This window comes from Bradyrhizobium sp. NBAIM03 (assembly GCF_020194055.1).
Classification (GTDB): domain Bacteria; phylum Pseudomonadota; class Alphaproteobacteria; order Rhizobiales; family Xanthobacteraceae; genus Bradyrhizobium; species Bradyrhizobium yuanmingense.
In genome coordinates this window covers 1-55577 of sequence record NZ_JADYVS010000025.1, presented here as the reverse complement: position 1 = coordinate 55577, position 55577 = coordinate 1, and the positions used below count along the sequence as shown (strand labels likewise).

Sequence of the window (55577 nt, the reverse complement as noted above, 5' to 3'; positions counted from 1 at the left end):
AGCCGGCGTGCGAGACCGTGACGACCATGTCCTCGCGCTGGATCAGGTCCTCGTCCTCGACCTCGCCCTCCTGCTCCATGATCACGGTGCGGCGGGGCGTTGCGAACTCGGCCTTCACCTCGGCAAGCTCGGTCTTGATGATGTCCAGGATGCGCGCGCGTGAGCGCAGGATCGCGAGATAGTCGCCGATCTCCCCGGCGAGCTTCGACAGCTCGCCGCCAATCTCGTCGCGGCCGAGCGCGGTGAGACGTGCGAGACGCAATTCGAGGATCGCCCTCGCCTGCTCCAGCGAGAGGCGGATCGTGCCGTCCTCGTTGATCCGGTGACGCGGGTCATCGATCAGCGTGATGATGTCCTCGACGTCGCGCGCAGGCCAATCGCGCGTCATCAGGGTGTCACGGGCCGCCGCCGGTGTCGGCGAGGTGCGGATCACCTTGATGATCTCGTCGATGTTGGCGACCGCGATGGCGAGGCCGACCTGCTCATGGGCGCGCTCACGCGCCTTGCGCAGCTTGTACTTGGTGCGCCGGGTAACGACCTGCTCGCGGAAGCCGACGAAGATCGTCAACATATCCTTCAAGTTCATCGTCTGCGGACGCCCGGAATCGAGCGCAACCGCGTTGACGCCGAAGCTCGTCTGCAGCGGGGTGAACTTGTAGAGCTGGTTCAGTACCACGTCGGGCACGGCGTCGCGCTTGAGCTCGACGACGACGCGATAGCCCTCGCGGTCGGACTCGTCGCGCAGATCGGAGATGCCCTCGATCTTCTTTTCCTTGTAGAGCTCGGCGATGCGCTCGACCATCGTCGCCTTGTTCACCTGATACGGAATCTCGGTGATGACGATCGCCTCTCGATCCTTGCGAATGGTCTCGAACGTGACCTTGCCGCGCATCACGATGGAGCCGCGGCCGAGATGGTAGGCGCTGCGGATGCCCTGGCGTCCGAGGATGATGCCGCCGGTCGGGAAATCCGGGCCGGGAATGATGTTGATGAGCTCGTCGATGGTCAGCGAGGGATTGTCGATCAGCGCAATACAGGCGTCGATCACCTCGCCGAGATTGTGCGGCGGGATGTTGGTCGCCATGCCGACGGCAATGCCGCCCGCGCCGTTGACCAGCAGGTTCGGGAACCGCGCCGGCAGGACCACCGGCTCCTTCTCGGAACCGTCGTAATTGTCCTGGAAGTCGACGGTGTCGCTGTCGATGTCCTCGAGCAGCTTCAGCGCGATCTTGGTCAGGCGGGACTCGGTGTAGCGCATGGCCGCCGCCGGGTCGCCGTCGACCGAGCCGAAATTGCCCTGCCCGTCCACCAGCAACTCGCGCATCGAGAAGTCCTGCGCCATGCGCACCAGCGCGTCGTAGATCGCCTGGTCGCCATGAGGGTGGTATTTACCCATGACGTCACCGACGATACCGGCGGACTTCTTGTGCTTCTTGTCGGGCGTGAAGCCCTGCTCGTTCATCGAGAACAGGATGCGCCGATGCACCGGCTTCAGGCCGTCGCGCGCATCGGGCAGCGCGCGCGACACGATCACGCTCATGGCGTAATCGAGGTAGGACTTCTTCATCTCGTCGAGGATGGAGACGGGGCGAATGTCCGAGGGTTGCGCCGGCTGGTCGCCGGGCTTGTTATCGTCGTCAGCCAAGGGGAAATCCGGTGAGGGTTTGTCTGGGAATCATATAGCGCATCCGGGGTCGGATAACCACCCTGACCGCCCTCGGAAAGTCCTTTTTCCGCTTATTCTTCCAATAACTTACGGCTTCGGAACAGCGCCCTGCACGCCCCCGGAATCGGTCCTTCATGAACGCCCGCAACGCCGGCCTGAACACGCGTCAAGGGGCCTCCGGTCAACCCGTTTTGCCCGGCTTGATACGAACCTCACCCCACACATGAAGCGCGCCCGGAAAATCCGAGCCCGTTCAGTCAATTAGGAATGTCTCCTGACGGGGAGGCGCAAGCGGCGCCGAGGTTGCCGCCGCATCTCCGTCGAGTAATCCCGCCCTCTCAGAACGGGATATCGTCGTCCATGTCGCTGTTGCGGCCGCCGCCGGCGGCAACGGGACGGCGCGGCGCGCTGCTGACGGGTCCGGAGGAGCCGAAGTCGCCGCCCGGCTCGTCGCCGAAGCTGCCACCTCCGCCGCCGCCACCGCGGCCGTCCAGCATCGTCAGCGTTGAGTTGAAGCCCTGCAGCACGACCTCGGTCGAGTATTTCTCGACGCCGCTCTGGTCGGTGTACTTGCGGGTCTGGAGCGCGCCTTCGATGTAAACCTTTGCGCCCTTCTTCAGATACTGTTCGACGATCTTGCAAAGCGGCTCAGAGAAGATCACGACGCGATGCCACTCGGTCTTCTCCTTGCGCTCGCCGGTGTTCTTGTCGCGCCAGGTCTCCGAGGTCGCGATGCTCAAATTCGCGATCGGCCGCCCGTCCTGGGTGCGGCGGATTTCGGGATCCTTGCCGAGATTTCCAACCAGAATGACCTTGTTGACGCTTCCCGCCATCGCCGCTCTCCACTCCGAATGCCACTGAATTTCAAAAGGGCGAATCCGCTGCCCGCGTTCCTCTGCGCCCGCTAGGGCGACCCTATACGCTTGCGGGCACCGATCAGCCTGCCACCCCCAAGGTTATCCCCACATATAGCATCGCGCGCACGTTTGTTCCAGATTTGTTCTTCGGCACGAGCGAGCGGAAATTTCCCGCATGTCCTCTCATGCCACAAAAAAGGACAGCCCTCGAATGGAACCTTTTTGGGTTCCCGAGTATGGCAAAAACCATTTAACATTCATCAAGTTGGAACCCATTCAATCAATCCGCAAGTGTGGCATTCCGGAGACGGACTCTGCCCTTTCCTTAGGCTACCTTTGCCTTGGAATTGATTCATATGGGTGTCGCGTCTGATCAGCCGCTTCGGGGACTTTCATGAAGCGGACGAAACTTGGGGAGACTGCAATGAATAAGATTCTTTTCGGCGTAATCAGTGCAATGGCAATGGGGCTGTCGGCTCCGGCAAGCGCGGCGGATATGGCTGCGCGTCCCTACACCAAGGCTCCGGCCCCGGCGGTCGCCGCGGTTTACGACTGGAGCGGCTTCTACATCGGCGTCAACGGCGGCGGCGGCACGAGCCGCAAGTGCTGGGACTTCGTGACCCCGGTCACGGGCGTTCTGGTGGCTGAAGGCTGTCACGATGCGACCGGCGGCACGGTCGGTGGTCAGATCGGCTACCGCTGGCAGTCGACCAATTGGGTGTTCGGCCTCGAGGGCCAGGGCAACTGGGCTGACTTCTCGGGGGACAACGTCAGCCTCCTCTTCCCTGGAAGCGCTTTGGTCACCGGTGATCGTAACCGCTCTCACATCGATGCTTTTGGCCTGATCACGGGCCAGGTCGGTTATGCCTGGAACAACGTGCTGCTCTATGTGAAGGGCGGCGCCGCCGTAGTCGGGGACAAGTACGACGTCTATGCCGCGCCTGGCACGCCTGGCGCCGGCACGCTGCTGGCGTCGGCTCGCGAGACCCGCTGGGGCGGCACCGTTGGCGCCGGCCTGGAATTCGGATTTGCTCCGAACTGGACGCTCGGCGTCGAGTACAACCACATCTTCCTCGGCGACCGTACGATCGCCTTCACGACGCCTGCGGGCGTTGCCTTCGGGAGCGATCGCATCAGTCAGGACGTCGACATGGGTCTAGTCCGCCTGAATTATCGCTTCGGCGGCCCGTTGGTCGCGAGGTACTGATATCCCTCTCATTTCGCGAGCAAATGGAAGGGCCGGCCCTGCGCCGGCCCTTCTTTTTTTCGGCACATGCCTGGACGTAAATAAGTCAGTAACCATCACCTTTTGGACTGTTGTGGCTTTTCGGAGACACAACTTGCGGCTTTGGTGGTGTAAAGACGGCGTCAGTTGGGCCGTTTGAGTCCGCTGCCCTTCCGCCACGGAAGGCAACAACAGAAACTGGGACTGGGATTAAGTTGAAAATGAAGAAGGTTTTGTTGGCTTCGGCCTGTTTGTTCGCTCTCGCGGCCCCCGCTTCGGCTGCTGATCTGGCAGCCCGCCCCTACACCAAGGCGCCTGCGCCTGTTGCCTCGGTCTACAACTGGACCGGCTTTTACCTGGGTATCGTCGGTGGCGGCGCCTGGGAAAACAGCTCCGATGATCCGCGCATGCAGGGCGGTTTCGTCGGCGGCACCGTTGGCTACAACTGGCAGACCTCCAACGTCGTGTTCGGCATCGAAGCTGATGGCGCGTGGGCTGACGTAAACGCCTCGGCGACCGGTCTTGTTGATTTTGGTGGCGCCCTCGTTCCCACGACGGTCAGTTCGCGTATCGACGCGCTCGGCACCGTGCGTGGTCGCATCGGCTGGCTCGCTTCCCCGAGCGTCCTGCTGTACGCCACGGGTGGTTACGCCTGGATCAACAACAAGATCAGCGTCAGCGCGCCCCCTGTTCTGAGCCTCTCGGAGAGCCAGTTCCATTCGGGCTGGACGGTCGGCGCGGGCGTCGAGGCGATGTTTGCTCCGAACTGGTCGGTCAAGGGCGAGTACCTCTATCGCAGCCTGGGCGGCGAGACCTACTTCTCGGGCGTCTTCCCGGTCAACACCGGCACTCTCGACCTCCACACCGTGCAGGTCGGCGTGAACTACCACTTCGGCGGCCCGGTCGTCGCCAAGTACTGAGCTTCGTCTCTGACGCATCATCGTCACGAAAGGCCGGCCTCGCGCCGGCCTTTTTGTTTGTTGCGGCCGCCCGTTCGCTCGCGCTTTTCGAAGGGGTGTGGCCGCTGGGTGACACAACCTTTGGCTTCAATGGTGTAAAAGCAATGACGTTGCTTGAGTCATAAGGTCCGCTGCTCTTCCGCTCTCCGGAAGACCGGAATGAGAAATGGAAGTGGGGAATGGATATGAAGAAGCTTTTGCTGGCTTCGGCCAGCTTGTTCGCACTCAGCGCGTTGGCACCGGCCTCGGCGGCCGATTTGGCAGCCCGCCCCTACACCAAGGCTCCGGTGGCACCGATCGCGGTGTACAACTGGAGCGGTTTCTACCTCGGCGCCAACGCCGGCGGTGGCTGGAGCCGCAACTGTTGGGATCTCACCAGTGTCGGCCCCTTCGTGGTCGCTCCGGCGGTGGCCGAAGGTTGTCACAATGCGACCGGCGCACTCGTCGGCGGCCAGATCGGTTATCGCTGGCAGTCCGCCAACTGGGTATTCGGTCTCGAAGCCCAGGGGGACTGGGCTGACCTGAAGGGTTCGAACATCAGCTCGCCTGCCGCGCTCGCGCCGCTGGTGAACGAGACCAGGATCGACGCCATTGGCCTCTTCACTGGCCAGGTCGGTTATGCCTGGAACAACGTGCTTTGGTACGTGAAGGGCGGCGCTGCCGTCACTCACAACAAGTACACTGGCAGTTTTGGCGGCGTTACGCTCGACACCGCGAACGAAACGCGCTGGGGCGGTACCGTCGGCACCGGCATAGAATTCGGCTTCGCCCCGAACTGGTCGGTCGCTGTCGAATACAACCACCTGTTCATGGGCAGGCACAACGAGACCTTCACCTTCCTCGGCGTGACCACTCGCACCGACAGCATCAAGCAGGACGTGGACATGGCTACCGTTCGACTCAACTACACCTTCGGTGGCCCGGTGGTCGCGAAGTACTGAACTTCCCTGCCGAGGTCACATCGTCACGAAAGGCCGGCCTCGCGCCGGCCTTTTTGTTTTGGCTGGGTGCTCCGCGAGCGGTTCCGCGCGTTCCTGCTGCCAGATCCCGCCAGCACGCCAACAATCCGTTGACGATTCGCAAGTCCCACTGGAAATCCGCCGCCGTTCTTCCTACGTTCGCTGCCATACCCATCGGCGCCGATCCCGGTTCCGGGCGCAGCGCGCCTTTTTTGTTGGCGCGATCGCGCACCTTTGGGCTTCCTTGAGGGCAACTCGGATGGATGAAGTGATCAAGGCGAAGCGCCAACAACAGAACGCGGGCTCCAGCCTGCGCGCAATTACGATCCGCGGCGCGCGCGAGCACAACCTCAAGAATATCGACGTCGAGATTCCCCGCGACAAGCTGGTGGTGTTCACCGGGCTATCCGGCTCCGGCAAATCCTCGCTCGCCTTCGACACCATCTATGCCGAGGGCCAGCGCCGCTACGTCGAATCGCTGTCGGCCTATGCCCGCCAGTTCCTGGAGATGATGCAGAAGCCCGACGTCGACCAGATCGACGGCCTGTCGCCGGCGATCTCGATCGAGCAGAAGACGACGTCGAAGAACCCGCGCTCCACCGTCGGCACCGTCACCGAGATCTACGACTACATGCGCCTGCTCTGGGCCCGCGTCGGCGTGCCCTATTCGCCGGCCACGGGCCTGCCGATCGAGAGCCAGACCGTCTCGCAGATGGTCGACCGCGTGCTGGCGCTGCCCGAGGGCACCCGCCTCTATCTGCTCGCCCCCGTCGTGCGAGGCCGCAAGGGCGAGTACAGGAAGGAGCTCGCCGAATGGCTCAAGAAGGGCTTTCAGCGCGTCAAGATCGACGGCACCTTCCATGAGCTGGCGGAAGCCCCTAGCCTCGACAAGAAATTCCCGCACGACATCGACGTGGTGGTCGATCGCATCGTGGTGCGTGCCGATATCGGCCAGCGCCTCGCCGAGAGCTTTGAGACCGCGCTGAAGCTCGCCGAAGGCCTTGCCGTCGTCGAGTTCGCCGATGCGCCCGCGGCGGCTGCGCCTGCGGAGGAAAAGAAGAAGACCGCGAAAATCCACGACAAGAGCGGGCCCGAGCGCATCCTGTTCTCGGAAAAGTTCGCCTGCCCGGTCTCCGGCTTCACCATCCCCGAGATCGAGCCGCGCCTGTTCTCCTTCAACAATCCCTACGGCGCCTGCCCCGCCTGCGGCGGCCTCGGCGTCGAGCAGCATGTCGACGAAGACCTCGTCATCCCTGAGAAGGATCTGACGCTGCGCAAGGGCGCGATCGCGCCCTGGGCCAAGTCGTCGTCGCCCTATTACGTGCAGACGCTGACCGCGCTCGGCAAGCACTACAAGTTCACGCTCGACACCAAGTGGAAGGATCTGCCGAAGAAGACGCAAAACGCGATTCTCTACGGCTCGGGCGAGGACGAGATCAAGTTCTCCTACGAGGACGGGGTGCGCTCCTACGACACCAAGAAGCCGTTCGAAGGCGTCATCACCAACATCAACCGCCGCTACCGCGAGACCGAGAGCGAGTGGGCCCGCGAGGAGCTGGCGAAATATTTCCACGACGTCCCCTGCGAGGGCTGCAAGGGCTTTCGGCTCAAGCCCGAGGCGCTCTGCGTCAAGGTCGGCGGCAAGCATATCGGCGAAATCTCGGAGCTGTCCGTGAAGGGCGCCGGCGCATGGTTCGAGACCGTGCCGGAGGCGCTGAACGCGCAGCAGAACGAGATCGCGGGCCGCATCCTGAAGGAGATCCGCGAGCGCCTCACCTTCCTGCTCGACGTCGGCCTCAATTATCTGACGCTGTCCCGCTCCTCCGGCACGCTGTCCGGCGGCGAGAGCCAGCGCATCCGCCTCGCCTCGCAGATCGGCTCGGGGCTCACAGGCGTGCTCTACGTGCTGGACGAGCCTTCGATCGGCCTGCACCAGCGCGACAACGCCCGCCTGCTCGATACGCTGAAGCGGCTGCGCGACCTCGGCAACACCGTGGTCGTGGTCGAGCATGATGAGGACGCCATCCGCCTTGCGGACTACGTGTTCGACATCGGCCCAGGCGCCGGCATGCATGGCGGCAACATCGTCGCCGAAGGCACGCCCGCCGAGATCATGCGCAACCCGAAATCGCTGACCGGCAAATACCTGACCGGCGAGCTCGAGGTCGAGGTGCCGGAGCGGCGTCCGCCGAACCATCGCCGCACCATCAAGGTGGTGAACGCGCGCGGCAATAACCTCAAGAACGTCACGGCGGAAATTCCGCTCGGCCTGTTCACCTGCGTCACCGGCGTCTCCGGCGGCGGCAAGTCGACGCTGCTGATCGATACCCTCTACCGCGCCATCGCCCGCAAGCTGAACAATGCCAGCGAGGGCGCCGCCCCGCACGACCGCATCGAGGGCCTCGAGCACATCGACAAGATCATCGACATCGACCAGTCGCCGATCGGCCGCACGCCGCGCTCGAATCCGGCGACCTATACCGGCGCGTTCACGCCGATCCGCGAATGGTTCGCCGGCCTGCCGGAAGCGAAAGCACGTGGCTACGAGCCCGGCCGCTTCTCCTTCAACGTCAAGGGCGGCCGCTGCGAGGCCTGCCAGGGTGACGGCGTCATCAAGATCGAGATGCACTTCCTGCCCGACGTCTACGTCACCTGCGACGTCTGCAAGGGCAAGCGCTACAACCGCGAGACGCTGGAGGTGCTGTTCAAGGGCAAGAGCATCGCCGACGTGCTCGACATGACTGTCGAGGAAGCTGCCGAGTTCTTCAAGGCGGTGCCGCGCGTGCGCGAGACTTTTCAGACATTGCACCGCGTCGGCCTCGACTACATCCATGTCGGCCAGCAAGCGACGACGCTCTCGGGCGGCGAAGCCCAGCGCGTCAAGCTGGCAAAAGAATTGTCAAAGCGCGCCACCGGCCGCACGCTCTACATCCTGGACGAGCCCACCACCGGCCTGCACTTCCACGACGTCAAGAAGCTGCTGGAGGTGCTGCACGAGCTGGTCGCGCAGGGCAACACGGTCGTCGTCATCGAGCACAATCTCGAAGTCATCAAGACCGCCGACTGGGTCATCGATCTCGGCCCCGAAGGCGGCGACGGCGGCGGCGAGATCGTGGCGTGGGGACCTCCGGAAGACATTGCGAAGGCGCCGCGAAGCTATACGGGCAAATTTTTGGCTCCCGTGCTGGAGAAGGCGCGGAAGCCGAAGCGGAGGCGTGCGGCGAGCGAGGCGGCGGAGTAGATTGCGCTGCATCGAAGCCACAGGGCTGTAGGGCGGATTAGCGGAGCGTAATCAGCCACTATTCGATCGGGAAAGAACCGACATGTCCGCTGGACTCGTACAAACCTACCGCGCCTTCGCCCACAACAACGCTTGGGCGAACCATCGCCTGCTCGCCGCCTGCGCTGCGCTATCCCAATCTGAATTCGAAGCCCCCCGCACCGGCTTCTTTCCAAGCCTGCAGCGTACGCTGAACCACATCTACATCATCGACTTCTTCTACATCGATGCGCTTGAAGGGGGCTGGCTCGGACCGGCAGCCTGGAAGAACGAGGTGCCGTACCCCTCGTTAGCCGAGCTCAAAGCTGCCCAGGCCGCAATGGACAACCGCCTGATTGCGATCTGCGATGCGCTGACAACTGAACGGCTCGACGCCTTCGTCCGGATCAACCGCGATACGAGCGTTCAAACCGAGCGCTGCGACCGGCTGCTCATGCATCTCTTCCAGCATCAAGTTCATCATCGCGGACAGGCGCATGCCATGCTGTGCGAAACGGATGTCGCGCCCCCGCAGCTCGACGAGTTCTTCGCGGAAGGCGAAGCGCCGCTGCGAGCCGCCGAATTCGCCGAACTCGGCTGGACCGAGGAGACCGTTTGGAAATCCAGGACGTAAGCTACGCCAGGAACTCCGGCGGCACATGGTCGGTCAGCCACACACCGTTCTCTGCGCGAAAAAACTTGAATCCCTTGGCATGCATGCTGCCGGCATCGACCTTGAAGATGTGCGGCTTGCCGTGGCGCTGACCGACACGCTGCGCAGTTGCCTCATCGGAGGACAGATGCACCTGCTGGCGCGCCTGCGGCTTCAGGCCCTCGGACAGGATCGCCTCGACAAACCGTGTCGCCGTGCCATGATACAGGATCGACGGCGGCTCCTGCGGCGCCAAGCCAAGTTCAACCGAGACGGAATGTCCTTGCGCGGCGCGAATGCGATCAGTTCCAGGGGATAGCGAGAAACGCTTCTTGTCGCTCTCTGCGACGACGCGCAGCAGATCATCGCGGCCAAACTTTGTGCCGGCGGCATTTGCCTTGGCGATCAGGTCGTCGATGCTGGCCCACCCGTGCGAATCCAGCACCAACCCGATCGTTTCCGGCTGGTGGCGCAGGACCAGGCTCAGAAATTTGCTGAGCTGGGTGTCATTGATCGGCATGGTTACCCTTCCAGTCCCGCATCACTACACTCAAGTGGTTGGCAAGGCCAGATGATCGATCTGGAGGGAGCAATGAGCCAGTCGAACCTATACGCTATTTCGGAACGCGATCCTCGCCGAGCAACAGGTGACTTGCGTCTACGAGGGTCGCCGTCGCGAGCTCTGTCCGCATATCATCGGCACCGACAAGTCCGGTGACGAAGCCGTGCTGGCCTGGCAGTTTGCAGGCGAAAGCAGCAGGCGCTGCCGCAATGGCGCTGCCTGAAGCTGGCCAATGTCAGTGGTGCCCGGGCGCGGGATGGCCGCTGGCATGAAGGCGGCTCGCATAGGAGCACCCAGACCTGCGTGACGAATATCGATCTCGACATCAATGTCGATGTTCGTAAGTTGCGGTGAGGGAGCTACAGGGGTCGAGATCGGAATCGAACCCCGTCGACCACGACGTAACGGCCGATCGCAGGGTTGATTTCGATCCGCTCGTGTCGCATGGCTGTCCTCGAACTCCACGAATATCAGCAGGCGACCTCACGCTTGTCAGCGAGCTCAAAATCCGGCCCCATGCCCTATTCCCTCGCCATATTCGATCTCGACGGTACCCTCGCCGACAGCTTCCCGTGGTTCCTGCGCACCATCAACGACGTCGCGGACCGCTTCGGCTTTCGCCGCGTAAAGGACGAGGATGTCGAGGAGCTGCGCCACGCCTCGTCGCGCGAGATACTCGCCAAGCTCGAAGTGCCCATGTGGAAGCTGCCGGCGATCGCGCGGCATGCGCGGCGGCTGAAGGCGGAGGCGGCTTCCGAGATTTCGCTGTTCGCAGACGTCGAGACGATGCTGCGAACGCTGGCCGAGAACGGCGTGCAGCTGGCGCTGGTGACGTCCGACAGCGAGGCCAATGCGCGCGAGAAGCTCGGGGACGCCGCAGCGCTGTTCTCGCATTTCGACTGCGCAGCGTCGCTGTTCGGCAAGGCCGCGAAATTCCGCCGGGTCATCCGCCGCGCCGGCGTCGCGCCTAGCAGGGTGATCTCGATCGGCGACGAGGTCCGCGACATCGACGCGGCGCGGGCGGTCGGGATCGCCTGCGGCGCGGTGTGCTGGGGCTATGCGGCACCGGCGGCGCTAACGGCGCTTCGGCCCGACCATGTGTTCGAGCACATCCGTGACATCGCGCCGGCGCTGATCGGCGTCACAGCTCCGATGCGGGCTTAACACCACCGCGCGGCCGTATTGCTTTTCCATCGAGAGCCCGGGCCGGCCCTCACTCACTCGCCGGATCGACCGGCAGCCTTGCGCGAGGCTCCCGCTCCGATCTCCCGGTTCAGGCACGCAAAAGCCTCTTTCACGTAGACGGCCAAGGGCCGCTTGCCCTGGTCGCGATTCCAACTGTCCATCGCAAGCCGCAAGGCTCCGACCGACATCATGGCGACCACGCGCAGCGCAGCCTGCCGATGCGGCTGCGGCCACATCTGGGACAGCGCCGCGAACACGGCAGCTTCCTTCTCGACGTATTTCGCCTGCTGCCGGATGCGAAGCGACTCGTTCGCGGACATCAGGCGCTCGATCACTTTTGTTTGCTTGTAATCGACCGGGAAGCGGGCTGTCAGCTCCAGCAGGCCGTTCCTTGCGGCATCGAGCGGCGACTGCTTGGTCGTTTGCTCGAGCACGGCGGCACGCAAGGTCTCGCTGAAACCACCATCCTGCCACGCCAGGAGGATCTCTTCCTTGGACTTGAAGTAGTAGAAGAACGTCCGCCGCGAGATCCCCGCCGCCTCCGCGATCGCGTCGAGCGTGGTGGCATCATAGCCCCTGGTCAGAAACAGTTTAAGGCCCTGCTCGGCGATACGATGCAGCGTTTCGCGCCGCTTCCGCTCGCGCAGGCCTTCCTCCTTCCGGGATGAACTTTTCATGACCTGTTTTGCCATGAAATCGACCAGTTTGCAAAATTACACTAAGTGCAATACGTCGATTACACTCGGTGCGACTTCATACAAGGTGCCTTCATGGTGAACGGGTTGAGCGACACTTCCTCTCGGCATGTGCGATCCGCGCACGCGAATGGCGCGGACGCTGCGAGCGGAGCGACAAGCCTGACCCGACGGCGGTTCGGTGCCGCGCTGCTGGCGATCGCCGTCACGGCCACGCTCGCCGCGCCTCCAGCCCGGGCGCAGTCCGCGCCCCCCGCGGTCGTCGACTTCGACTGGGTCGATCCGGCGCGTTCGCGGCCCGTTCCGGCGCGCCTGCACTGGCCGGCGGATGTTGCGCCGGGATCGCGCGTGCCGCTCATCGTGTTCTCCCATGGGCTCGGCGGCTCTCGCCGGGGCTACAGCTATCTGGGGCGATATTGGTCGGCCCGCGGCGTCGCCAGCCTGCATGTTCAGCATGCCGGCAGCGATTCCTCGCTCTGGGCGGGCAATCCCCTCGCCGTCGTGGACCGCCTGCAGCGTGCCGCTCACGAGAGCGAGGCGCTGGCGCGAGCCCTGGATCTGCGCTTTGCCCTGGATCGCATGCTGTCGAGTCCCCATGGTGCCCACGTAGACCGCCGGCGCATCATGGCGGCGGGGCATTCCTATGGGGCGAACACGGCGCTTGTTGCGGTTGGCGCCCGCGTGATGCGCGACGGCAAGTGGGTCGAGGCGCGCGACCCGCGCTTTGCCGCCGCCATTGTCATTTCGGCCCCTCCATTCTATGGCGAACCCGATCTTGCCTCGGTGTTGAGCAGGATCACCGTTCCAACCCTGCACGTGACGGCGACGAAGGACGTCATCCAGATCCCCGGATATTACTCACCCGCTGCCGACCGGCTGGAGGTCTTCAACGCCATTGCCACACCGCGCAAGCTGCTTGCCGTGTTCGAAGGCGGCTCGCACAGCATCTTCACCGATCGTTCGTTCACCGGTGGTCCGGCGCTCAACCCGAAGGTGAAGCTCGCGACGGCCGAGCTCACCCTGGCCTTTCTCGACCTGGTTTTCGATTGCAACGGTGCCACGCTGGCGCGCTGGAACGTGACCTGGCAGCCCATGCTCGCCTCGGCGCCGGGCGCCGCACCTTCTCCCCTGCCCGTCGCGCAGTCCCGGCGCGTGGCCCAGGGAGTGGCGACCGGTCTCGTTCCCTCGCCATGAGGTGGCTCGCAGTTGCGGTCTTGAGCTCGATGGCCGCCGGTTGCGCGGCGGCTCCGCTGGAACGAGCGGGGTCGCTGGCCTCCTACGACGATCTCACGCCGTCCGATGGTCTCTTGACCAAGTCGCAGCTCCGGATCAGCAAGGCTGATGTTCTCGCCGCGAAGACCGCTCGCATCGAGCCGACCGCGTTCACGGCGACCGCAGCCAGCCAGCCGTTCACGCCGCAGCAGCGCAGGCTGATCAAGAACGCAATCAACAGAGCGATGTGTCTTGCGCTCAGCGAGCGCTTCCGGATCGTAGCTCCCACGGAGGCTGCGGACTTGAATGTTCGCGCCGTCATCACACAGATTGCGCCGACCGATGCGGCGGCAGCCGGCGTCTCCAAGGTCGCGAGCGTCGTGCCGTCCATCGTTGCTCCCGGCGTGCCCATTCCGGTGCCGCGGCTTCCGATCGGACTGGGGAGCCTGTCCGTCGAGGCCGAGGCCCGTGACCGCACCGGCAACCAACAGGCGGCCATGATCTGGGCGCGCGGAGCGAACTCCTTCACCAGCGCTCCGCGTGTATCGAGCGATGGGGATGCCTATGATTTGGCCGAGGCTTTCGGAAGCGATTTCGGGAGGTTTCTCGTTGCCGCGGAGAGTCCGTTCGGGAAGGTCCCCGCGCCGCCGTCCGTCGACAGATTGAGCGCCTCTCTCGGTGGTGCGCCCAAGGAAGCGATCTGCGAAACATTCGGCCGGGCGCCAGGATTGGCAGGCCTGGCCGGAGAAAGAATCGGGCTGCCGCCGGACTGGACCGACCGGGGCGCGCCGGAGAACACGATCTTGGAAGCGCAGAACGTCAATTGAGCTCTGGCGGAATGGCCGCTGGAATTCGGCCGGCCGGAGCAAGCGGCCACGGGTTGTGACGAACTACTCCGTCCTGCGCAGGAACGCCCCGAACGCCCTTGGGCCGTCGCCGGTCTTGATCTCGCCGATCACCTTGAGCTCGGCCGCGTCGATGATACTTAGCGTGTTGCTTTCCCAGCAGGCGACAATGACGCGCTTGCCGTCGGCAGTCGCCGCAATGCCTTCGGGATAGTCGCCGACATGGATGCGCTTGACCGGCTTGTGGCTCGCCAGGTCGAACACGCTGACGGTGCCGCCATATTGGTCGGTGACGAAGCCTCGGCCTAGCGTCAGCGCCACCGCATATGGGCGCATGCCGACCGGCACGCGGCCGATCTCGCGGCCTTCCGCGATATCGATCACGGAGACATCGTCGGAGCCGACATTGGCGGTGTAGGCGCGCTTGCCCTCGGCATCGATGGTGACGCCGAACGGGCGGGTGCCGACCTTGATCACGGCCTTGCGTTGGCGCGTTGCCGTTTCCACCACCGAGACGCTGTCGTCGTCGCGGTCCGCCGAGAGCAGCAGCTTGCCGTCGGGCGTCACCGCAAGACCCGACGGCGAGGCGCCGACCGCGATGCTGGCGACAACGCTGCGCGAGGCCGTATCGATCACCCGCACCGCGGCCGCGTACCAATCGGCGACATAGACCGTCTTGCCATCGGGCGCCACGGCAATGCCGAGCGGCCCGCCGCCGACCTCGACGCGGCCGGCGACCTGCCGCGTGGCAGCGTCGACCACCGTCACCGCCTTGGCATCCGGGCTCGTGACATAGGCAAAGCGCCCGTCGGCGCTGACGGCGACGCCGGCCGGCTTACCGCCGATTGGGATGGTCGCAACGCCTCGCGCGCCAGCGAGATCCACCACCATCAGATCTTCGCTGAGCTGGTTGGTGACGAACGCCTCGTCGGCGCGCGCGCTTCCAAAGCCGGCGTAACAAAGGCTGGCGGCGAGCGCCGCCAGAACCAGCGCTCGCACGATCAGCTGCCGCTCTCGATCTTCTTCTTGAGCGCCTCGAGCCCGGCCTTGTACAGCCCGCTCACGGCCTTGATCGCGGCCTCGTCGCTCAGCTCCGGCGGCGGGTCGTTGTTGGGATAGCCGCGATAGAACGCGCCGGCCCATTCCAGCTTGGCCTTGCCATCAGGCGCGGGCGAGACCGTCAGGGTCGAGGAATAATTGGTCACAGGCAGCACCTTCACGTCGACCTTGGTGATCCGGTACGAATAGCTCTGCATGTCGGGCTCGTATTTGTAGAGCTCCTCCTCGACCGTCCCGCCGCCCGTCAGGGTCAGCTTGCGCGTGGCGCCGATCTCGTTGCCCTTCTCGCCTTCGGTCTTGGTGACCGGCTGAAGCCAGCTCATGTCCTGGAAATTGCCGATCACCGCCCACACCTTGGCGGGGGCCGCGTTGATCTCGATGGATTCCCGCACCTTCTGCCGCGTCGGCCCATGGGCCCAGACCGGCTCGAAGGCGGTCATCAGAGCCATCCCCGCCACCGCCAGCGCCGCCACCCCGGCGATCGCCGGTCCGCTTCTCATCCTCATCTCGTTTCCTCGTTTCTCAATCTGCGCGACTTGGAACGCGCGCTGAGGTCATGCTAGCGCATTTTTGGGCCATGGGGAGACCCGTTCGTGGCACGGCGGTGGCAAAGCCAATGCACACCATTGATTGGGTTAGCGGACGGGTAAAACACCAGACCGGGGTCAATCATGCCAAGTCGAAATAATTCGCTTTACTCGAATTCGGAATTATCGCATGTTGCGCCTACCAAAACCCGGGCCGAGGGGCGCATCGCGATCGTCACGAACGCGGGATGGGAGGTGGTGGACGCAGGCAGCGTCGCGCGCTGGCGGTTTGCAGGGCGGATCACTCCGTGAGCAGGCGAGGCGCGCACACGACGGGCGCAGTCTGCGTACGGCAAAATCGTGTGGTCCTGGCGCCCGGGGTCTGTGCGCCAAGGCTTGCGGTGACGTTGCGGGCCGACCGGGCCCGCACCGTCAGTCATCCGCAAGGCGACGGGGGCAATAGTGCATCGCTCCCCGGGGAGAGCACGACATAAGCCGTCAACCCACTGCGCAGGGAAGGCCGGATGTTTGGCTTCACCTGTATGCCGCTGTGCAGCTTTTTCAAGCACACGCTTCGCACAGTGGACCGCGGGTGCCAGCCGGCACCCGGCCTTCCCTGCGCCCTCGGCATTTTTGAGGGTGACGAATGCAGCAAAGCTCGGGCGGACTCTGCCGCGAGGATGTGAAGCCGCGCGTATGCGGGTAGCAATGCGAGATAAATTCGAGCTCTCGTGCCCCGGACGCAGCGCAGCGCCCCTTCGGCGGTGCGCTGCAGAGCCGGGGCCCATGCATCCGCGATGCTGCGGCTCCTGGGTCCCGGCTCCGCGCCGCAACGTTCACGCGTTGCAGCTTGACCAGGACACGGGAGTTGGCGCACTGCTGCTCCACACTCCGTCATTGCGAGCGCAGCGAAGCAATCCAGACTGCTGCCGCGGAAAGATTCTGGATTGCTTCGCTGCGCTCGCAACGACGACAGAGAGAGCTGGTGTTAGGGGATTCCCTCACTTACTCCCCCAGCGTTGCCTCCACGAACCCGCGCGGATCGACACAAAACTCACGCATCAACCGGTAATGGTCGGTCTGCTCCACCGTGACAGGCTCGAGGCCGTATTTGCCGAGCCGCAGCAGCCGCGCGTTGGGATAGGCCATGAGCATCGGCGAATGCGTTGCCATGATGACCTGGCACATGCGGGAGTCTTCCATGCGCCGCAGTAGCTTGAGGAATTCGATCTGGCGCGCCGGCGACAGCGCCGATTCCGGCTCGTCGAAGATGAAGATGCCCTGGCGCTGGCAACGCTCCTCGAAGAAGCGCAGAAAACCTTCGCCATGGGAGTGCGACAAGAAATCGGGACCGACCTGGCCGGCGTCGCGCGCAGCCTTGTCCAGATATCGCGCGACCGAGAAAAAGCTCTCCGCACGAAAGAACCAGCCGTTGGTGATCTTCGGCAGCCAGCTTGCGCGCAGCGCCTTGGAGAGTTGGCCGCCCATCTCCTCGCGCGCTTCGGAATGATCGACCGGCTTGTAGCCCTTGCCGCCTCCGGCATCGTCATATCCGGCGAGCGCTGCGATGCCTTCGAGGATGGTCGACTTCCCGGTGCCGTTCTCTCCAACGATGATGGTGATGGGGCTATCGAAGCTAAGCTCGAAATCATCAGGAAAGATGGGCAGGCAAAACGGATAGGCCTCGCGGTCGCGAACCTGCGACGGGTCGAGCCATACCCGCTTCAGATACGGGGCTGGCAGGTTGATCGTTCGATTGCCTCTTCGTGCCATGGCTTCCTGCCGCTGCCCCCACCACAACGGAACATAACCGGAACATTCGGATTGCAGAAGCGCTATCTTGCACCCACCCCGTCGCGGCTCACGAGCTAGTCCCCTGCCTCCAGCACCAGCTCCATCGTCATCAGCACCGGATTGTTGCCACGGATCAGACGCCCCTCCGCAACGCCGCCGGTATAGTCGATCAGGGCGACATCGAGCGCAGCTTCCAGCGCGCCGGAGGCGCCGGGCGCGATTGTCCCTGCCGTGATTGCCAGCTCCGTCGCAAACGGCTCGGTCACGCCGCCATGGCTGAAGCGCGCGCCGATGGTCGATCCGACGCCGCCATGGATCTTCGCGCGGGCGATGCCGTTCGTGCGGCAGAACGCTTCGAGTGCGCCGGCAAAATCCTGGTTCGGGCGCAGGCGGAGCGCGAAGGCGCGGCTCGTCGTGCGCACGCCGCTGCTTGCAGCCGCGACCGGTCCGAACAGCTTGAAGTTGGTCTCCGCATCAGGCTCGGCCGTGAACACCGCACCGTTCAGACCGAAGGCCTCGACCTCGAACGGCTCGGCGACGACGGTCTCGTCCGGCATCATGTGGCCGCCGCTCGTCTTGCCGTCAGCCTCCGTCCACAGTCCGTGGCAATGAAAGAAGGGCGCACCGTCGCGCGTGCCGAGCGTCATGCTGCCGAGCCTCAAACGCGTCACGCCGGCGGGCCGGAATGTATCGCTGTAGAACGCCGCATTCTCACCGGTCTTCGACAGCGCCGGCATGACATAGGCGAACGGCCCGAGCGCGCCGCGGCGGAAGTTCAGCACGCCGCCGGCGAAGCCCTCCGACGCAAAGCCGCGCCGCGCGGCCTCCAGCAGCGGCAGACCGGCCTGAAGTGTGAACGAGAAAGCGCGTCCCCTCGCCTCCACCCATTGAATGCGTTCGGGAAGCGGCGCGCCCGGCTGCTTGATGCTCCGCATCTGGTGCGCTCAGCTCGCCTTGTCGAGGTCGAGCAGCCCGCGCGCCTCGAGCTCGTCGCGCACCATGCGCTTCGGCACCTTGCCGTAGCCCGATTTCGGCAGCGCGTCCCAGAAGAAGAAGCGCTTCGGCATCTTGTAGCGCGGCACTTTCGGCGACAAGAACGCCGCCATCTCCGCTTCGGTCACCGCCTTCGCGCCTTCTCGGACGACGCAGACGGCGACGCCGACCTCGCCCCAGGTCGCGTCGGGCACGCCCAGCACGGCGACCTCGCCAATCCCGGGATGGGTCAGGATCTTCTCCTCGATCTCGCGCGGATAGATATTGGAGCCGCCGGAGATGTACATGTCCGACGCACGTCCTGTGATGTACACAAAACCCTCCTCGTCCATGTGGCCGAGGTCGCCGGTGCGGAACCAGCCATTGCGGAACGCCTTCGCATTGGCTTCGGGGTTGTTGTAATAGCCGGCGAATACGGCAGGCCCGATCACGCAGATCTCGCCGCTCTGGTTGGCTTTGAGCTCGCGGCCCTCATCGTCCTGAATCGACACCTGCATGCCGGTGCGCTCGAAGCCGCAGGTGCCGATCCTGGCGTGCGGGCCGTCCTCCGGGTCGTGCAGCGCCGCCGGCAGCACGGTGATGTTGCCGGTGACCTCACCGAGGCCAAAATACTGCACGATCACCTTGCCGAGCTTCTTCAACGCCGCCTTCTGGTCCTCGCGATACATCGGCGCGCCCGCATAGATCACGTAGCGCAGCGAGGAATGGTCGTATTTGCCGGCGGCGGGATGCTCGACCATCATCTTCAGGATGGTCGGCACGGTGAAGAGATTGCTGACGCGATGCGCCTCGATCAGGCGGAACGCCTCGTTGATGTCGAATTTCTCGGTCGGCAGCAGCACGGTGCGCGCGCCGCGCGCGGTCTGCATCAATTGGTGCACGCCGGCGCCGTGCGACAACGGTGCCACCACCAGCGAGGCATCCTGCTCGGTCGTGCCGGGCGTCAGATCGGCGAGATGATTGGTAACGACGAATCCCATCTGGCCGTGGGTGAGCACGGCCGCCTTGGAGCGTCCAGTGGTGCCGGAGGTGAAGAAGAACCAGCAGGGATCGTCATGCTCGACGGCGACATTCTCCACAACGGCGCCCGCGTGCAAGGCGATCGCATCGGCCACCGAGCGCTCGCCGAACGCGGCCTTGCCGTCGACGCTCCAGGTGAACTCCAGCGCACCGTCCTTCACCGCCGCGGCGTGCTCGGGGAAATCGACATGGCACAGGAACGCCTTGGCGCCGGAGGCCTGCGCGAGATAGCTGACCTCATCCGGCATCAGACGGAAATTGGTGGGCACCCAGACCGCGCCGAGCCGAAACGCGGCGAACATCGAGACAAACATCTCATCGCCATTCTTGGAATGGACGAGGATGCGGTCGCCCTTGGCTATGCCCCGCGCGGCGAGCGCCGCGGCCAGGGCGGAGACCTGCGCATCGATCTCGCGCCAGGTCCAGGACTTGTCCCCCCAGACGAAGCCGGGACGCGCGCCATGCCGCCGCGCATTCTGGGTCAGCATATAGGCGAGATTCATGACGCGGCGGGACATGCGCAGGGGCTGCATCGGGCTTCCTCTTCGACGACGGGCGGCACGCAAGCCGTCCGTTCATTGCAGCCCATTTATCGCCATCGCCAGCGGCCCTGCAAGGCCGGCTGCCGCGGACTTGGCCTACTGCTTGAACGCAAAAGGCGTCGCCGTGATGGCCTTGGTCTTCCAGCAGGCTTGCGGACCAAAGCCGCCGCAGAAACTGCCATGCAGATCGAAGCGGATGGTGCGCGCGGCGCCGCGCTTCACCGGCGGGGCCATGATCTTATAGCGGAGCACGTATCCGTCGAACACCTCGCGCACGCCGCCGTCCGGCAGCGTCACCAGGATCTTCATGACGCAACCGCCGGTTCCGCAATAGGTCGTCTCGCGATCGCCGCATTTGGTGTCCTGGAAATCGACGATGTAGTCCTCGCGGCCATCGCCGGTCAGGTCGATCCTGCGCACCGTATCATGCGCGAAGGTCACCTCGCCGCCTTGCTGGCTCTCGCATTCCTCATTGGCAAAGCGCACAGCCTTCTGCACGCCGGGCGGATAATCGGCCGGATTGAACGGCTTTGCGTCGTCGGCACCCGCGCCGGTCACGAGCAAGCTGAGCAGGAGGATCAGATATCGCATTGGCGTTGGTCGCAACCACAAACGATATCGTTCAGGGAATCTTAAACATGATCGACGCAACCTCGCTCAGTTCTCGCGTACAGAGTGCCGTATCATGGTCAAAGCGCCTGCCCTCCTTCTGTTGTCACTGGCGCTCGCCGGATGTGCCGCGACTCCGCAAGCGCATCTGGCATCCGATCTCGCCGTCAAGCCTGCGCGTTATGCCTGGGATGGCGCCGGCGAGGATCCCAACCGGCCCCGCGCCGCCTCGCAGCCGACACGAACCTCCAGCCGCTCCGAGCGCAACAGGTTGCAAGCCGACGCTCAGCCCCATTCGAAGGAACGGTGGCAGGCGCAGGATGGCATCGAGGCCGAACAGGACGCCAGAGTCAACCGCTCCCTGGTCATCTGCCAGGGCTGCCTCCGCCCGCAGCCGCAGGCCGAAGATTCCAGGCTCGCCAAAGCGACCGATTGAACGGAACAGCTTCGGATTGGAAACCCCGGCCGGACCGTGCGTTACGATCTCGTGCGCGAGGCCGGCAGCTGCAAGGCAATGATATGAGCGACGTCATCAACAACAAGGCCCATCACCGCTATGAGCTCGACGTGGAGGGTCATCTTGCGACCGAGCACTACCGGCTCGACGGCGGTGTCATCACCTTCGAGCACACCGACGTGCCGAAGGAGCTTGGCGGCAAGGGCATTGGCTCGAAGCTGGTGCAAGGCGCGCTCGACCAGGTCCGCGCCGAGGGATTGAAGCTGATCCCGCAATGCCCGTTCGTGAAGGCGTGGATCGACAAGCACCCGGACTATGCGGATCTCGTGACACGGTGAGTGCACAGGCCCGCCGTTCGTGGCCGGCGGGCCTGCCGTAACTTACGGTCTATTGTCCGTGCTTGAGCAAGTCCTGGTCATTCATATCCCAGTCCTGCCACAGCTGGAGAATGCCGAGCAGCACTACCACCGCACCGAGGGTCGTGTGATAGATGCGGAGAAATCCCTCACCGGAATAGCCGATCACGTATGGCGAGGCGATGAGCCACAGTCCGGCCAGGATCGTCATCACCTCCTGCCAGCGCTGCAAGGCGACATATTCGAGCTGGCTGATGCCAAATACGACGAGACCGATCGCGACCGTGTTCAGGATGGCCGTCTGGTGACCGGAGATCGCCTGATCCTGGATCGGGAACCACGGCGAGGCCACGATCACCGCACCCAGCAGCATCCCACACCAGTCTTCCCATGTTCGATGAGTATTCAAGAAACCAGAGTCCGACATCGTACCCTCCTGCAAAAGAGGCATACGTCTGCGGCTGGCGATCATGACACTCCGAATATCTGGCGACCCTGCCGGCCGCATTCGGGCGTATGTCCTTTCTAGGACGTGGGAACCGAACTCCGGCTTGCAAGAGCGGTATCGGGAATTATTTGCGGAGCCGCGGGACCATGCTCGCCGGGCGCCATGGCCATACCGCAGTGCGGTCAGGGCGGCACGCATTTGCAGATATCTCATCTGCGCCAATCTCCCCTGGTCCCACCTTGGCAAGGGCCGTGTCAGCCTCCTAGATCAGGAGGCACCTGCAGTTCGGAGGGACCCCGCATGGCGGCTTCGGTACGCGACAACAAGGACAGGTGCCGCTTCGAGCTCGATGTCGGCGACGACATCGCCTTCGCCAATTACCGGCTGACGCCGTCGGCCGTAATCATCACCCACACGAGACGCCGCGCGCGTTGCGCGGGCGCGGCATCGGCTCCGAGCTGGTCAAGGGCGCGCTCGACCTGATCCGGCGCGACGGCAAGAAGGTGATCGCCGGCTGCGGCTTCGTCGTCGACTATCTCGATCGGCATCCGGAGGATGCGGATCTGGTCGCCTGAATGCAAAAGGGCCCGCGGCGATCGCGGGCCCCTGCGGCACTACCCCAGGTCCGGTCAGTGCTTGATCTCCGGCGGCAGCTTGCCGCCATTAGCGGCGAGCTTGGACATCACCTGCTTGTGCAGCCAGACGTTCATGCTCGCCGAGTCGTTCATGTCGCCGCTGTAGCCCAGCTCCTTGGCGAGATCCTTGCGCGCAGCGAGGCTGGAATCGATGTCGAGCGCCTTCATGAGGTCGACGATGGAGGTACGCCATTCCAGCTTCTCGCCCTTGTGCGCGGCGGCCGCCTTGTCGACGATCGCCGCCACGTCGACCGCAGCCATGGGTGCGGCGGCCGGCGCCGAAGGACTTGCCGACCCTGCGGGGGCGCCCGGCGAAGCGGCGCCACCGGCCGGCTCAGCGGAGGCCGGCTGGCCGCCGAAGATCGCGCTGATGATTTTCCCGAAAATGCTCATGTCTGCTCCCCGAAAAGGAATCCGTTGGAAGGGCCTTGCGTGGCACTTATAGACGAAGTTGGTGCGCCGCGCCCGCGAAGTTGCGCGAACGGACAGCAGCATCAGCTTATCTGCGGCGAAATGACGACAGAATGACGCCGCATTGATTGCGTCGCGGCATCGAAATTTCACCCAAGCGTGAGGGACAGGACTCGGACTTGGGAGTATGCTTGCCGTTCAGCTCGCGATGCCATCCGGAATTCGCGTCTGGTCGGGATCGTGGGATTTCAAGAGAATGGGCGGCCGCTTGCGCCGTTTGCCGGCGCCGGATGCAGCCGCTTGGCAAGGGAGCTAGCGACCATGGCCACACTCTACCAGGGCAATGTCCCCACGATGGCCCAGCCCACGGATGAGGCTGGACCGGTGATCCGAACCATACAATTGTCCGATCTGCACGACGCGCTCAGGCGGGGCTGGAAGGATTTCAAGGCCGTTCCGAGCCACGCCATCATCCTCTGCGTGATCTACCCGGTGCTCGGCCTCGTGCTCGCCCGTGTGGTGATGGGCTATTCGGTGCTGCCGCTGCTGTTTCCGCTCGCCGCGGGCTTCGCGCTGATCGGGCCCTTCGCTGCGCTCGGGCTCTACGAGCTTTCCAGCCGGCGCGAGCGCTATGAACCGGCCAGCGCCTGGGATGCCATGGAGGTGCTGCGATCGCCGTCGTTCGGCGCGATGCTCGGCCTCGGTACGTTGCTGCTCGCCCTGTTCGTCACCTGGGTGGCGACCGCGCAGGCGATCTATATCGCGGCGTTCGGCTACGAGGGCGTCACCGGATTCTCGGACTTCATGATGCGCGTGCTGACGACGCAGCAAGGCTGGTGGCTGATCGTGGTTGGCTGCGGCACCGGATTCCTGTTCGCGCTCGCCGCGCTCTGTCTCAGTGCCGTGTCGTTCCCCTTGATGCTGGACCGCCATGCCGGTGCATTCGAGGCGATGAGCACCTCGCTGCGCGTGGTCGCGAAAAACCCGGTGCCGATGGCGGCCTGGGGCCTGATCGTGGCGGTGCTGCTCGCGCTTGGCACGATCCCGGCCTTCCTCGGCCTCGCCGTTGTGGTCCCGCTGCTCGGGCACGCCACGTGGCACCTTTACCGCAAGGTGATCGCGTCCGATCCGGGCGCACGTCCGGTCCCCCCTCCGCCGCATCGGGCGCGCAAGCCGGCCGCCGACTTCCCGGCCAACCTTTTCCCGTGGCGCAATCGGACTGACGTCTGACAATCTCGTGACGTGCGGCCCTGGCCGGTTCAGACAGGGCCGCACGCCTTGCTTTGGCCGCGGTTACAGCCGAGATTATGCTGCCGGTCAGGTCAATTCACGGAAATCCATTTCATCTGATGACTCCGACGATTTCTCGTCTTGCTCTCGCAGCCTTGGCCGTCTCCGCGTCCCTTCTCTCAGTCCAGCCAGCGCCCGCCGCGGTTGCCTGCGACTCGGGCAATTTCGACGCTTGGCTGGCTGATTTCAAAACCGACGCTGCGGCGAAGGGCATCTCGCAGCAGACCATCACTGCCGGGCTTGCCGGCGTCACGTTCGACCAGAGCGTGCTCAACCGCGACCGCTCGCAAAAGGTCTTTACCCAGAGTTTCGAGGAGTTCTCCGGCCGCATGGTGCCGCCACGCTTGGAGCGCGGCTCCAACAGGATGAAGCAATACGGCTCGGTGCTGTCGCGCATCGAGCAGGCCTATGGCGTGCCGGGCGAAGTCCTGGTCGCGATCTGGGGCCTGGAGACCGATTTCGGCGTCAACACCGGAAAGTTTGCAACGATCCGCTCGCTTGCAACGCTCGCTTACGATTGCCGTCGCTCCGAGCAGTTTCGCGCCGAGCTGTTGGATGCGTTGCGCATCGTCCAGCGCGGCGATCTTGCGCCTGGCGACATGAAAGGCGCCTGGGCCGGCGAGCTCGGCCAGACCCAGTTCATGCCGTCATCCTGGATGCAATATGCCATCGACTTCGACGGCAACGGCAAGCGCGATCTTCTGCATAACGTGCCCGACGTGCTCGCCTCCACGGCCAATTATCTGGTCGGCTATGGCTGGCAGAAGGGCAAGGACTGGCAGCCGGGCAGCCCGAACTTTGAGGTGCTCAAGCAGTGGAACAAGAGCGAGGTCTACTCCAAGACCGTGGCCTATTTTGCCGCACAGCTCGCACGCGCCCCTTAGATCTCAGCCCAGCCGAAGCGCGCCGAATCGCCGCTGCCGAACCCCGGCAAGCGGGCCTAGCCTGTAGCGGCGCCAGCGCATCGCTCATGGGCGCATTTTCGGTATTCAATGGATCTTAAAGTGAATCCATATTCATATAATAGCGTCGCGTCCTATGCGAATCAGGCAGGCATGACTTGAGTCTATAAGCTGCTGGGTTGAACTTGCTGGCCGCTTATAGGCAACCTATTGCCGCGATGACCCAGATCAATCTTTGACATAAACCCGTTATTTCACGGGCACTTATCGCCGACACCGGACGACCTTGGCCAAGCTCTGGGCGGGAGCGCCTTCCGGTTAATCATCCGTTACGTACGCCATGCGCATAGCGCTTAGCTGCATCGCAACATCGGAACTTTCGCACTGCACCACTCTCACCTATATTCATTTCAACGATGAGGCCTCAAGCAAAGGCTGAATCGAACTACAGGAGACTACCAATGCTGCTCTCGCTCATCCGCATGATCCAGGCCTTCCGGGACTATCAGCGCAATGTTGCCGAGCTGTCCCAGCTCAGCGATCGCGAATTGGCCGATATCGGCCTCGATCGCTCGGACATCCCGCGCGTTGCCGCCGGTCAGTATCAGGGCTGATATCCTTCAGCCCTTCACTAGAACGGACCGATAGCGCCCGCCTCGTGCGGGCGTTGTCGCATCTGATGGCAGAAAACTCGATCTCGGCGATTCCACTCTCCGCCGAAAAGCGCTACCTGTCCGCCCCATGACAGGACCCCAATCCAACCTCGTCCACGTGATCGGTGCCGGCCTCGCCGGTTCGGAAGCTGCCTGGCAGATTGCGAAGTCCGGCGTGCCCGTGGTGCTGCACGAGATGCGGCCGACCCGCATGACCGAGGCGCACCGCACCGACGGACTTGCCGAGCTCGTCTGCTCCAACTCGTTCCGCTCGGATGACGCCGCCAACAACGCCGTCGGCCTGCTGCATGCGGAGATGCGCCGCCTCGGCTCGCTGATCATGCGCGCGGCCGACGCCAACCAGGTGCCCGCCGGCGGCGCACTCGCGGTCGATCGCGACGGCTTCTCGGCAGCCGTCACCAAGGCGCTGAACGATCATCCCCTGATCGAGATCGCGCGCGGCGAGATCGCGGGCCTGCCGCCGGCCGCGTGGAGCAACGTCATCGTCGCCACCGGCCCCCTCACCTCCGCGCCGCTGGCCGACGCCATCCGCGAGCTGACCGACGAGAACGCCCTCGCCTTCTTCGACGCCATCGCGCCGATCGTGCACCGCGAATCCATCGACATGTCGGTGGCCTGGTTCCAATCGCGCTACGACAAGGTCGGCCCCGGCGGCAACGGTGCCGACTACATCAACTGCCCCATGACCAAGGAGCAGTATGAGGGCTTCGTCGCCGCGCTGATCGCCGGCGAGAAGACCGAGTTCAAGGAATGGGAGACCAACACGCCCTATTTCGACGGCTGCCTGCCGATCGAGGTGATGGCTGAACGTGGCCCCGAGACGCTGCGCCATGGTCCCATGAAGCCGGTCGGCCTCACCAACCCGCACGATCCCACCACGAAACCGTACGCGATCGTGCAACTGCGCCAGGACAACAAGCTCGGCACGCTCTACAACATCGTCGGCTTCCAGACCAAGCTGAAGTATGGCGAGCAGCAGCGCATCTTCCGCACCATTCCGGGGTTGGAGAACGCCGAATTCGCCCGCCTCGGCGGCCTGCATCGCAACACCTTCCTGAACTCGCCGAAGCTGCTCGACGGCCAGCTGCGGCTGCGCGCACAGACGCGGCTGCGCTTCGCCGGCCAGATGACGGGCTGCGAAGGCTATGTGGAATCCGCCAGCGTCGGCTTGATCGCGGGTCTCTATGCAGCCGCGGAAGCGCGCGGCGAGACGCTTGTCAGCCCGCCGGCTACGACCGCACTGGGATCGCTGCTCGGTCACATCACCGGCGGCCATATCGAGACCATCGAGCCGGGCACGCGCTCGTTCCAGCCGATGAACATCAATTTCGGCCTGTTTCCACCGCTCACGAGCGTGCCAACGAAGAAGCCCGACGGCACGCGGCTGCGCGGCAACGAGAAGACGGTGGCCAAGAAGCAGGCGCTGAGCGCACGGGCGCTCGCCGATCTCGATCGCTGGATCGCCGATCACCTGCGCATTGCCGCCGCCGCGTGAGTTTGCAATGAGCTTGCCCAAAGACGACGCGGCAGAGCTGTCGGCGCGCTGGACCGAAGGCGTGATGCTCAAGCGCGACGTGTTCTCGACCGTCGAGCGCGGCCGTTTCCGCAGCGAAAGCGGCGAGATCGACGCGGTGCTGCGCCGGCTCGACGAGGTGCCATGGTGGTCGTTTCTGCTGGCACGCCACCTGTTCGCCCGCGAGAAGCAGGCCCTGGTGCGGGCCAAAGGCCTCGACGTCGGCCCCGAGCTGCTCTGGGCCGGGCGCCGCGCTCTGGTGCGCGGCTTCGTCGACGGCGTCGCGCTGCACCTGGCAAAGCCCCATGGCGATGTCGCCTATTTCCGCTCCGCCAAGGCCGCACTGCGTCGGCTGCGCCGCGCCGGCATCTGCCACAACGATCTCGCCAAGGAGCAGAACTGGCTTGTCGGCCGCGACGGCCGCGCCTATGTCACCGACTTCCAGCTCGCCGCGTGCTTCAAGCGCCGCGGCCGGCTCTATCGCATCCTCGCCTATGAGGACCTCCGGCATCTGCTCAAGCACAAGCGCTCCTACGCGCCCGAGGCGCTGACGCCGCGAGAGCGAAAGATCCTGGCGAGGAAGTCGTTCGCCGCGAGCCTGTGGCTCGCCACCGGCAAGAAGGTCTATCGCGCCATCACCCGCGGCCTGTTCAACTTCACCGATCGCGAGGGCGGCGGCCGCCGGCTCGTCAACGACGCGCCGGTGCTGGCCGAGCTGATCCGCCGGAATCCCGCCGTGCGCGACGCCGCCATCGTCGCCTTTGCCGACCGTCGCTCCGGTGTCGGGCTTTACGCCTTCGTCGAAGCCGATCAGGCCGCGCTCGAGGGCCAGCTCCGCAGCGAGCTTGCCGCCTCCAAGGGACCGAAGCCGCCCGAGCACATCCAGGTCGTGCACGCCCTGCCACGCAACGCCAGCGGCAAGCCACGCATCGAGGTCCTGCAACTGGTCGCCATGAACCAGCTCGACCTGATCGAGCCGATGATGAAGAACGAGCAGGATCGCGCCTTCCTCAAGGATATCCTGGAGCAGCGCAAGAACCTGCGCGACCGCTTCAATTTCGAGGCGAAGCTCCCGACGAGCTAGCGCGGAATCTGCGCCTTGAAGCCTCCACAATGGCGATCGAGAAGCGCTTGGATCAGGAAGGGTTGGCAGAGATCATGGGCGCTCGGGGGACGATGATGCATCGTATGGTTGGCGGAACGATCGCCGGCCTTGTGCTGCTGGCAGGGGCGCCTGCGCTGGCCGACTCACCGGCGGAGCTGATCTCCAGCTTCCGTCTCAAGCATGGTGAGGCCCGCGTCGTGCGCGACGCCACCCTCGATCGCATCGCCATGGATCAGGCCCGCGCGATGGCGGCGAAGGACGACCTCAGCCACGACACACTCGGCCCATTCAATCGCCGCGTCGCACCGGCCGGCGCGGGCCGCGCCGCAGAGAACATCGCCTACGGCTACGACAGTTTCGACAAGACGCTGGGCCAGTGGATCGACTCCTCCGGGCACCGCAAGAACCTGTTGCTGCACAATGCCTCCCGCGTCGGCATTGCCAGCGCCAAGAATGCGAGTGGCAAGCGCACCTATTGGGCCATGGTCATCGCCGGCGACTACGAGAAGGGCAAAGGCAAGAAAAAGGACAAGGAGCCCGTCGTCGCGGTGAAGCGCGAGGTACCGCCCGCGAGCAAGCCGAAGTCCGGCAACTGTCACGTCAAGCTGCTCGGCCTCTGCATCTGAGGCGCGACCGTCTCAGCCGCGGCGCGCGGCTTCGATCGCGGCGACGTCGATCTTCGTCATCCCCATCATCGCATCGAAGGCGCGCTTGGCCTCCGTGCCACCGGCGGCCAGCGCCTCGGTCAGCACCCGCGGCGTGATCTGCCAGGAGACTCCCCATCTGTCCTTGCACCAGCCGCACGCACTCTCCTGCCCGCCATTGCCGACGATGGCGTTCCAGTAGCGATCGGTCTCCGCCTGATCGTCGGTGGCGATCTGGAACGAGAAGGCCTCGTTGTGCTTGAAGACGGGTCCGCCATTGAGACCGAGACAGGCAACGCCGGCTACCGTGAACTCGACGGTCAGGACATCGCCTGCCTTGCCGGACGGATAGTCGCTGGGCGCGCGATGGACCGCACTCACCGCGCTGTCGGGAAACGTCTCGGCATAGAAGCGGGCCGCGGCTTCAGCATCCTTGTCGTACCAGAGGCAGATCGTGTTCTTTGCCATTGGGTATTCCCTGTGATTCCGTGCCAGATTGCGCTTCCGATCAGCATAGGCATCCCGATCTGCATGCTCCAGCTGGAACAGTCGTTTGCCCGAGCTTGCTCGCGTGCGTCATTGTGTCTACGAGGAACCTGAAGATGGAGGCTCTGACGTGATCGACATCAACCAGATTCGTGCCGACACGCCTGCTGCCTCCCGGCTCGCGTATCTCCACAATGCCGGTGCGGCTCTCATGCCCGCGCCCGTCGTCGCGGCGATGAAGGGACATATCGATCTCGAGAGCGAGATCGGCGGCTATGCCGCAGCCGATCGCGCGTCAGATCGGCTCGAAGCCGTTTACGGCTCAGTGGCCCGGCTCCTGAACGCATCGCCGGATGAAATCGCCCTGGTGGAGAACGCGACGGTTGCCTGGCAGATGGCGTTCTATTCGCTTTCATTTCGAGAGGGCGACCGGATCCTGACGGCCGAAGCGGAGTACGCCGCCAACTATGTTGCGTTTCTTCAGGCCGCCAAACGCACAGGCGCGGTCATCGATGTGGTGCCGAGCGATGCGACGGGCGAGTTCGATGTCGGCGCACTCGAACGTATGATCGACGAACGCGTGAAGCTGATCGCCATCACCTGGGTTCCGACCAATGGCGGGCTGACCAATCCCGCAGCGGCCATCGGCAGAATTGCGCGAGCACACGGCATCCCCTATCTGCTCGATGCCTGCCAGGCGGTCGGCCAGATGGAGGTCGACGTCGAGGCCATCGGCTGCGACATGCTGTCGGCCACGGGACGCAAATTCCTGCGGGGACCGCGTGGTACCGGCTTTCTCTATGTGCGCGGGGCGCTCCTGCAGCAGCTCGAGCCACCGATGATCGACCATTTTGCAGCGCCCTGGGTCTCGCGCGATGAATATCGGCTCCGCGACGATGCCCGCCGCTTCGAGACATGGGAGAATAATTACGCCGCCCGGCTTGGGCTCGGCGCTGCCGTCGATTATGCGCTCGACATCGGCATGGATGCCATCGAGGAGCGCTGCCGGCTGCTCGCGGGCCGCCTTCGCAGCGGCCTCGCTTCCATTCGCGGCATCACTATTCACGACCTTGGCCGCAAGCCTGGCGCCATCGTCAGCTTCACTTTGGATGGATATGAAGCGGAGGCCATTGTCAGCAGCGCCGCGGCGGCGGGCATCACAATCGGCGCTTCAGACCCGTCGAGTACCCGCATCGATGCCGAGAACCGCGAGCTGCCGCCGCTCGTCCGAGCTTCCCCCCACTACTACAACACCCAAGCCGAGATCGACCGGCTGATCGACCACGTCGCGGATTTGGCGTCACGTTAGCGCGTGCTCAGGTGCAGCGCGCGCTCAGTCCGGATGCGCTGAGCCTGGCCATCACCTCGTTGAGATGGGCGGCATCGCGGGTCTCGATGACAAGCTGCAGCAGCGTCGCCTTGGCCGGCAGGTCGGAGAAGGTCCGCTGGTGTGAGACCTCGATGATATTCGCACCCGCTTCGGCCAGCAGTGCCGCTACCGCGGCGAGCTGCCCCGGCCTGTCGGGGATATCGAGCGACAATTGCGTCAGCCGCCCCTCGCGCGCGAGCTCGCGGGTGAGCACGGAGGCGATCAGCCGCGTGTCGATATTGCCTCCGCTCAGCACGAGGCCGACCTTCTCGCCGGCAAAGCGGGACGGATCGGACATCAGCGCGGCGAGGCCGGCGGCGCCGGCGCCCTCGACGACGGTCTTCTCGATCGAGATCAGGGTCGCGACTGCACGCTCGAGCTCGGCTTCGTTGACGAGCGCAATATCGTCGACGAGGCGCCGAACGATTTCGGTGGTGATCTTGCCCGGTGATTTCACCGCGATGCCCTCGGCGAGCGTATCGCCGCGCGCCGGCAGATTGCCGTCGTGAATGGCGTTGTACATCGAGGGATAGAGCCAGGCCTCGACGCCCAGTATCCTGAGCGACGGCTTGATCGACTTCGCGGCAATGGCAATCCCGCTGATCAAACCGCCGCCGCCGATCGGGACGACCAGCGTGTCGAGCTTCGGGACCGCCTTCAGCATTTCCAGCCCGATCGTGCCCTGCCCGGCGATGACGAGCGGATCGTCGTAAGGATGGACGAAGACCATGCCGTGCGCTTCACCGTGGCTGCGCGCAAAGGCGGCCGCCTCCTCCAGCGTCGCGCCCGTGACCACCACCTCGGCGCCGTGATGCCGGGTGTTCTCGATCTTCACCATGGGCGTGCCGATCGGCATCACGATGGTGGCGGGAATGCCGAGCCGCTTGGCATGGTAGGCAACGCCTTGCGCGTGGTTGCCCGCGGACATCGCGATCACGCCCCGCGCGCGCTCCTCCGCCGTCAGCGCGGTAAGCCGGTTGAGCGCGCCGCGCTCCTTGAACGAGGAGGTGAACTGCAGGTTCTCGAATTTGAGCCAGATGTCGCAGCCGCAGATGCTGCTCAGCGTCCGGCTGTGGCTACAGGGCGTCTCGACAACGGCGCCTTGGATGGTCGTGGCGGCGGCGCGAATGTCTTCAGGGGCGACCGGAAGGCCGCTGAGATCGAACGAGCTTTGGGACATGTCAGCCATAGGACAGCATAGAGCATTTGGGCGGGCCAGGCGATAAGCCGGCGTCTATTTGGTAAATTCACGCGATCGCGAGGCGCGCCACAGCGTCCAGAGCGTGCGCAACCGCGAGGTCGGCTGCAACCTAAACGGATTGCGTCCCGGGCGCGACAGGCGCTCGAGATCGGCCTGCGCCTGGCGCAGCGGCAGAAACGCCGGCCGCAACGGCGGCGCCAGCTGCGCCAGCAGCGATGAAGCCGCGGTCATATGCTGCCGGGCTTCACCCGCCAGTTGCTCAAGCACCGCATGGAGATTGGGTGTTTCCTTGCCGGCGAAGACGTCCTCCATGCTGCAATCGTGCTGCTCCAGCACCTGCTGCGGCACGAACAATTGCCGGTGCGCGGCATCGCGCGGCAGATTGGCTATGACCTGCACGATACCCTGCGCCAGCCCGGCATGGCGGGCGACATGCTCGGCCGCCTCCGAAGGCGGTCCCAACACCTGCGCTGCCAGGGCGAACAGCGCCGATGAGGTCGCCGCGAGGTAACCTTCCAGTGCGGCCATCGTCGGCATCGGGTCGTTGTAGAGATCGAACTGATGCTCCTCGGCAAGCAGCGACAGCGACTCGACCGGCAGGTCGAAATCGCGAATCGCGCGAAGCAGCTCGGCCGCCACCGGATTGCCCTCGGCGCTGCCATGGACGTGGCCCGACAGCATGTCGGTCCACCATTGCAGGCGGATCTCGCCGGGCAAGGGCTGGCTCACCTGGTCGCGGACACGAACGATCTCGACGTTGAAGGCATAGATCGCCAGTAACGCGCGGCGCTCGGCGGCCGGTGCAAACAGGGTCGCGGCGTAGCGCGGAAAGTCATGACTGCGCACGAGATCGGCGCAAAAAGCAAAGGAGTCGGGAGGCGGCGCCGGGTTGCTCATGGCACGGCGATCAGCGCGGCGGCAACCCGCCGCCGTTCGCCGATCATGATGTTGTAGGTGCGCACGGCCGGGCCGGTCTGCATCGTGTCCAGTACAACCCTCACCGCCTTGAGCGCCTGACGCAGCTCCGGCGGCGGCAGCCACAGCCCCGTTCCAGTGCCGACCAGGAGCGTGTCGATGCTGTTGGCCGCCGTGAACACCCGATCCAGCGAGTAGCGGTCGATCTTCGCGGGGTCGGTCACGTCCCAAGCCCAGATCGCGTCGGGCAGACAGAGCAGCGAGCCCCGATGCGACATGCTGGCAAAGGCGAAGCCGCCCTTGCCATAGGCATCGATCGGCGCCGAGCGCGGAAAATGCGGAGCGTTGGGATCGCCGGCCATGAGCTTCGTCCGAATGGGCTTACTGCCCTCGCAAACGCCTGCAAGGGCATGAGGTTCGGATCATGCCTTGCTTTTCTTCGCCGGCGTCGCCGTATCGGGCGCGTCTTCGCGGTGCTCGCCGACGCCGAGATAGATCAGGATCGGTGCTGCAATGAAGATCGAGGTGTAGGTGCCGACCAGCACCACGCCGAACATCATCACCGCGGTGAAGCTGTGGATGGCATGGCCGCCGAACAAGAGCAGCGCGAGCAGCGCGAGCGTCACCGTGACGTGGGTGATGATCGAGCGCGACAGCGTCGAGTTGATGGATTCATTGAGCAGCTGGGGCATCGGCATCTTCTTGTAGCGACGCAGCATTTCCCGGATGCGGTCGTAGATGACGACGGTATCGTTGAGCGAATAGCCGAGAATGGTCAGCAACGCCGCGATGCTGGTCAGGTCGAAATCGACCTGGCTGATCGACATGAAGCCGATCGTCAGCACGATGTCGTGCACGTTGGCGATCATGGCGCCCAGCGCGAACTGCCATTCGAACCGGAACCAGAGATAAATCAGGATCCCAACGATCGCGAGCATCAGGCCGAGCATGCCGTAGGCCAGGAGCTCGCCCGCGACGCGCGGACCCAGCACCTCGGTGCGCTGAATGTCGACACTGTCGCCAAGCGCGCCACGAAGCTTCTGCAGGGCTGCCTGCTGGGCCGCGTCGCCACCCGGCTGCTCCGCAACGCGGATCAGGACGTTCTCCGGACCGCCGAACTGCTGCAGCTGGACCTCGCCGAGGCCCAGGCCGTCGAGCGAGGTACGCATTGCCGCGATGTCGGCGGTGCCGGACTTCGCCTTCACCTCCAGCAGCGTGCCGCCCTTGAAGTCGATACCGAGGTTCAGGCCATGGGTGAAGAACAGCACGATCGCGACGATCGACAGCGCCGCCGAGATCGGAAAGCTGATGCGACGGAAGCGCGTGAAGTCGAAATGCGTATCGTCGGGGACGATGCGCAGCGACGGCAGCAGGCCGAGGGCCGAGACCACGGTGAGGATGGCAATGAGGACGCCGAGCCCGATGAGAACGGTGTGAGTCACGATCAGGCTCCTAGATCGGCACGCTCTGCGGCCGCTTCCACCGCACCCACCAGGCGACGATCAGCCGGGTCAGGGTGAAGGCGGTGAACACCGTGGTGATGATGCCGATGCCGAGCGTCACGGCAAAGCCGCGCACCGGACCGGTGCCGATGTAGAACAGCACCGCTGCAGCAATGAAGGTGGTGATGTTGGAATCGAGGATGGTGGCGAGCGCCCGCTTGAATCCGGCGTCGATCGCCGAGATCGCATTGCGGCCGCCGCGCAATTCCTCGCGGATGCGTTCGTAGATCAGCACGTTGGAGTCGACCGCGATGCCGACGGTGAGCACGATGCCGGCGATGCCGGGCAGCGTCAGCGTGGCGTTGAGCAGCGACAATAAGCCGAAGATCATGGCGACGTTGATGGCCACCGCGATGTTGGCGAACACGCCGAACAGCCGGTAGGTCAGCAGCATGAAGATGATGACGAGGATCGAGCCGACATAGGCCGCGAGCTGGCCCTTCTCGATCGAGTCCTGGCCGAGTCCTGGACCCACGGTGCGCTCCTCGACCACCGTGAGCGGTGCCGGCAATGCGCCGGCGCGCAGGAGAATCGCGAGATCGTTGGCCGATTGCACCGTGAAATTGCCGGAGATCTGGCCCTGGCCGCCGGTGATGGGCTCACGGATGACGGGCGCCGAGATCACCTTGTTGTCCAGCACGATCGCGAACGGCAGTCCCACGTTCTCCTGCGTGGCCTGCGAGAATTTGCGCGCGCCCGAGGTGTTGAACTTGAAGCTGACGACCGGCTCGCCCGTGCGCTGGTCGAAGGTCGCCTGCGCATCGGTCAGGTCGCCGCCGGCGACCAGCACCTGCTTCTTGACCACATAGGGCGTCGGCGGAGGCGAGGCGCTCATCAGCAGTTCGGATTCCGGCGGCACCCTGCCCGCTTGCGCCTGATCCGGCGGCACGGAGGTGTCGACCATGCGGAATTCCATCTTCGCGGTCCTGCCCAGCAGTTCCTTCAGGCGGGTCGGGTCCTGAAGACCGGGGACCTGCACCAGGATGCGGTCGTTGCCCTGGCGCTGGATGACGGGCTCGACGGTGCCGAGCTCGTTGACGCGGCGTTCGACGATCTGGATCGACTGCTCGATGGTCTTGCGCAGGCGATCGAGCACCGCAGCCTGCGGGACGCTCAGGCGGATCACCCCGCCGCCGGCATCAGTCACCTCGAGGTCGCGCTGACCGCTGGATCCCATCAGGCCGCCCAGCGGCTGGGACAGCTCGCGCAACTTGGCAAGCGCCGGCTGCGCATCGGTCTCCTTGGTGATGCGAACCTCGACGGCATCGTTGCGCACGGTGACGCCGCCGGTGAATCCGATCTTGGCGTCGCGCAGGGTCCGGCGAACGTCGTCGCGGACCTGGTCGAGCCGCTCCTTCTTCACATAGGCAGCGTCGACCTCGAGCAGCAGATAGGAGCCGCCCTGGAGGTCGAGGCCGAGCACGATGCGGCGCTGCGCCCAGGCGGGCCAGCTCTTGACTTGCGCCTCGGGGAAGAAGTTGGGGACCGCGCAGAGGCACACGATCAGCGCCGTCAGGATAATCCCCAGCGCCTTCCACCGCGTGAAATACAACATCGACTGGACCTGTCAGATCAGGAGACTTGAGACTCGCGGTGAAGCTCTCACTTCGCCGCGGTGTCGTCCTTGGCGCTCTCTTTTGCGCTTTCCTTGGCCGGCTCGCCCTTGGCGCGCACGCCCGAGATCATCTGGCGCATCTGCCGCACGCGCACGCCGTCGGAAATCTCGAACTCGATCTGGTCGTCGTCGACCACCTTGGTGACCTTGCCGACGAGACCTCCCGAGGTCACGATGGTGTCGCCGCGGCGGATATTCTTCACGAGCTCGGCGTGGTCGCGGACCTTCTTCTGCTGCGGGCGCAGAATCAGGAAGTACATGATCACGAAGATCAGGGCGAACGGCAGCAGCGACATCAACATGCTGTTGGTGTCGCCAGCGGCCGCGGCCTGGGCATACGCAGGGGTAATCAGCATTCGGACGATCCTCGCGAGAACGGGGGAAAGCCGGTCAGGCCCTCAAAGGCGACCGGTTCGGTCAAATTCGCGCGGACTATAGCGGCCATTGCCCCAATTGCAACGCTGCCAGACTGCCCTTTTGGGCCACCTTGCGGCGGCCCGTCAGGCCCGATAAGGCTGCGTTCTCAGGAACTTCGGACATGCCCAAAAACCATAGCAAAAGCCCGGCCGGCAAAGGCCCCCGCACCCCTGCCAACAAGCCCACCCGCCTCGCGGCAAAACGCCCCACGGCGGCGGTCACCAAGGCAGGCCCGGACCTCCCGCAGGAGCGCATCGTCCGCGCCCTGGAGACCATTGCGGCGCACCTCTCCGCGCAGGGCAAGCCGGCGGTCGAGGCCGAGTCGTTCAAGCGGGCGGACGCCTATGTCTGGCATCCCGACGGACGCCTCTCGGCGGTGCCGCGCGTGAGCCGCGTCGAGCTGTTCCTGCTCAAGGGCGTCGACCGGATGCGCGACATCCTGATGGAGAACACCGAGCGTTTCGCCAACGGCCTGCCCGCCAACAACGCCCTGCTCTGGGGCGCACGCGGCATGGGCAAGTCGTCGCTGGTGAAGGCGGCGCATGCCAGCATCAACGCGGAGCGCAAACCGGCCGACAAGCTCAAGCTGATCGAGATCCACCGTGAGGACATCGAGAGCCTGCCGGCCCTGATGGAGCAGCTGCGGGCCTCCTCCTTCCGTTTCATCGTGTTCTGCGACGACCTCTCCTTCGACGGCAATGATGCCTCCTACAAGTCGCTCAAGGCGGTCCTCGAAGGCGGCATCGAGGGCCGGCCCGAGAACGTCATCCTCTACGCCACCTCCAACCGGCGCCATCTGCTGGCGCGCGAGATGATCGAGAACGAGCGCTCGACCGCGATCAATCCGGGCGAAGCGGTGGAGGAGAAGGTCTCGCTGTCGGATCGCTTCGGCCTCTGGCTCGGCTTCCACCGCTGCAGCCAGGACGAATATCTCGCCATGGTGCGCGGCTATTGCAGCCATTTCGGGATCAGGGTCGACGACGAGACGCTCGAGCGCGAGGCGCTGGAATGGTCGACGACGCGCGGCTCGCGCTCGGGCCGCGTCGCCTGGCAGTTCGTGCAGGAGCTGGCGGGACGGCTGGGTGTGAAGCTGACGGCGTAGTAGCGCGAGCTGTTACCCCGAATTCAACTGTCATCGCCCGCCTTGTGCGCACTTGCGCACTGGAGCGGGCGATGCAGTATTCCAGAGACGGTTGTTGTCAATCGAGAGGCCGCGGCGTACTGGGTCACCCGGTCGAGCCGGGCGACGACACCGTTCGTGCGGAGGCTACGTAAGTCTCACGCGCCGTTGAGGAATTGAAGCGGGTCAACCGGGCTCGATCCCTTGCGGATCTCGAAGTGGAGCTGCGGCGACGCCACTTCCCCGGATTGACCCGACTTGGCAATGACCTGGCCGCGCTTGATGGTATCGCCGCGCTTCACCAACAGCTCACTCGCATGGGCATATGCGGTGACGTAGCCGTTGGAGTGCCGAACCAGAACCAGATTGCCGTAACCCTTCAGCTCGTTGCCGGAATAGGCGACGACGCCATCTTCGGCCGCCTTGACCGGCGTCCCCTCGGGCACCGCCAGATTGATGCCGTCATTGGACTTGCCATTGGTCTTGGCACCGTAGCTCGTGACCACCTTGCCGCGGACGGGCCAGCGGAAGGTCGGCAGCGCGCCGGTGGCCTCCGCAGCCTTCGCCGGCGTCTCGGCAGCCTTCTCTTCCACATTGCTCGTGGCCTGGGCGAGCCGCGCGCTCTGCACGGGCGCGGCGGCAGTGGCCATCTTGGTCGCGGGTGCCGGAGCTGCCGCAACAGGCTGGAGCGTTCCGGCCACCGGTGCAGCCGCGACCGGAGCCGCAGCAACCGGCGCCGCGACGGCGGCGGTCTTGGCGCCGGGCACGGTCAGCTTGGTGCCGAGCTTCAGCTTTGCCGACGGATCGATGCCGTTGGCACGGGCGAGCTCTGCCGCCGAGATGCGGTTCTTGCGCGCGATGCTGGCGAGCGTGTCGCCACGGTTGACGAAGTGCGTGCTCGGCGGTGCCGCGACGGCAGCAACCGGCTTCGCCGCAGGCGCTGCCGCGACCGGAGCCATCGCGGGCGCCGGTGCAGCTGCGGTCGCAGGAGACGGAATGATCAACTGCTGGCCGGGCGAGAGCGCCCGCGGACCCTTGTAGCCGTTGGCGGCAAGGATCGCCTGCGGCGTGACGCGATAGCGCTTGGCGAGCACGTCGAGCGTGTCGCTGGTCCCGACGATGATCTTGGTTCCGCCGGCCGGCTGGGCGGCCGCGACCGACCGCGGCGGGACAGTGGCCGTGGTCTCCAGATGCGGTTGCGCCGGAGGCGCATATGAGCTGACGCCGCGTCCGCCGCCGGACACCCCGCCCCCGGAGGCAACGGGATAGGACTGCGGGGCAGATACCGCGGGCGGAGGCAAAGCCTGCGACTGGTAATAACCGGGCTGCGTCTGCGGCCGCGCATATTGCGGCAACTCACGCTGCGGCGGCGGCGGCGGCTGCTGCACCGAACCGGTCTGCTCGGAGGCGAAAGGATTGGAGAAGTTGGTCTGGGACAGCCGCGACGACATGTCGGCGCTGCACCCTGCAAAGCTGAAGGAGATCAGCGCCAGCACCGCGACCTGCGGCACGCGGCGCGAGTAAAGCAACTCGGCGACAGCGGACATGGTTACTCACTCGTACGCAACAGAACTGGTGTTTTAAGTAAACACGCGGCGAGTAAATAACGGCTTAACCCTCACAATAAGATGTTGGCGGCACTGCCGATCCGGGATTCTACAGCTCCCGCGCCACCCCGGGCAGTGCCGGCACGAAGCGGACCTCGACGAGTTCCTTGCGCTCGATTCCGGTTTCGCTGCGGGCCAGCCGGGTCAGCGTCTGCACGCCCTGATGCGGGCCGACCGGGGCAATCAGGATGCCCCCGACCTCAAGCCGCTCGACCAGGTTCTCCGGTATCTGCTCCATCGCCGCGGTGACGATGATGCGATCGAACGGGCCGATGTTGGGAGGCAGATTGAGACCGTCACCGAGCATCACCTCGACATTGTGACAATCGAGCTTCTCAAGCCGGGCGCGTGCCGTGTCGGCGAGCTTGCGGTAGCGCTCGACGGTCAGCACCTGGCCGGCGAGCCGCGACAGCACGGCGGCCTGGTAGCCGGAGCCGGTGCCGATTTCGAGCACCCGGTGCTGCTTCTGGAGCTGGAGCTGCTCGGTCATGTAGGCGACGACGAAGGGCTGGCTGATGGTCTGCCCGCAGGCGATCGGCAGCGCGCTGTCACGATAGGCGCCCTCGCGATCGGCCTCGTCGACGAAAAGCTCGCGCGGCACCTCTTCCATGGTCCGCAGCACGGCCTGATCGCTGATGCCCCGACGCCTCAGCGTGAGCTGAAACATCATCTTTTCCGGCGGGTGCTGGTGGGACGTCATTGCTGCTATCGCTCGTCTCGTCTGACGGATCGCCGTACTGCACCGCAAGAACCCGAGACGAGAATCTTGTTCCGGCTCAGGAACTCATGATATCCTTTCGGCACAGCATTTGACCACAACAAGGCCTTCAAAGCGCTAAGCCATTTGCGAGGTTTGCGTTCGCCGAAACGCGCATTGCGTCGCCTATCGTTATCTGCGAACGTTTACGAGAATGGGCAAGGACTCAACCATGACTGCGACAGGGCTTTCGGGCCGCTCTGTTTTCCTCGTCGAGGACGAGGTCATGATCAGAATGATGGTCGCAGACATGCTGGAGGAGCTTGGCTACAAGGTTGCCGCCGAAGCGGGCGACATCAATGAGGCCATGCGGCTTGCGCAATCCACCGAGTTCGATCTCGCCATTCTCGACGTCAACGTCAACGGCAAGGTCATCTCGCCGGTCGCCGATGTCATCATGGCCAAGGGCTGCCCGTTCATCTTCGCCACCGGCTACGGCTCCTCCGGCCTGCCCGAGCAATATCGCGACCGGCCGGCGCTCCAGAAGCCGTTTCAGCTCGACGCGCTCGGCAAGACCATTGAGGCTGCGCTTCGCGGCGGCTAACCTTTATTTCAGGGTGAGGCCAAGCTGCTCCGAAAACGCCTCGTCGGTGCGGTCGAGCCTGAGCGGGGTGACCGAGACGTAGCGCTCGCGCAGCGCCGCGAGATCGGTGCCGTCGGCGGGCGTGTCGAGCATCGCGGTCCGCTCGAAGCCGATCCAGAAATAAGGATTACCGCGGCCGTCCCGGCGCTCGTCGATCCTGAGGAAGCCGAGATTGCGCTTGCCTTGCCGCGTGACGCGGATGCCAAGCACATCCTCCGGCGCGCAGGATGGGAAGTTGATGTTGATGACGGTGTCCTTCGGAACGCCGGCGGCGATCACCTTGCGCAGGATATCGGGCCCGAATTTGCGGGCCGTGTCCCACGGCGGCCGTTCGCGGGTCTCGACGCTGAACTCCTGCGACAATGCGAATGACGGCAACCCCAGGATGGTGCCTTCCAATGCGCCGGCAATGGTGCCGGAATAGACCACGTCCTCGGCGACGTTGCGGCCCTTATTGACGCCGGACAGCACGAGATCGGGCAGCTTGGCTCCCAGGATATGGCGCGCTCCCATGATGACGCAGTCGGTCGGCGTGCCGCGCACGGCGAAGTGCCGTGGGCCGACCTCGCGCAGACGCAAGGGATCGTTCAGCGACAGCGAGTGCGACACGCCGGACTGGTCGAGCTCGGGCGCCACCACCCAGACATCATCGGTCAAAGCGCGCGCAATCTCCTCCACGACCTTGAGGCCGGGAGCGTGGATGCCGTCGTCATTGGTGCAGAGAATGCGCATGCGGAAGGTTCGATTCCTGAAAGCGGGTCTGAGCCGTCTTATCCGGCCAGCGCCGATCAGGCAAACCGGACGATTGCGGTCCGGCGGCTGGTTCCCTGGCTGGTCCCGCTAGCGGCGAACGCGCCATTGCGGCAGGAAGCGCGCAAGCCGGCCTTCTGCACGCAGTTGCATCGCCGGCACGACCGGGTTCACGACGGAAGCCTCGATGACGCCGAGCGCCTTCAGCTGCGCGACGAACGGATCGGACGTCGGCTCCTGCGGAAAGCGTTCGCGTGCCACGCTCAGCGCCTTGTCGAAATCCGCAGCATTGACCCCGGGCTTGGCCCGCCGGCTCTGCACGAGATCATCGTCCCAGAGCCGCGCGATCCCGATGTCGAGAACGCCTCGGAGGCGCTGGTCGATGGCCTGGATCCCGGCCCCCGTCACCGCCCATTGTCTTCCGACCCAGAAGATGTCGCGGTGCAAGGCCATGAACGGAGGGTTCGCGTGGACGGGCCGGCAGGATAGCCGGCCGCCCGATCTTCGCAACGCGATTCTCGTCATGCCGCGTTTTCGGACGCGAACCGCTGCCCACTTCGCGGGAAAACCCTTTAGTCGCGCGCGATCACCTTCAGCCCGCCCATATAGGGCTGGAGCACGTCCGGGACCGCGATCGAGCCGTCCTCCTGCTGATAGGTTTCCATCACGGCGATCAGCGCGCGGCCGACTGCGGTGCCGGAGCCGTTCAGCGTGTGCACGAAGCGCGGCTTGCCGTCGGGCCCGCGCGAGCGCGCATCCATGCGCCGTGCCTGGAAGTCGCCGCAGACCGAGCAGCTCGAGATCTCGCGGAACGCCCCGCCCTCGCCCTGCCCGGGCATCCAGACCTCGATGTCATAGGTTTTTTGCGCCGAGAAGCCCATATCTCCTGCGCAGAGCGTCATCACACGGTAATGCAGGTCGAGCTTCTGCAGCACCTGCTCGGCGCAGGACAGCATCCGCTCCAGCTCGTCCTTGCTCACTTCCGGCGTCGTGATCGAGACCAGTTCGACCTTGGTGAACTGGTGCTGGCGGATCATGCCGCGAGTGTCGCGCCCCGCCGCACCCGCCTCGGCGCGGAAGCATGGCGTCAGCGCGGTCAGCCGCATCGGCAATTGCTTCTCATCGAGGATGGATTCGCGGGCGAGATTGGTGAGCGACACTTCGGCGGTGGGGATCAGACCGAGGCGCTCGGTCTTCAGCCGCTCATGGTCCGGCGAGGCGAGCAGCTCGCCCTTGATCGCCCAGAACTGATCGTCCTCGAATTTCGGCAATTGCCCGGTGCCGAACATCACCTCGTTGCGCACCAGGAGCGGCGGATTGATCTCGGTGTAGCCGTGCTCGGTGGTGTGCAGATCGAGCATGAACTGGCCGATGGCACGCTCGAGCCGCGCCAGCCCCTTCTTCAGCACGACGAAACGCGCGCCGGAGAGTTTTGCCGCCGCTTCGAAATCCATGTAGCCGAGCGCGGTGCCGAGATCGTCATGCAGCTTCGGCGCAAAGCCATAGTTGCGCTTGTTGCCGAACACGTGATGCTGCACGTTGCCGTGCTCGTCGAGACCGTCGGGCACGTCCTCGAACGGAATGTTCGGGATCGCGGCCAGCTCTTTGGTCAGCTCATCGTCAGCGGCTTTTGCCGCCGCTTCGAGTTCGGGCATCGTGGTCTTGAGCTCGGCGACCTCGGCCATCAGCTTCGACGCACGCGGCTCGTCCTTGGCCTTCTTGGCATCGCCGATTTCCTTCGAAGCTGCATTGCGCCGCGCCTGCGCCTGCTCGGAGGCGAGGATCGCCGCACGCCGCTTCTCGTCGATCGCGAGCAGCGAGACCGACATCGGCTTCAAACCGCGCCGTGCGAGGCCGGCGTCGAAGGCTTGCGGATTGTCGCGGATCGCTTTGATGTCGTGCATGGCTGTGGTCCTGGATCAGCGCGTAAATAGTCAACGTTTATGCCGACAACTTACATTGGCGCGCTTTCCCCTAGCATTCTGTCATCGCCCGTGAAAGCGGGCGATCCAGTATTCCAGAGACGTCAGTGTTTCCCCGAGGGGCCGCGGCGTACTGGATTCCCCGCTCCAGTGCGCAATTGCGCACAAGGCGGGGAATGACACCGGTGGGCTTGGTCGCCCTACTCCGCCGGATTGGCCGGCGTCGACACGTCAGTGCCGGTGGCAGCCTGTGCGGCGGCCGCTTTCCTCTCCACCATCGCCACCGCGAGGATCGAGCCCTCGTAGAGCGCCATCAGCGGAAACGCGAGGGAGCACTGGCTGAGCACGTCGGGCGGCGTCAGCACGGCTGCGATCACGAAGGCCATGACGATGAAGTAGCGGCGCTTCTCGCGCAACATCGTCGAGCTGACGATGCCGATCCGCCCGAGCAGCGTCAGGATCACCGGCAGCTGGAAGGCGATGCCGAAGGCGAAGATCAGCGACATCATCAGCGACAGATATTCGCCGACCTTGGGCAGCAGCTGGATCTGCGCGGTCTCGTCGCCGCCGGTCTGCTGCATGCCGAGCGAGAAGCGCACCAGCATCGGCAGCACGACGAAATAGACCAGCGCCGCGCCCAGGACGAAGAAGAACGGCGTCGCGACCAGATACGGCAGGAACGCCTGCTTCTCGTGCTTGTAGAGCCCGGGCGCGACGAACTTGTAGATCTGCGTCGCCACGATCGGGAACGAGATGAAGCCGGCGCCGAACAGCGCGAGCTTGAGCTGGGTGATGAAATATTCGAGCAGCGCCGTGTAGATGAATTTCGAGTTCTCCGGCCCCGCAATCCACACGAACGGCCAGACAAGCACGTTGTAGATCTGCTTGGCGAAGAAGAAGCAGAAGATGAAGGCCAGGCCAAAGCCGAGCAGCGCCTTGATCAGCCGCGAGCGCAGCTCGATCAAATGGTCCATCAGCGGGGCTTTGCTGGCCTCGATATCGGCGTCGGTCATGACGCTTTGGCGTCCTTGATCGCTTCGGATGGCGCGGTGTCCTGCGCAACCTTTGCCTGTTCGACCTCACGGGTAATCGCGAGCGGCTCGTTCGCGGCCGCATGCGCTTCGGCTTCCATGAAGGTCGACGGCGTCGGGGTCTCCGGTGTCGTGGGCGTGACGGGCGGATCGACGGCAGTAGCGGCCGGCGTCTCGGCCGGCTTGTCCAGCGCATCGATGCGAAGCGCGTCGCTCACGTCCTTCTGGAGCGAGCTCATCGGATTGAAACCCGTGGCGGCTTCCTTGACCTCGTCGAAGCTTTTCTTGAGGTCGGCCATCTCGGCCTCACGCATCGCCTCCTGGAACTGGCCCTGGAATTCGGCCGCCATCTTGCGCGCCTTGCCCATCCACTGCCCGACCATGCGCAGCACGCCCGGCAGCTCTTTCGGGCCGATGGCGATCAGGGCCACGACCCCGATGAGGACCAGTTCACTCCACCCGATGTCGAACATGAGGTCTTCCGTTCACGCGAAGCCGGAGCCGGCCCAATCCCTTGCGCGCAGGATCGGGCCGCTACCCGCGTCTCGCGTGCTTCTTCCGGCTCAGACGGCCTTGCTGCCGACGTCGGACCGTGTCGCGGTCGGCGCAGCATTGTGCTCGATCGACTTCGCCGGCTCGGGCTTCTCGGCAGCCTTGTCGTCGTCCTGCATGCCCTTCTTGAACGCCTTGATGCCCTGAGCCACGTCGCCCATCAGATCCGAAATCTTGCCGCGGCCGAACAGCAGCAGGACCACTGCGATCACCAAGATCCAGTGCCAAATGCTGAGTGAACCCATCCTGCAACCCTCCAAACGCGCATGGCCGGGGACCCGGCCGATCTCACCGAAACCTAGGCTTGGCAGACCTCAAAAACAAGGACCAAGGCAGCGCCAATTCGCTGTCGGCGCTACGCAATCCTGCTAGTGTTAACTGGTCGCAGGGGCCCGTATTTCGCCGGTACGTCAGTCCTCGGCGCCGCCTTCGCTGCCACCCTCATTGCCGCCTTCTGGCGGGCTCTCAGGCTCGACCGCAGGCGCAAGGGCGAGATCGAGGTCATCGCCCGGTTCCAGCGGATCCTCGTCCTCCCGCAGGGCCGGATCATCCGACGGCGTCGGCACGCTGAACCCGGTGGGCAGACGCGAATCCAACAGTCCCGTCCCCTTCAGCTCTTCCAGGCCCGGCAGGTCGCCGAGCTGTTCCAGGGTGAACTGCGACAGGAACTCCTCGGTCGTTCCGAAGGTCAAGGGCCGGCCCGGCGTCTTGCGCCGGCCGCGCGGCTTGATCCAGCCGGTCTCCAGCAGCACGTCGAGCGTGCCCTTCGACGTGACGACGCCGCGGATCTCCTCGATCTCGGCCCGCGTCACCGGCTGGTGATAGGCGATGATCGCGAGCACCTCGATTGCGGCCCGCGACAGGCGGCGGGTCTCGGTGCTCTCCCGCGTCATCAGCCAGGCCAGATCGCCCGCGGTGCGGAACGTCCATTTGTTGGCGACGCGAACGAGATTGACGCCGCGCGAGGCATAATCGGCCTGCAACTGCTCGAGCGCAGCCTTGACGTCGACGCCCTCGGGCATGCGCTTGGCCAGCGTCGCGGTGTCCAGCGGTTCATTCGAGGCGAACAGCAGCGCCTCCAGCAGCCGCAACTCCTCGGGACGCGCCTGGGATTCGTTCTCCATCGGCTCGGCCTCTTCTACCCGCACTTCAGCCAGGCTTGCCATGGCAGATTCTCCTTCTTGCACTTAAGCGACCGGCGCATCAGGCGCAGGAGCTGCGTCCGGGACCGGTTTTGGGCGCCCCTTCCGGAAATAGATCGGCGCAAACGCTTCCTTCTGATTCAGCTCGAGCTGACCTTCGCGCACCAGTTCGAGCGCGGCGGCAAAGCTCGAGGCGAACACCGTCGCGCGCTGCGTCGGGTCGGCGACATGCCGGATCAGGAAGTCGTCGAGAACACCCCAATCGTCCTGCTCGGTGATGCTGCCGACCAGCCGCTCCAGCGTGGCGCGCGCTTCGGCGAGCGACCACACCGTGCGCTTGGCCAGATGCACGCTCGCCAGCACGCGCGACTGGCGTTGCGCGGCATAGGCGGTGAGCAAATCATAGAGCGTGGCCGTGTATTTCGGGTGCTTGATCTCGGCGATGTGCTCGGGCTCGCCACGCGCGAAGATGTCGCGCTGCAATTGCGGCCTGTTCATCAGCCGGTTGGCGGCTTCGCGAATGGCTTCCAGGCGGCGCAGCCGGTTGGCGAGCGCCGTCGCCATCTGCTCGGCGCTCGGGCCTTCCGCGCTCGGCGGCTCCGGCAGCAGCAGGCGCGACTTCAGGAAGGCAAGCCATGCGGCCATCACCAGATAGTCCGCGGCGAGCTCCAGCCGGATCTTTCGCGCGGCTTCGATGAAATGGAGGTACTGGTCGGCGAGCGCGAGAATCGAAATCTTGGCGAGATCGACCTTCTGCTGCCGCGCCAGCGCAAGCAACAAATCGAGCGGGCCCTCATAGCCCTCGACGTCCACCACCAACGCCGGCTCACCCTCGGCGAGCTCTGCGGGCCGCCCGGTTTCGAACGATAGGATTTCTGCAGTCATGCCGATGCCGTGTTTGCCCGTGCGATCAATGCATCCAGTTCGGCGCGTGCGGCCACGCGGTCGAACGGCTGCGGCGGCTTGCGTGCGGCGAGCGCGGCGTTCGCCCGCTCCAGCGCCCCACCGGCCAGTTCAGGTGTCTCGCCGGCGACGTCGCGCATCTCCTCGATGTTGCCGTTGCAATGCAGGGCCACGTCGCAGCCGGCCGCGAAGATCGCGCGAGTCCGCTCGGCGATATTTCCCGACAGCGCGTTCATCGACACGTCATCACTCATTAACAAACCCTGGAACCCGATTGCGCCGCGAATCACGTCAGCAATCATTGTCGCAGATGTCGTCGCCGGATGGGCGGGGTCGAAGGCGCTAAACACAACATGTGCAGTCATCGCCATCGGCAGATCAGCCAGCGGTTTGAATGCGGCGAAATCGGTCCGCTCCAGCTCGTCCCGGGGCGTGTCGACGGTCGGCAGCTTGAAATGGGTGTCGGCGGTGGCGCGGCCATGCCCGGGAATATGCTTGAGCACCGGCAGCACGCCGCCCTGCTCCAGGCCCTCGGTGACGGCGCGGGCAATCGCCGCGACCTTGCCGGGCTCGGTGCCGTAGGCCCGGTTGCCGATGACCGCATCGGCGCCCGGCACCGGCACATCCGCCAAGGGCAGGCAATCCACGGTAACGCCGAGATCGGCGAGATCGGCTGCGATCAGGCGGGCACTGAGGCGCGCCGCGGTGAGCCCGAGGGCCGAATCAGTGTCGTACAAATTCGCGAATACGGCCCCCGGCGGATAGACCGGCCAGTGTGGCGGCCCCAGCCGCTGCACCCGTCCCCCCTCCTGGTCGATCAGGACCGGCGCGTCGGGGGCCTTCGCGACCGAACGCAATTCTGCAACCAACGCAGCAACTCGTGCTGGTGTTGCGACATTACGCTTGAACAGGATGAAGCCCCATGGGCGTTCGGCACGGATAAACTCCCGCTCGGCGGCGGTCAGTTCCGTTCCGGATACGCCGGTAATGAAGGCCCGCGTGCTCATAACGGCCGATTAACTCTGCCCCGCAAGGGGGTCAAGGAAACGACCGTTAATTCCTCTGGACGAAGCAGGCAGACAGGCCTGCGGACTTCAGATTGTTGCAGGCTTGCGTCGCTTCCTCGGCCGAGCCATAGGGGCCGGCGAAGGCGCGGTAGACGACTCCCTTGCCCTTGTCGGTGAGGTCGACACGCTTGATGACGGGCGAACGGGAACCGAGCACGCTGCCGTACTTGCCCTGGAGCACCCGGTAGGATGCGGCGGCGCTATCCTCGCTCTGCTGCGAGGAGACTTGCACGATGTAGCCGCCACCGCTGTTTGTGGGCGCGATCTGCGTCGGGTTGGTCGCAGCCATCCGCTGCGGCGGCTCGGCCGCCGGGGACGATTGCGGCGCCAGCGACATCGGCTGGTTGGCGCTGGCATTGGCCGAGGTCGGCGGATTGCGCGGCGCGGCGGGCGCAACCGGCGCGGCAACGGGCTTCGGCGCCGCGGGCGCCGGCTTGGCGGCGGCCGATTGCGGCACGGCGCTATCGGTCTGATCGCCCTTCACCGCAACGGTCCTGATCGCGCGCGGCGAATTGTTCGGCAGCGTGCCGTTGCTCGGGCTCGGACCCGCGCTCGGCGGCGGCACGGTGGATGGTGACACGCTCGCCACCGAGGGCGGGTTCGCATTCTGGTTCAGCGGCGGGAACACCACGCGCGGCCCGCCCGCCTTGGCGTTGACGTCGACGGGCGCCTCCTCGCGCGGCACGATCTTTTCGGTGCCGTCACCGCTGACCATGCGGTCCGGTACCTTGACCGCGGAGTCCGTCGGCGCCGGCACGATCTTGGTCGGGGTGTTGTCGGCCTTGATGATCGGCGGCTCGCCGCTACGAGGCGAGCCGATATAGGTCTTGTAGGCGAATGCAGCACCGGTGCCGAGCACGGCAAGCGCCAGGATCGCCGCGACCGTCATCATGCCGCCGCGCTGCTTCTTCGGCTCCTCGACCTCGTCCTCCGGATAGTCGCTCTGGTCGGCGTAAGGGTCGTCGGGATAGGCCGGCTCGCGCTGATAGTCCTGCTCGCCTGTCTCCAGCCGACCATAGAGCGCATCGTCGTAGCGCGACGGATCGGGCTGCGCATACGGCTCCTGATAGGACTGCTCCTGGTAGGCCTGACCATGCTGCTGATAGGCCTGCTCCTGATGAGCTTGATCTTGATAGGTGTCCTGATAGGCCTGGGGCTGATGAACGACAGGCTCGGGCGCGGCAGGCTTGGCCGCGTAGCGATGCAGCGGGTGGACCGGGCTTACGGTGACCGGATAATCAGGCTCCGGCGCGGGTGTCGGCTGCGGTTGCACGTTGGCACGCCGCATCCATGAGGGCGGCGACGGTGCCTGCTCCGCGTAGTCCTGCTGATCATCGAGCTGGCGGTAATCGTGGTCCTGATAGCTCTGGGCGGGCGCCGCCGGCGGACGCGACTGCGCTGCAAACGGATCGGTCTGCCCGATCAGACGGGCGAGCTCGGCCAAGGGATCGCTATCCGCCTTCCCATGCTGGTCGCCGCCGCGACCATAGTCATCGGAAGGAAACGGTCTGTCCTGATATCGTTCGGCCATCGTGATGATGCGTCCCTTCGGGAAAGCCGCGCGCCCCTCGACCAAGGCACGGCTTTCGACCCACAAGGCTTTCAACCAAGTCTAAGCGATCCGGCTTCTGCCGGTTACCCCCGAATTCCCCTTAAGTAGTTCGCCCCAAACTACCGCATCTCGTCCGGGGCATGGACGCCGAGGATGGCGAGGCCCGATGCCAGGACCGAGACGACGCCCTGGACCATTGCCAATCGCGCCTTTGTAAGATCTGCATCATTATTGATAATGAAGCGTAAATAGGGCAAATCGCGCCCTTTCGACCAAAGTGCATGAAATTCGCTGGCTAAATCATAGAGATAAAAGGCAATTCGGTGCGGCTCATGGGCCGCGGCGGCAGCTTCCAGCATGCGCGGATAAATTGCGAGGCGCTTAAGAAGATCGAGCTCTACGGGGTCCGACAACCGTTCCACCGCCGACTCAGCGAGCCATGCGATCCGCGCGCCGGCATCCTCTGGGAGTTCCGGGAACACCTCGGCGCGGGCATTGCGGAAGATCGAGTGACCGCGGGCATGGCCGTACTGGACGTAGAACACCGGGTTGTCCCGCGACTGTTCCATGACCTTGGCGAGGTCGAAATCGAGCACCGCGTCGTTCTTCCGGTACAGCATCATGAAGCGGACGGCGTCCTGGCCGACTTCATCCACCACGTCACGCAAGGTGACGAAGTCCCCGCTCCGCTTGGACATCTTCACCGGCTCGCCGCTGCGCAGGAGCTTCACGAGCTGGACGATCTTGACGTCCAGCGATCCCTTAGCCGACGTCGTCGCCTTCACCGCCGCCTGCATGCGCTTGATGTAGCCGCCGTGATCGGCGCCCCAGACGTCGATCATCTCGGCAAAGCCGCGGTCGAACTTGTCCTTGTGATAGGCGATGTCGGAGGCGAAGTAGGTGTAGGAATTGTCCGACTTGATCAGCGGACGATCGACGTCGTCGCCGTAGGCGGTCGCCCTGAACAGCAGCTGCTCGCGGTCTTCCCAATCCTCGACCGGCGCGCCCTTCGGCGGCGGCAGGCGGCCCTCGTAGATGTCGCCCTTGGCCTTCAGGAAATCGATGGTCTCGGCGACCTTGTTGTTGCCGGTCTCGATCAGGGAGCGCTCGGAGAAGAACACGTCGTGGCGGATGTTGAGGGCGGCGAGATCGTCCTTGATCTCGTCCATCATCATCGCGATGGCCTTGGCGCGCACGGTCGGCAGCCACTGGGCCTCGCTCATCGCGAGCAGCTTGTCGCCATGCTCCGTCGCCAGCGCCTGCCCGACCGGCTTGAGGTAGTCGCCGGGATAGAGCCCTTCCGGGATCGCGCCAATGTCCTCGCCGAGCGCTTCGCGATACCTCAGGAAGGCTGAGCGCGCGAGCACGTCGACCTGGGCGCCGGCGTCATTGATGTAATATTCGCGCGTGACATCGTGGCCGGCGAACTGGAGCAGGCTCGCCAGCGCGTCGCCGAACACGGCGCCGCGGCAATGGCCGACATGCATCGGCCCGGTCGGATTGGCGGAGACGTATTCGACATTGACCTTGGAGCCGCCCCGGATGCGGCCGTATTCGGCACCCTCGCGCAGCACGGTGCGCAGCGCCTCGGCCCAGGCAGCCGGCTTCAGCGTCAGATTGATGAAGCCGGGACCGGCGACATCGACTTTGGCGATCAGCGCATCCGTGCGCAGCCGTTCGGCGATCTGCTCGGCGAGATCGCGCGGCTTTGCCTTTGCCTCTTTCGCAAGCACCATGGCGGCGTTGGTCGCCATGTCGCCATGGGAGGCATCGCGCGGCGGCTCGACGACGACGCGGGAGAAATCGATGCCCTCGGGCCAGCTGGAATCCGCCGCAAGCGCGCGGCAGGCGCCGTGCACGCGTGCGAGCACGTCGGCGAACAGATGCAGCGATGAGGATGTCTGGGGCATGGCCGCCGCCTAACGCAAATCCGGGGTCGAGTCAAAGAGCCGCTGGTGCTCGGTCAGGGCGAAGCGGTCGGTCATTCCGGCAATGAAATTGCCGATCCGGCGGGCCCGGTCGCCCTCGTCGTCGGCCTCAGCCCCCAGCAGCCATTCCGGCGGCAGCTCGCTGGGGGATTTCAGGTATTTTGCGAACAGATCGAACAGGATCTGCTCGGCCTCGCTCATCACCCGCATCACCCGCGCGTGGCGGTACATGTGCTGGTACAGGAAGCGTTTGATGGCGGCCTCTTCCTCGGCCACTTCGGCGGGGAATGCGACCAGCGCCCGGCTCTGCCGGCGGACATCCTGGGCCGATTGCGGCTTCACGGCCGCGAGGTTCTTCCCTGTCTCCGCAAACACCGCTCCGATCAGGTGCGAGATCAGCTCGCGCACCAGCTCAGCACCGCGCCGGACGTCTTCAAGATCGGGATAATGCGCCGCAGTCTCGGCGATGATCTCCGCCGTCAGCGGCATCACCTTGAGATCGTCGAGCTGGAACAGGCCGGCGCGCAGACCGTCATCGATGTCGTGGGCATCATAGGCGATGTCGTCGGCGATCGCGGCGACCTGCGCCTCCAGCGAGGCGAAGCTCCACAATTCGAGATCGTAGGTCTTGACGTAGTCGGCGATCCCGACGGGAACGCCATGCTCGCGGTAGCCCCCGACCGGGGCGCCGCTGCGGTCGGTCAGCGGACCGTTATGCTTGACGATGCCTTCCAGCGATTCCCAAGTCAGGTTGAGCCCGTCGAACTCGGGATAGCGGTGCTCGAGCGAAGCCACGACGCGCAGCGTCTGGGCATTGTGGTCGAAGCCCCCGAACGCCTTCAGACAGGCGTCCAGGGCCCGCTCGCCGGCATGCCCGAACGGCGGATGACCGAGATCGTGCGCGAGCGCCAGAGTTTCGGTGAGGTCCTCGTCGAGCCCGAGCTGGCGGGCCAGCGCGCGGGCGATCTGGGCCACCTCCAGCGAATGGGTCAGCCGGGTGCGGTAGTGGTCGCCCTCGTGGAACACGAACACCTGGGTCTTGTACTTGAGGCGGCGGAACGCGGTGGAATGGATCACCCGATCGCAATCGCGCCGGAACGGGCTGCGGGTCCGGCTCGGAGGCTCGGCGACCAGCCGGCCGCGGCTGCGATCGGGGTCGCAGGCATAGGGCGCGCGGGGGGCTGCCATTCCGACGGACACGGCGAATTTAGTCCCTATCCATTTGATTCTGCGTATGGTGGCACTTAACTATGTCGGGCGCGGGATACCAAATGAATTGGGTATGACGCCGGGACTATCGGAGACCAACAATGACGACTGCCGTGACCATCAGCGACCGGGCCGCACGCCGGATTGGGGAGATCCTCAAGGGCGAAGGCTCGGGCGCGATGCTGCGCATTTCGGTCGAGGGCGGCGGCTGCTCCGGCTTCCAGTACAAGTTCGACATCGACCGCGCCCGCACCGACGACGATCTCGTGATCGAGCAGGACAATGCGGTGGTGCTGGTCGATTCCGCCTCCCAGCCGTTCCTGGCGGGGTCGCAGGTCGATTTCGTCGACGACCTGATCGGCGCCTCGTTCCGCGTCAACAATCCCAACGCCACCGCGTCCTGCGGCTGCGGGACGAGCTTCTCGGTCTAGCGCGCCTACGCGCCCGTTATCTCCCTTTCCTCGTCCGTCCAGGCCACCTCGACCGGCATCAACGTCGGCTGGAGCGGTGCGTCCTCCGACATGACGTGACCGTCCAGCGCCCGCAGGAGCGCTCCGACCAGTGCCGGCTTGCGCAGCGGCTTGGCCAGGAAGTCCGACATGCCGGCTTCGCGGCAGATCTTGATGTCCTCGGGGAAGGCATTGGCGGTCAGCGCGATGATCGGCATGGCTTCGAAGCGCTCGCCTTGCGCGCGGATCGCGCGGGTGGCGGCGAGCCCGTCCATGTCGGGCATGCGCACGTCCATCAGCACGACGTCGTAATTGCCTTCGGAGGCTGCCGCGACGGCTTCGGTCCCGTCGGTGACGACACGCAGCTCGATGTCGAATGCCCCCAGCATCTTGCTCACGACCATGCGGTTGACCGCATCGTCCTCCGCGACCAGCACCTTCAGCGGCCGGTCGAGACCGGAGATCCGGGCCTGGAGCTCGTCGGCTTCGTCGCGGCCGCCAGCCTGATCGGACGCCTGCGCCTGGCTCCAGGGCAGGACCAGCGTGAAGCGGAAGGTCGAGCCCTCTCCCGGCGTCGAGATGACGCCGATCGTGCCGCCCATCTGCTCGATGATCCGCCTGCTGATGGCAAGGCCGAGGCCAGTGCCGCCGAAGCGGCGGCTGATCGAGGCATCAGCCTGGGCGAAGTCGCTGAACAGCAGGTCGAGCTTGTCGGGCGCGATACCGATGCCGCTGTCGGTCACCGTCCATTCGACGGTCGCCAGCAGGTCGCGCCGCGCCTGGCAGGTCGCCGATATCGTCACCTCGCCTTCGTCGGTGAACTTCACAGCGTTGGAGGCGAGATTGAGCAGCACCTGGCGGATGCGCGCGACGTCGCCGCGGAGCGTCGGCGGCAGGTTCGGATCGAGCTCGACCTTGACCGTGAGCCCCTTGCTCTTGGCGCTGGCGCGCACCACGGTCGCAACCGTCTCGACCAGCGCCTGCGGCGCGAAGTCGATCGCCTCGAACTGGAAGCGGCCTGCTTCCAGCTTGGAGAGATCGAGAATGTCGTTGAGGATGCGCTGGAGGTTGTCGCCGGACTCGCGGATCGTGGTGACGGCCTCGCGCTGCTCCGGATCGAGCCTGGTTTCGAGGAGCATGCTGGCAAGACCGAGCACGCCGTTCATGGGCGTGCGGATCTCGTGGCTCATCACCGCCAGGAAGTCTGACTTGGCGCGGCTTTCGGCCTCGGCCTTTTCCGCGCGCCAGCGCTCGGTGACGTCGCGCCCGAAGCCGCGATAGCCCAGGAAATGACCGTCACGATCATGGGCCGGCTTCGCCGTCAGCGACCACAGCCGGGCCTCGCCGCCGGCGACGACCTTGAGATTCATCTCGTGCAGCGGCTCGGCCTGCTCCATCAGGCCGACGATGTTGTAGGCCGCTGACTTGTCCTCGGGGCAGAGCATGTCGAGCACGTCGGCGAACTGCGCGCCTTTCAGCAGCGGAAGCGGCAGCTGCGCGACGTCCGCGAAGCGTTGCGGCACGTCGACGAGACGTCCCTCTGCATCGGTCTGCCAGAGCCAGTCGCTGGCGTTCTCCTGAAAATCCTTCAGCAGCAGCGAGATGATCTCGGTCTGGCGCTCGAGCTCGAGCTGGGCCTTGAGATTGCCGAGGAAGAGGTTGCCCTGGGAGACGATGTTACGCGCCATGAAAAATGCGAACAGCAGCAGGAACACGGCGGTCACCAGATATGGGCCGGTGCCGCACAGGAGGAGCGCGCCGGCGCAGGCGATCGTCATGGTCGCGAGATAGACGAGGCCCGCGCGCGGGAAGGTCGAGAGCGTGAAAGCGCCGCCGGACATCATGCCGACCATCAGGCAGGCCAGGAGCAATTGACTGGTCGGCTCGATGCGGCTGAACAGAGCGAGCGGCAGCGCGCCCCAGATCGCGGCGAGAAAAAACGCCTGCCGCAGCATCTGCCGCGCCGCGCGGGGCGAAGCCTCCTGCGGCGGGTTCTGATGCGACTTGTGCCACGCGCGCACCGCGAGCGAAGCGGTGGCGGCGAGCGTCAGGCCCCAGATGGCGAGGAAGTCGTTCCAGCCCCTGCCCCAGAACAGGATCAGCACGATGGCGACGTTCAACATCGTCACGGCCATCGTCACGGGGATCAGCTGGGTCACCGCGTCGATCTGCTTGGCGCGGATGCGGCGGATCTCGCGCTCGCTGAGATCGGCGGTCAGACCGTCCTCGATCTCGAAGCCGCCGAGCCAATACAGGAACGCGCCGATCAGGCCGTCACGCGGCTGAGTTCGATTCATCGCCTTGTCCGGCCATCCATCCGAGGAACCTCTTGACGATCAATGGCCTGCGGCCTGCTTAAGCCGGGTTAATTTTGTGGGAGATTTTGCGGCCGGCTTGACGGGTGCGTTTGCATTTTGTTCTAACCAAGACCCCCCCGCCCGGAGC

Annotated in this window: 54 protein-coding genes and 1 pseudogene (1 of these 55 running past the window's edge); 21 read left to right on the top strand and 34 right to left on the bottom strand. The window is 64.9% G+C overall.

Features of this window, described 5'->3' with window-relative positions:
- A protein-coding gene (gyrA, locus tag I6F21_RS29250) for a DNA gyrase subunit A (RefSeq protein WP_225112462.1) crosses the window boundary here: on the bottom strand, window positions 1–1645 show its 5' portion. It extends 1088 nt beyond the left edge of the window; the window shows 1645 of its 2733 coding nt (coding positions 1–1645); the start codon lies at window positions 1643–1645; its stop codon lies off the left edge, out of view.
- 359 nt (window positions 1646–2004) lie between these two features.
- Complete coding sequence (locus I6F21_RS29245; RefSeq protein WP_025036423.1) at window positions 2005–2499, bottom strand: single-stranded DNA-binding protein; 495 nt, start codon at window positions 2497–2499, stop codon at window positions 2005–2007.
- Window positions 2500–2947: 448 nt separating this feature from the next.
- Here I6F21_RS29245 and I6F21_RS29240 point away from each other — a divergent pair, with 448 nt between their 5' ends.
- The 5 genes from I6F21_RS29240 (at window position 2948) to I6F21_RS29220 (ending at window position 9559) form a co-directional block, all read left to right on the top strand.
- Window positions 2948–3730 (top strand): outer membrane beta-barrel protein, encoded by a 783-nt coding sequence (locus I6F21_RS29240; RefSeq protein WP_225125298.1) that lies wholly within the window; start codon window positions 2948–2950, stop codon window positions 3728–3730.
- Between the two features lie 239 nt (window positions 3731–3969).
- The gene (locus I6F21_RS29235) at window positions 3970–4668 is read left to right on the top strand and encodes an outer membrane protein (protein ID WP_157286061.1); all 699 of its coding nucleotides are present in this window, start codon (window positions 3970–3972) and stop codon (window positions 4666–4668) included.
- Window positions 4669–4892: 224 nt separating this feature from the next.
- The gene (locus tag I6F21_RS29230) at window positions 4893–5648 is read left to right on the top strand and encodes an outer membrane beta-barrel protein (RefSeq protein WP_036028173.1); all 756 of its coding nucleotides are present in this window, start codon (window positions 4893–4895) and stop codon (window positions 5646–5648) included.
- 277 nt (window positions 5649–5925) lie between these two features.
- On the top strand, window positions 5926–8907 hold the full coding sequence (gene uvrA, locus I6F21_RS29225) for an excinuclease ABC subunit UvrA (protein WP_225139974.1): 2982 nt from the start codon (window positions 5926–5928) through the stop codon (window positions 8905–8907).
- Between the two features lie 82 nt (window positions 8908–8989).
- Window positions 8990–9559 carry a DinB family protein gene (locus I6F21_RS29220; RefSeq protein ID WP_225125297.1) on the top strand — a complete coding sequence of 190 codons (570 nt, stop codon included), beginning with the start codon at window positions 8990–8992 and terminating at the stop codon, window positions 9557–9559.
- Between the two features lies 1 nt (window position 9560).
- Here the strand turns inward: I6F21_RS29220 and I6F21_RS29215 are convergent, their stop codons facing one another.
- The gene (locus I6F21_RS29215) at window positions 9561–10097 is read right to left on the bottom strand and encodes an RNA 2'-phosphotransferase (protein ID WP_036028168.1); all 537 of its coding nucleotides are present in this window, start codon (window positions 10095–10097) and stop codon (window positions 9561–9563) included.
- A gap of 558 nt (window positions 10098–10655) precedes the next feature.
- Between I6F21_RS29215 and I6F21_RS29210 the strand changes: the two genes are divergently transcribed.
- Window positions 10656–11303, top strand: a complete 648-nt coding sequence (locus I6F21_RS29210) for an HAD-IA family hydrolase (protein ID WP_036012680.1) — start codon at window positions 10656–10658, stop codon at window positions 11301–11303.
- 53 nt (window positions 11304–11356) lie between these two features.
- Here the strand turns inward: I6F21_RS29210 and I6F21_RS29205 are convergent, their stop codons facing one another.
- On the bottom strand, window positions 11357–12001 hold the full coding sequence (locus I6F21_RS29205; RefSeq protein ID WP_036028176.1) for a TetR/AcrR family transcriptional regulator: 645 nt from the start codon (window positions 11999–12001) through the stop codon (window positions 11357–11359).
- A 105-nt stretch (window positions 12002–12106) separates the two neighbouring features.
- Here I6F21_RS29205 and I6F21_RS29200 point away from each other — a divergent pair, with 105 nt between their 5' ends.
- The gene (locus I6F21_RS29200; protein ID WP_225139975.1) at window positions 12107–13213 is read left to right on the top strand and encodes an acetylhydrolase; all 1107 of its coding nucleotides are present in this window, start codon (window positions 12107–12109) and stop codon (window positions 13211–13213) included.
- A 29-nt stretch (window positions 13214–13242) separates the two neighbouring features.
- On the top strand, window positions 13243–14058 hold the full coding sequence (locus I6F21_RS29195) for a DUF3313 domain-containing protein (RefSeq protein ID WP_346656739.1): 816 nt from the start codon (window positions 13243–13245) through the stop codon (window positions 14056–14058).
- A 63-nt stretch (window positions 14059–14121) separates the two neighbouring features.
- On the opposite strand, the gene I6F21_RS29190 is transcribed toward I6F21_RS29195, so the two are convergent.
- From I6F21_RS29190 to I6F21_RS29165, 6 genes are all read right to left on the bottom strand, one after another.
- The gene (locus tag I6F21_RS29190; protein WP_225139977.1) at window positions 14122–15075 is read right to left on the bottom strand and encodes a cytochrome D1 domain-containing protein; all 954 of its coding nucleotides are present in this window, start codon (window positions 15073–15075) and stop codon (window positions 14122–14124) included.
- Between the two features lie 2 nt (window positions 15076–15077).
- Window positions 15078–15641: an SRPBCC family protein gene (locus tag I6F21_RS29185; protein WP_036044199.1), complete on the bottom strand. Its 564-nt coding sequence runs from the start codon at window positions 15639–15641 to the stop codon at window positions 15078–15080.
- A 1026-nt stretch (window positions 15642–16667) separates the two neighbouring features.
- A complete protein-coding gene (locus I6F21_RS29180) occupies window positions 16668–17435 on the bottom strand; it encodes an AAA family ATPase (RefSeq protein ID WP_225139978.1) in 768 nt (255 codons plus the stop codon).
- 95 nt (window positions 17436–17530) lie between these two features.
- Complete coding sequence (locus I6F21_RS29175; RefSeq protein WP_225139979.1) at window positions 17531–18391, bottom strand: DUF296 domain-containing protein; 861 nt, start codon at window positions 18389–18391, stop codon at window positions 17531–17533.
- A 9-nt stretch (window positions 18392–18400) separates the two neighbouring features.
- Window positions 18401–20002, bottom strand: a complete 1602-nt coding sequence (locus I6F21_RS29170) for an acyl-CoA synthetase (RefSeq protein WP_225139980.1) — start codon at window positions 20000–20002, stop codon at window positions 18401–18403.
- 105 nt (window positions 20003–20107) lie between these two features.
- Window positions 20108–20602: a hypothetical protein gene (locus tag I6F21_RS29165; RefSeq protein WP_225139981.1), complete on the bottom strand. Its 495-nt coding sequence runs from the start codon at window positions 20600–20602 to the stop codon at window positions 20108–20110.
- A 94-nt stretch (window positions 20603–20696) separates the two neighbouring features.
- Between I6F21_RS29165 and I6F21_RS29160 the strand changes: the two genes are divergently transcribed.
- Both I6F21_RS29160 and I6F21_RS29155 read left to right on the top strand, forming a co-directional pair.
- Window positions 20697–21056 (top strand): hypothetical protein, encoded by a 360-nt coding sequence (locus I6F21_RS29160; RefSeq protein WP_036012720.1) that lies wholly within the window; start codon window positions 20697–20699, stop codon window positions 21054–21056.
- Between the two features lie 83 nt (window positions 21057–21139).
- A complete protein-coding gene (locus tag I6F21_RS29155) occupies window positions 21140–21415 on the top strand; it encodes a GNAT family N-acetyltransferase (protein ID WP_225133681.1) in 276 nt (91 codons plus the stop codon).
- Between the two features lie 49 nt (window positions 21416–21464).
- On the opposite strand, the gene I6F21_RS29150 is transcribed toward I6F21_RS29155, so the two are convergent.
- The gene (locus I6F21_RS29150; protein ID WP_346656599.1) at window positions 21465–21905 is read right to left on the bottom strand and encodes an SPW repeat protein; all 441 of its coding nucleotides are present in this window, start codon (window positions 21903–21905) and stop codon (window positions 21465–21467) included.
- 276 nt (window positions 21906–22181) lie between these two features.
- Between I6F21_RS29150 and I6F21_RS29145 the strand changes: the two are divergent.
- Window positions 22182–22456 (top strand): annotated as a pseudogene (locus I6F21_RS29145) (GNAT family N-acetyltransferase).
- 54 nt (window positions 22457–22510) lie between these two features.
- On the opposite strand, the gene I6F21_RS29140 reads toward I6F21_RS29145, so the two are convergent.
- Entirely contained in the window at window positions 22511–22909 is a 399-nt protein-coding gene (locus I6F21_RS29140) for a DUF3597 domain-containing protein (RefSeq protein WP_225133683.1), read from the bottom strand.
- 339 nt (window positions 22910–23248) lie between these two features.
- Here I6F21_RS29140 and I6F21_RS29135 point away from each other — a divergent pair, with 339 nt between their 5' ends.
- The 6 genes from I6F21_RS29135 (at window position 23249) to I6F21_RS29110 (ending at window position 29037) form a co-directional block, all read left to right on the top strand.
- Entirely contained in the window at window positions 23249–24157 is a 909-nt protein-coding gene (locus I6F21_RS29135) for a DUF2189 domain-containing protein (RefSeq protein WP_225139983.1), read from the top strand.
- A 119-nt stretch (window positions 24158–24276) separates the two neighbouring features.
- The gene (locus I6F21_RS29130) at window positions 24277–25101 is read left to right on the top strand and encodes a lytic murein transglycosylase (protein ID WP_225139984.1); all 825 of its coding nucleotides are present in this window, start codon (window positions 24277–24279) and stop codon (window positions 25099–25101) included.
- Between the two features lie 479 nt (window positions 25102–25580).
- Window positions 25581–25733 (top strand): DUF1127 domain-containing protein, encoded by a 153-nt coding sequence (locus I6F21_RS29125; RefSeq protein ID WP_007590701.1) that lies wholly within the window; start codon window positions 25581–25583, stop codon window positions 25731–25733.
- 127 nt (window positions 25734–25860) lie between these two features.
- Window positions 25861–27288 (top strand): methylenetetrahydrofolate--tRNA-(uracil(54)-C(5))-methyltransferase (FADH(2)-oxidizing) TrmFO, encoded by a 1428-nt coding sequence (gene trmFO, locus I6F21_RS29120; protein ID WP_225143464.1) that lies wholly within the window; start codon window positions 25861–25863, stop codon window positions 27286–27288.
- 7 nt (window positions 27289–27295) lie between these two features.
- Window positions 27296–28390, top strand: coding sequence for a serine/threonine protein kinase (locus tag I6F21_RS29115; protein ID WP_109145786.1), 1095 nt, complete (start codon window positions 27296–27298; stop codon window positions 28388–28390).
- A 95-nt stretch (window positions 28391–28485) separates the two neighbouring features.
- A complete protein-coding gene (locus I6F21_RS29110) occupies window positions 28486–29037 on the top strand; it encodes a CAP domain-containing protein (RefSeq protein WP_036028219.1) in 552 nt (183 codons plus the stop codon).
- A gap of 12 nt (window positions 29038–29049) precedes the next feature.
- On the opposite strand, the gene I6F21_RS29105 is transcribed toward I6F21_RS29110, so the two are convergent.
- Complete coding sequence (locus I6F21_RS29105) at window positions 29050–29523, bottom strand: VOC family protein (RefSeq protein ID WP_008547150.1); 474 nt, start codon at window positions 29521–29523, stop codon at window positions 29050–29052.
- A gap of 148 nt (window positions 29524–29671) precedes the next feature.
- Between I6F21_RS29105 and I6F21_RS29100 the strand changes: the two genes are divergently transcribed.
- Window positions 29672–30850 carry an aminotransferase class V-fold PLP-dependent enzyme gene (locus I6F21_RS29100; protein ID WP_036028214.1) on the top strand — a complete coding sequence of 393 codons (1179 nt, stop codon included), beginning with the start codon at window positions 29672–29674 and terminating at the stop codon, window positions 30848–30850.
- A 7-nt stretch (window positions 30851–30857) separates the two neighbouring features.
- Here the strand turns inward: I6F21_RS29100 and I6F21_RS29095 are convergent, their stop codons facing one another.
- The 6 genes from I6F21_RS29095 to yajC are packed head-to-tail and all read right to left on the bottom strand — an operon-like array spanning window position 30858 to window position 36499.
- Window positions 30858–32099, bottom strand: coding sequence for a threonine ammonia-lyase (locus I6F21_RS29095; protein ID WP_225139986.1), 1242 nt, complete (start codon window positions 32097–32099; stop codon window positions 30858–30860).
- Window positions 32100–32144: 45 nt separating this feature from the next.
- Window positions 32145–33008, bottom strand: coding sequence for a phytoene/squalene synthase family protein (locus I6F21_RS29090; RefSeq protein ID WP_225139987.1), 864 nt, complete (start codon window positions 33006–33008; stop codon window positions 32145–32147).
- Window positions 33005–33388, bottom strand: a complete 384-nt coding sequence (locus I6F21_RS29085) for an MTH938/NDUFAF3 family protein (RefSeq protein ID WP_225139988.1) — start codon at window positions 33386–33388, stop codon at window positions 33005–33007. Before I6F21_RS29085 ends, I6F21_RS29090 begins: the two co-directional genes overlap by 4 nt.
- 60 nt (window positions 33389–33448) lie before the next feature.
- Window positions 33449–34468 (bottom strand): protein translocase subunit SecF, encoded by a 1020-nt coding sequence (secF, locus tag I6F21_RS29080; protein WP_036012746.1) that lies wholly within the window; start codon window positions 34466–34468, stop codon window positions 33449–33451.
- Between the two features lie 10 nt (window positions 34469–34478).
- Entirely contained in the window at window positions 34479–36083 is a 1605-nt protein-coding gene (gene secD / locus I6F21_RS29075; RefSeq protein ID WP_036012748.1) for a protein translocase subunit SecD, read from the bottom strand.
- Window positions 36084–36130: 47 nt separating this feature from the next.
- On the bottom strand, window positions 36131–36499 hold the full coding sequence (gene yajC, locus I6F21_RS29070) for a preprotein translocase subunit YajC (protein ID WP_036012751.1): 369 nt from the start codon (window positions 36497–36499) through the stop codon (window positions 36131–36133).
- Window positions 36500–36681: 182 nt separating this feature from the next.
- Between yajC and I6F21_RS29065 the strand changes: the two genes are divergently transcribed.
- Window positions 36682–37662, top strand: a complete 981-nt coding sequence (locus I6F21_RS29065; protein WP_036028226.1) for an ATP-binding protein — start codon at window positions 36682–36684, stop codon at window positions 37660–37662.
- Window positions 37663–37838: 176 nt separating this feature from the next.
- On the opposite strand, the gene I6F21_RS29060 is transcribed toward I6F21_RS29065, so the two are convergent.
- Both I6F21_RS29060 and I6F21_RS29055 read right to left on the bottom strand, forming a co-directional pair.
- Entirely contained in the window at window positions 37839–39227 is a 1389-nt protein-coding gene (locus I6F21_RS29060; protein WP_225139989.1) for a LysM peptidoglycan-binding domain-containing M23 family metallopeptidase, read from the bottom strand.
- Window positions 39228–39336: 109 nt separating this feature from the next.
- A complete protein-coding gene (locus I6F21_RS29055) occupies window positions 39337–39987 on the bottom strand; it encodes a protein-L-isoaspartate(D-aspartate) O-methyltransferase (RefSeq protein ID WP_085969151.1) in 651 nt (216 codons plus the stop codon).
- A gap of 229 nt (window positions 39988–40216) precedes the next feature.
- Between I6F21_RS29055 and I6F21_RS29050 the strand changes: the two genes are divergently transcribed.
- A complete protein-coding gene (locus I6F21_RS29050; RefSeq protein WP_036012769.1) occupies window positions 40217–40588 on the top strand; it encodes a response regulator in 372 nt (123 codons plus the stop codon).
- A gap of 3 nt (window positions 40589–40591) precedes the next feature.
- Here the strand turns inward: I6F21_RS29050 and surE are convergent, their stop codons facing one another.
- The 12 genes from surE to I6F21_RS28990 form a co-directional block, all read right to left on the bottom strand.
- The gene (gene surE / locus I6F21_RS29045; protein WP_036012754.1) at window positions 40592–41359 is read right to left on the bottom strand and encodes a 5'/3'-nucleotidase SurE; all 768 of its coding nucleotides are present in this window, start codon (window positions 41357–41359) and stop codon (window positions 40592–40594) included.
- Between the two features lie 108 nt (window positions 41360–41467).
- Window positions 41468–41830, bottom strand: a complete 363-nt coding sequence (locus tag I6F21_RS29040; protein ID WP_036012756.1) for a hypothetical protein — start codon at window positions 41828–41830, stop codon at window positions 41468–41470.
- Window positions 41831–41949: 119 nt separating this feature from the next.
- Complete coding sequence (gene serS, locus I6F21_RS29035) at window positions 41950–43281, bottom strand: serine--tRNA ligase (RefSeq protein ID WP_036028231.1); 1332 nt, start codon at window positions 43279–43281, stop codon at window positions 41950–41952.
- 218 nt (window positions 43282–43499) lie between these two features.
- Window positions 43500–44312 carry a twin-arginine translocase subunit TatC gene (gene tatC, locus I6F21_RS29030; protein ID WP_036012758.1) on the bottom strand — a complete coding sequence of 271 codons (813 nt, stop codon included), beginning with the start codon at window positions 44310–44312 and terminating at the stop codon, window positions 43500–43502.
- A complete protein-coding gene (tatB, locus tag I6F21_RS29025) occupies window positions 44309–44803 on the bottom strand; it encodes a Sec-independent protein translocase protein TatB (RefSeq protein WP_225125278.1) in 495 nt (164 codons plus the stop codon). Before tatB ends, tatC begins: the two co-directional genes overlap by 4 nt.
- Before the next feature lie 90 nt (window positions 44804–44893).
- Window positions 44894–45127, bottom strand: coding sequence for a twin-arginine translocase TatA/TatE family subunit (locus I6F21_RS29020; RefSeq protein ID WP_036012762.1), 234 nt, complete (start codon window positions 45125–45127; stop codon window positions 44894–44896).
- A gap of 165 nt (window positions 45128–45292) precedes the next feature.
- Complete coding sequence (scpB, locus tag I6F21_RS29015) at window positions 45293–46048, bottom strand: SMC-Scp complex subunit ScpB (protein WP_036012763.1); 756 nt, start codon at window positions 46046–46048, stop codon at window positions 45293–45295.
- A gap of 21 nt (window positions 46049–46069) precedes the next feature.
- Window positions 46070–46909 (bottom strand): ScpA family protein, encoded by an 840-nt coding sequence (locus I6F21_RS29010; RefSeq protein WP_036012765.1) that lies wholly within the window; start codon window positions 46907–46909, stop codon window positions 46070–46072.
- Window positions 46906–47934 (bottom strand): beta-N-acetylhexosaminidase, encoded by a 1029-nt coding sequence (gene nagZ / locus I6F21_RS29005; RefSeq protein WP_225139990.1) that lies wholly within the window; start codon window positions 47932–47934, stop codon window positions 46906–46908. Before nagZ ends, I6F21_RS29010 begins: the two co-directional genes overlap by 4 nt.
- A 46-nt stretch (window positions 47935–47980) precedes the next feature.
- On the bottom strand, window positions 47981–49525 hold the full coding sequence (locus tag I6F21_RS29000) for an SPOR domain-containing protein (protein ID WP_225139991.1): 1545 nt from the start codon (window positions 49523–49525) through the stop codon (window positions 47981–47983).
- A 140-nt stretch (window positions 49526–49665) separates the two neighbouring features.
- On the bottom strand, window positions 49666–51456 hold the full coding sequence (gene argS / locus I6F21_RS28995) for an arginine--tRNA ligase (RefSeq protein WP_225183865.1): 1791 nt from the start codon (window positions 51454–51456) through the stop codon (window positions 49666–49668).
- 9 nt (window positions 51457–51465) lie between these two features.
- Entirely contained in the window at window positions 51466–52674 is a 1209-nt protein-coding gene (locus tag I6F21_RS28990) for a deoxyguanosinetriphosphate triphosphohydrolase (RefSeq protein ID WP_225139993.1), read from the bottom strand.
- A gap of 110 nt (window positions 52675–52784) precedes the next feature.
- On the opposite strand from I6F21_RS28990, the gene erpA reads away from it, so the two are divergent.
- Window positions 52785–53114 carry an iron-sulfur cluster insertion protein ErpA gene (gene erpA, locus I6F21_RS28985; RefSeq protein WP_024342679.1) on the top strand — a complete coding sequence of 110 codons (330 nt, stop codon included), beginning with the start codon at window positions 52785–52787 and terminating at the stop codon, window positions 53112–53114.
- A 5-nt stretch (window positions 53115–53119) separates the two neighbouring features.
- Here the strand turns inward: erpA and I6F21_RS28980 are convergent, their stop codons facing one another.
- A complete protein-coding gene (locus tag I6F21_RS28980; RefSeq protein WP_225139994.1) occupies window positions 53120–55429 on the bottom strand; it encodes an ATP-binding protein in 2310 nt (769 codons plus the stop codon).
- Window positions 55430–55577 lie beyond the last annotated feature (148 nt).

Excerpts from the sequence above, each read along its gene's own strand:
- I6F21_RS29240 (WP_225125298.1), top strand. The coding sequence starts at position 2,948 with ATGAATAAGATTCTTTTCGGCGTAATCAGTGCAATGGCAATGGGGCTG.
- nagZ (WP_225139990.1), bottom strand. The coding sequence starts at position 47,934 with ATGAGCACGCGGGCCTTCATTACCGGCGTATCCGGAACGGAACTGACC.
- surE (WP_036012754.1), bottom strand. The coding sequence starts at position 41,359 with ATGCGCATTCTCTGCACCAATGACGACGGCATCCACGCTCCCGGCCTC.
- serS (WP_036028231.1), bottom strand. The coding sequence starts at position 43,281 with ATGCACGACATCAAAGCGATCCGCGACAATCCGCAAGCCTTCGACGCC.
- I6F21_RS29065 (WP_036028226.1), top strand. The coding sequence starts at position 36,682 with ATGCCCAAAAACCATAGCAAAAGCCCGGCCGGCAAAGGCCCCCGCACC.
- I6F21_RS29060 (WP_225139989.1), bottom strand. The coding sequence starts at position 39,227 with ATGTCCGCTGTCGCCGAGTTGCTTTACTCGCGCCGCGTGCCGCAGGTC.
- I6F21_RS29205 (WP_036028176.1), bottom strand. The coding sequence starts at position 12,001 with ATGAAAAGTTCATCCCGGAAGGAGGAAGGCCTGCGCGAGCGGAAGCGG.
- I6F21_RS29215 (WP_036028168.1), bottom strand. The coding sequence starts at position 10,097 with ATGCCGATCAATGACACCCAGCTCAGCAAATTTCTGAGCCTGGTCCTG.
- I6F21_RS29230 (WP_036028173.1), top strand. The coding sequence starts at position 4,893 with ATGAAGAAGCTTTTGCTGGCTTCGGCCAGCTTGTTCGCACTCAGCGCG.
- I6F21_RS29170 (WP_225139980.1), bottom strand. The coding sequence starts at position 20,002 with ATGCAGCCCCTGCGCATGTCCCGCCGCGTCATGAATCTCGCCTATATG.
- I6F21_RS29245 (WP_025036423.1), bottom strand. The coding sequence starts at position 2,499 with ATGGCGGGAAGCGTCAACAAGGTCATTCTGGTTGGAAATCTCGGCAAG.
- tatC (WP_036012758.1), bottom strand. The coding sequence starts at position 44,312 with ATGACCGACGCCGATATCGAGGCCAGCAAAGCCCCGCTGATGGACCAT.
- I6F21_RS29085 (WP_225139988.1), bottom strand. The coding sequence starts at position 33,388 with ATGGCCGGCGATCCCAACGCTCCGCATTTTCCGCGCTCGGCGCCGATC.
- I6F21_RS29155 (WP_225133681.1), top strand. The coding sequence starts at position 21,140 with ATGAGCGACGTCATCAACAACAAGGCCCATCACCGCTATGAGCTCGAC.
- I6F21_RS29000 (WP_225139991.1), bottom strand. The coding sequence starts at position 49,525 with ATGGCCGAACGATATCAGGACAGACCGTTTCCTTCCGATGACTATGGT.
- argS (WP_225183865.1), bottom strand. The coding sequence starts at position 51,456 with ATGCCCCAGACATCCTCATCGCTGCATCTGTTCGCCGACGTGCTCGCA.
- I6F21_RS29115 (WP_109145786.1), top strand. The coding sequence starts at position 27,296 with ATGAGCTTGCCCAAAGACGACGCGGCAGAGCTGTCGGCGCGCTGGACC.
- I6F21_RS29055 (WP_085969151.1), bottom strand. The coding sequence starts at position 39,987 with ATGACGTCCCACCAGCACCCGCCGGAAAAGATGATGTTTCAGCTCACG.
- trmFO (WP_225143464.1), top strand. The coding sequence starts at position 25,861 with ATGACAGGACCCCAATCCAACCTCGTCCACGTGATCGGTGCCGGCCTC.
- I6F21_RS29125 (WP_007590701.1), top strand. The coding sequence starts at position 25,581 with ATGCTGCTCTCGCTCATCCGCATGATCCAGGCCTTCCGGGACTATCAG.
- I6F21_RS28980 (WP_225139994.1), bottom strand. The coding sequence starts at position 55,429 with ATGAATCGAACTCAGCCGCGTGACGGCCTGATCGGCGCGTTCCTGTAT.
- I6F21_RS29235 (WP_157286061.1), top strand. The coding sequence starts at position 3,970 with ATGAAGAAGGTTTTGTTGGCTTCGGCCTGTTTGTTCGCTCTCGCGGCC.
- I6F21_RS29175 (WP_225139979.1), bottom strand. The coding sequence starts at position 18,391 with ATGCGGAGCATCAAGCAGCCGGGCGCGCCGCTTCCCGAACGCATTCAA.
- I6F21_RS29010 (WP_036012765.1), bottom strand. The coding sequence starts at position 46,909 with ATGACTGCAGAAATCCTATCGTTCGAAACCGGGCGGCCCGCAGAGCTC.
- I6F21_RS29220 (WP_225125297.1), top strand. The coding sequence starts at position 8,990 with ATGTCCGCTGGACTCGTACAAACCTACCGCGCCTTCGCCCACAACAAC.
- scpB (WP_036012763.1), bottom strand. The coding sequence starts at position 46,048 with ATGGCAAGCCTGGCTGAAGTGCGGGTAGAAGAGGCCGAGCCGATGGAG.
- I6F21_RS29110 (WP_036028219.1), top strand. The coding sequence starts at position 28,486 with ATGCATCGTATGGTTGGCGGAACGATCGCCGGCCTTGTGCTGCTGGCA.
- I6F21_RS29160 (WP_036012720.1), top strand. The coding sequence starts at position 20,697 with ATGGTCAAAGCGCCTGCCCTCCTTCTGTTGTCACTGGCGCTCGCCGGA.
- I6F21_RS29165 (WP_225139981.1), bottom strand. The coding sequence starts at position 20,602 with ATGCGATATCTGATCCTCCTGCTCAGCTTGCTCGTGACCGGCGCGGGT.
- secD (WP_036012748.1), bottom strand. The coding sequence starts at position 36,083 with ATGTTGTATTTCACGCGGTGGAAGGCGCTGGGGATTATCCTGACGGCG.
- I6F21_RS29185 (WP_036044199.1), bottom strand. The coding sequence starts at position 15,641 with ATGAGGATGAGAAGCGGACCGGCGATCGCCGGGGTGGCGGCGCTGGCG.
- I6F21_RS29090 (WP_225139987.1), bottom strand. The coding sequence starts at position 33,008 with ATGAGCAACCCGGCGCCGCCTCCCGACTCCTTTGCTTTTTGCGCCGAT.
- erpA (WP_024342679.1), top strand. The coding sequence starts at position 52,785 with ATGACGACTGCCGTGACCATCAGCGACCGGGCCGCACGCCGGATTGGG.
- I6F21_RS29095 (WP_225139986.1), bottom strand. The coding sequence starts at position 32,099 with ATGGCTGACATGTCCCAAAGCTCGTTCGATCTCAGCGGCCTTCCGGTC.
- I6F21_RS29105 (WP_008547150.1), bottom strand. The coding sequence starts at position 29,523 with ATGGCAAAGAACACGATCTGCCTCTGGTACGACAAGGATGCTGAAGCC.
- I6F21_RS29020 (WP_036012762.1), bottom strand. The coding sequence starts at position 45,127 with ATGGGTTCACTCAGCATTTGGCACTGGATCTTGGTGATCGCAGTGGTC.
- uvrA (WP_225139974.1), top strand. The coding sequence starts at position 5,926 with ATGGATGAAGTGATCAAGGCGAAGCGCCAACAACAGAACGCGGGCTCC.
- I6F21_RS29180 (WP_225139978.1), bottom strand. The coding sequence starts at position 17,435 with ATGGCACGAAGAGGCAATCGAACGATCAACCTGCCAGCCCCGTATCTG.
- I6F21_RS29040 (WP_036012756.1), bottom strand. The coding sequence starts at position 41,830 with ATGGCCTTGCACCGCGACATCTTCTGGGTCGGAAGACAATGGGCGGTG.
- I6F21_RS29135 (WP_225139983.1), top strand. The coding sequence starts at position 23,249 with ATGGCCACACTCTACCAGGGCAATGTCCCCACGATGGCCCAGCCCACG.
- I6F21_RS29050 (WP_036012769.1), top strand. The coding sequence starts at position 40,217 with ATGACTGCGACAGGGCTTTCGGGCCGCTCTGTTTTCCTCGTCGAGGAC.
- I6F21_RS29195 (WP_346656739.1), top strand. The coding sequence starts at position 13,243 with ATGGCCGCCGGTTGCGCGGCGGCTCCGCTGGAACGAGCGGGGTCGCTG.
- I6F21_RS29140 (WP_225133683.1), bottom strand. The coding sequence starts at position 22,909 with ATGAGCATTTTCGGGAAAATCATCAGCGCGATCTTCGGCGGCCAGCCG.
- yajC (WP_036012751.1), bottom strand. The coding sequence starts at position 36,499 with ATGCTGATTACCCCTGCGTATGCCCAGGCCGCGGCCGCTGGCGACACC.
- I6F21_RS29130 (WP_225139984.1), top strand. The coding sequence starts at position 24,277 with ATGACTCCGACGATTTCTCGTCTTGCTCTCGCAGCCTTGGCCGTCTCC.
- I6F21_RS29150 (WP_346656599.1), bottom strand. The coding sequence starts at position 21,905 with ATGATCGCCAGCCGCAGACGTATGCCTCTTTTGCAGGAGGGTACGATG.
- tatB (WP_225125278.1), bottom strand. The coding sequence starts at position 44,803 with ATGTTCGACATCGGGTGGAGTGAACTGGTCCTCATCGGGGTCGTGGCC.
- I6F21_RS29210 (WP_036012680.1), top strand. The coding sequence starts at position 10,656 with ATGCCCTATTCCCTCGCCATATTCGATCTCGACGGTACCCTCGCCGAC.